52 protein-coding genes, 2 tRNA genes and 1 pseudogene are annotated in these 56155 nt (G+C 57.6%); 17 read left to right on the top strand and 38 right to left on the bottom strand.

Translation table 11 applies throughout. The features are described from left to right. The first annotated feature begins 116 nt into the window (after positions 1 to 116). Positions 117 to 193, top strand: a tRNA-Met gene (locus ACIQZK_RS05725). A 170-nt stretch (positions 194 to 363) separates the two neighbouring features. Here ACIQZK_RS05725 and ACIQZK_RS05720 read toward each other — a convergent pair. Then, positions 364 to 1731 carry a hypothetical protein gene (locus ACIQZK_RS05720; RefSeq protein WP_397575282.1) on the bottom strand — a complete coding sequence of 456 codons (1368 nt, stop codon included), beginning with the start codon at positions 1729 to 1731 and terminating at the stop codon, positions 364 to 366. A 646-nt stretch (positions 1732 to 2377) separates the two neighbouring features. Here ACIQZK_RS05720 and ACIQZK_RS05715 point away from each other — a divergent pair. The 4 genes from ACIQZK_RS05715 (at position 2378) to ACIQZK_RS05700 (ending at position 11447) form a co-directional block, all read left to right on the top strand. Next, positions 2378 to 5632: an amidohydrolase family protein gene (locus ACIQZK_RS05715; RefSeq protein WP_397575281.1), complete on the top strand. Its 3255-nt coding sequence runs from the start codon at positions 2378 to 2380 to the stop codon at positions 5630 to 5632. Between the two features lie 187 nt (positions 5633 to 5819). Next, the gene (locus ACIQZK_RS05710; protein ID WP_397575280.1) at positions 5820 to 6620 is read left to right on the top strand and encodes an ImuA family protein; all 801 of its coding nucleotides are present in this window, start codon (positions 5820 to 5822) and stop codon (positions 6618 to 6620) included. After that, the gene (locus ACIQZK_RS05705; RefSeq protein ID WP_397575279.1) at positions 6523 to 8055 is read left to right on the top strand and encodes a Y-family DNA polymerase; all 1533 of its coding nucleotides are present in this window, start codon (positions 6523 to 6525) and stop codon (positions 8053 to 8055) included. Before ACIQZK_RS05710 ends, ACIQZK_RS05705 begins: the two co-directional genes overlap by 98 nt. Beyond that, entirely contained in the window at positions 8052 to 11447 is a 3396-nt protein-coding gene (locus ACIQZK_RS05700) for an error-prone DNA polymerase (protein WP_397575278.1), read from the top strand. Before ACIQZK_RS05705 ends, ACIQZK_RS05700 begins: the two co-directional genes overlap by 4 nt. 3 nt (positions 11448 to 11450) lie before the next feature. Here ACIQZK_RS05700 and gloB read toward each other — a convergent pair whose 3' ends face one another. From gloB to ACIQZK_RS05625, 15 genes are all read right to left on the bottom strand, one after another. After that, complete coding sequence (gene gloB, locus ACIQZK_RS05695; protein ID WP_397575277.1) at positions 11451 to 12176, bottom strand: hydroxyacylglutathione hydrolase; 726 nt, start codon at positions 12174 to 12176, stop codon at positions 11451 to 11453. Continuing rightward, on the bottom strand, positions 12176 to 12616 hold the full coding sequence (locus ACIQZK_RS05690; protein WP_397575276.1) for a VOC family protein: 441 nt from the start codon (positions 12614 to 12616) through the stop codon (positions 12176 to 12178). Before ACIQZK_RS05690 ends, gloB begins: the two co-directional genes overlap by 1 nt. 85 nt (positions 12617 to 12701) lie before the next feature. Beyond that, positions 12702 to 13484, bottom strand: coding sequence for a tetratricopeptide repeat protein (locus tag ACIQZK_RS05685; RefSeq protein WP_397575275.1), 783 nt, complete (start codon positions 13482 to 13484; stop codon positions 12702 to 12704). Between the two features lie 19 nt (positions 13485 to 13503). Further along, entirely contained in the window at positions 13504 to 14241 is a 738-nt protein-coding gene (locus ACIQZK_RS05680) for an alpha/beta hydrolase (RefSeq protein WP_397575274.1), read from the bottom strand. A 34-nt stretch (positions 14242 to 14275) separates the two neighbouring features. After that, on the bottom strand, positions 14276 to 14530 hold the full coding sequence (locus tag ACIQZK_RS05675) for a DUF6356 family protein (RefSeq protein ID WP_395636854.1): 255 nt from the start codon (positions 14528 to 14530) through the stop codon (positions 14276 to 14278). Positions 14531 to 14572: 42 nt separating this feature from the next. Then, the gene (locus ACIQZK_RS05670) at positions 14573 to 15661 is read right to left on the bottom strand and encodes a M48 family metallopeptidase (RefSeq protein ID WP_397575273.1); all 1089 of its coding nucleotides are present in this window, start codon (positions 15659 to 15661) and stop codon (positions 14573 to 14575) included. Positions 15662 to 15664: 3 nt separating this feature from the next. Beyond that, complete coding sequence (locus ACIQZK_RS05665; protein ID WP_397575272.1) at positions 15665 to 16753, bottom strand: YjgN family protein; 1089 nt, start codon at positions 16751 to 16753, stop codon at positions 15665 to 15667. Between the two features lie 169 nt (positions 16754 to 16922). Further along, positions 16923 to 17438, bottom strand: a complete 516-nt coding sequence (gene pal, locus ACIQZK_RS05660) for a peptidoglycan-associated lipoprotein Pal (RefSeq protein WP_397575284.1) — start codon at positions 17436 to 17438, stop codon at positions 16923 to 16925. An 83-nt stretch (positions 17439 to 17521) separates the two neighbouring features. Then, positions 17522 to 18883, bottom strand: coding sequence for a Tol-Pal system beta propeller repeat protein TolB (gene tolB, locus ACIQZK_RS05655; RefSeq protein ID WP_397575271.1), 1362 nt, complete (start codon positions 18881 to 18883; stop codon positions 17522 to 17524). A 13-nt stretch (positions 18884 to 18896) separates the two neighbouring features. Then, positions 18897 to 19697 carry a hypothetical protein gene (locus tag ACIQZK_RS05650; RefSeq protein ID WP_397575270.1) on the bottom strand — a complete coding sequence of 267 codons (801 nt, stop codon included), beginning with the start codon at positions 19695 to 19697 and terminating at the stop codon, positions 18897 to 18899. 4 nt (positions 19698 to 19701) lie between these two features. Next, positions 19702 to 20163, bottom strand: a complete 462-nt coding sequence (gene tolR / locus ACIQZK_RS05645; RefSeq protein WP_397575269.1) for a protein TolR — start codon at positions 20161 to 20163, stop codon at positions 19702 to 19704. Positions 20164 to 20165: 2 nt separating this feature from the next. Beyond that, the gene (gene tolQ / locus ACIQZK_RS05640) at positions 20166 to 20858 is read right to left on the bottom strand and encodes a protein TolQ (RefSeq protein ID WP_395635024.1); all 693 of its coding nucleotides are present in this window, start codon (positions 20856 to 20858) and stop codon (positions 20166 to 20168) included. A gap of 7 nt (positions 20859 to 20865) precedes the next feature. After that, complete coding sequence (locus tag ACIQZK_RS05635; RefSeq protein ID WP_397575268.1) at positions 20866 to 21318, bottom strand: YbgC/FadM family acyl-CoA thioesterase; 453 nt, start codon at positions 21316 to 21318, stop codon at positions 20866 to 20868. 90 nt (positions 21319 to 21408) lie between these two features. After that, positions 21409 to 22434 carry a Holliday junction branch migration DNA helicase RuvB gene (gene ruvB, locus ACIQZK_RS05630; protein WP_397575267.1) on the bottom strand — a complete coding sequence of 342 codons (1026 nt, stop codon included), beginning with the start codon at positions 22432 to 22434 and terminating at the stop codon, positions 21409 to 21411. Next, positions 22427 to 22594: a hypothetical protein gene (locus tag ACIQZK_RS05625; RefSeq protein WP_397575266.1), complete on the bottom strand. Its 168-nt coding sequence runs from the start codon at positions 22592 to 22594 to the stop codon at positions 22427 to 22429. The genes ruvB and ACIQZK_RS05625 overlap by 8 nt, the downstream gene beginning before the upstream one ends. A gap of 72 nt (positions 22595 to 22666) precedes the next feature. Between ACIQZK_RS05625 and ACIQZK_RS05620 the strand changes: the two genes are divergently transcribed. Then, positions 22667 to 22984, top strand: coding sequence for a GIY-YIG nuclease family protein (locus tag ACIQZK_RS05620; protein WP_397575265.1), 318 nt, complete (start codon positions 22667 to 22669; stop codon positions 22982 to 22984). A 62-nt stretch (positions 22985 to 23046) separates the two neighbouring features. Here the strand turns inward: ACIQZK_RS05620 and ruvA are convergent, their stop codons facing one another. The 6 genes from ruvA to ACIQZK_RS05590 form a co-directional block, all read right to left on the bottom strand. Then, entirely contained in the window at positions 23047 to 23655 is a 609-nt protein-coding gene (gene ruvA / locus ACIQZK_RS05615) for a Holliday junction branch migration protein RuvA (RefSeq protein WP_397575264.1), read from the bottom strand. A 91-nt stretch (positions 23656 to 23746) separates the two neighbouring features. Further along, entirely contained in the window at positions 23747 to 24217 is a 471-nt protein-coding gene (ruvC, locus tag ACIQZK_RS05610) for a crossover junction endodeoxyribonuclease RuvC (protein WP_397575263.1), read from the bottom strand. Beyond that, positions 24214 to 24957, bottom strand: coding sequence for a YebC/PmpR family DNA-binding transcriptional regulator (locus ACIQZK_RS05605; RefSeq protein WP_397575262.1), 744 nt, complete (start codon positions 24955 to 24957; stop codon positions 24214 to 24216). Before ACIQZK_RS05605 ends, ruvC begins: the two co-directional genes overlap by 4 nt. A 78-nt stretch (positions 24958 to 25035) precedes the next feature. Beyond that, positions 25036 to 25356 (bottom strand): heavy metal-binding domain-containing protein, encoded by a 321-nt coding sequence (locus ACIQZK_RS05600; protein ID WP_397575261.1) that lies wholly within the window; start codon positions 25354 to 25356, stop codon positions 25036 to 25038. Positions 25357 to 25384: 28 nt separating this feature from the next. Beyond that, positions 25385 to 25627, bottom strand: coding sequence for a DUF2312 domain-containing protein (locus tag ACIQZK_RS05595; protein WP_125229489.1), 243 nt, complete (start codon positions 25625 to 25627; stop codon positions 25385 to 25387). 58 nt (positions 25628 to 25685) lie between these two features. Beyond that, entirely contained in the window at positions 25686 to 25988 is a 303-nt protein-coding gene (locus ACIQZK_RS05590) for a DUF1244 domain-containing protein (RefSeq protein ID WP_397575260.1), read from the bottom strand. A gap of 80 nt (positions 25989 to 26068) precedes the next feature. Between ACIQZK_RS05590 and pyk the strand changes: the two genes are divergently transcribed. Further along, positions 26069 to 27517, top strand: coding sequence for a pyruvate kinase (pyk, locus tag ACIQZK_RS05585; protein WP_397575259.1), 1449 nt, complete (start codon positions 26069 to 26071; stop codon positions 27515 to 27517). Between the two features lie 15 nt (positions 27518 to 27532). Here the strand turns inward: pyk and queA are convergent, their stop codons facing one another. Continuing rightward, positions 27533 to 28561 (bottom strand): tRNA preQ1(34) S-adenosylmethionine ribosyltransferase-isomerase QueA, encoded by a 1029-nt coding sequence (gene queA, locus ACIQZK_RS05580; protein WP_397575258.1) that lies wholly within the window; start codon positions 28559 to 28561, stop codon positions 27533 to 27535. 16 nt (positions 28562 to 28577) lie between these two features. Continuing rightward, a complete protein-coding gene (locus tag ACIQZK_RS05575) occupies positions 28578 to 29213 on the bottom strand; it encodes a peptidylprolyl isomerase (RefSeq protein WP_397575283.1) in 636 nt (211 codons plus the stop codon). 314 nt (positions 29214 to 29527) lie between these two features. Between ACIQZK_RS05575 and ACIQZK_RS05570 the strand changes: the two genes are divergently transcribed. Further along, positions 29528 to 32728: a TonB-dependent receptor domain-containing protein gene (locus ACIQZK_RS05570; protein WP_397575257.1), complete on the top strand. Its 3201-nt coding sequence runs from the start codon at positions 29528 to 29530 to the stop codon at positions 32726 to 32728. A 156-nt stretch (positions 32729 to 32884) separates the two neighbouring features. Here the strand turns inward: ACIQZK_RS05570 and ACIQZK_RS05565 are convergent, their stop codons facing one another. Then, complete coding sequence (locus ACIQZK_RS05565; protein ID WP_397575256.1) at positions 32885 to 33901, bottom strand: hypothetical protein; 1017 nt, start codon at positions 33899 to 33901, stop codon at positions 32885 to 32887. 50 nt (positions 33902 to 33951) lie between these two features. On the opposite strand from ACIQZK_RS05565, the gene ACIQZK_RS05560 reads away from it, so the two are divergent. Together ACIQZK_RS05560 and ACIQZK_RS05555 are read left to right on the top strand one after the other, a co-directional pair. Then, positions 33952 to 35136 carry an aspartyl/asparaginyl beta-hydroxylase domain-containing protein gene (locus tag ACIQZK_RS05560; RefSeq protein WP_397575255.1) on the top strand — a complete coding sequence of 395 codons (1185 nt, stop codon included), beginning with the start codon at positions 33952 to 33954 and terminating at the stop codon, positions 35134 to 35136. An 82-nt stretch (positions 35137 to 35218) separates the two neighbouring features. After that, the gene (locus tag ACIQZK_RS05555) at positions 35219 to 35536 is read left to right on the top strand and encodes a hypothetical protein (protein ID WP_397575254.1); all 318 of its coding nucleotides are present in this window, start codon (positions 35219 to 35221) and stop codon (positions 35534 to 35536) included. 64 nt (positions 35537 to 35600) lie between these two features. On the opposite strand, the gene clpB is transcribed toward ACIQZK_RS05555, so the two are convergent. Further along, on the bottom strand, positions 35601 to 38177 hold the full coding sequence (gene clpB / locus ACIQZK_RS05550) for an ATP-dependent chaperone ClpB (RefSeq protein WP_397575253.1): 2577 nt from the start codon (positions 38175 to 38177) through the stop codon (positions 35601 to 35603). 125 nt (positions 38178 to 38302) lie between these two features. Further along, on the bottom strand, positions 38303 to 39865 hold the full coding sequence (locus ACIQZK_RS05545) for a leucyl aminopeptidase (RefSeq protein WP_397575252.1): 1563 nt from the start codon (positions 39863 to 39865) through the stop codon (positions 38303 to 38305). An 89-nt stretch (positions 39866 to 39954) separates the two neighbouring features. Between ACIQZK_RS05545 and ACIQZK_RS05540 the strand changes: the two genes are divergently transcribed. The 6 genes from ACIQZK_RS05540 to ACIQZK_RS05515 all read left to right on the top strand — a co-directional run bounded on the left by ACIQZK_RS05540 (position 39955) and on the right by ACIQZK_RS05515 (position 47017). Beyond that, on the top strand, positions 39955 to 42066 hold the full coding sequence (locus tag ACIQZK_RS05540; protein WP_397575251.1) for a penicillin acylase family protein: 2112 nt from the start codon (positions 39955 to 39957) through the stop codon (positions 42064 to 42066). Positions 42067 to 42159: 93 nt separating this feature from the next. Next, positions 42160 to 45039 carry a M16 family metallopeptidase gene (locus ACIQZK_RS05535; protein ID WP_397575250.1) on the top strand — a complete coding sequence of 960 codons (2880 nt, stop codon included), beginning with the start codon at positions 42160 to 42162 and terminating at the stop codon, positions 45037 to 45039. A gap of 11 nt (positions 45040 to 45050) precedes the next feature. Then, the gene (locus ACIQZK_RS05530; protein WP_395635011.1) at positions 45051 to 45350 is read left to right on the top strand and encodes a hypothetical protein; all 300 of its coding nucleotides are present in this window, start codon (positions 45051 to 45053) and stop codon (positions 45348 to 45350) included. Between the two features lie 149 nt (positions 45351 to 45499). Next, complete coding sequence (locus ACIQZK_RS05525) at positions 45500 to 46060, top strand: TspO/MBR family protein (RefSeq protein ID WP_397575249.1); 561 nt, start codon at positions 45500 to 45502, stop codon at positions 46058 to 46060. Positions 46061 to 46087: 27 nt separating this feature from the next. Then, a complete protein-coding gene (locus ACIQZK_RS05520; protein WP_397575248.1) occupies positions 46088 to 46375 on the top strand; it encodes an accessory factor UbiK family protein in 288 nt (95 codons plus the stop codon). 129 nt (positions 46376 to 46504) lie between these two features. Continuing rightward, positions 46505 to 47017: a YbjN domain-containing protein gene (locus tag ACIQZK_RS05515; protein ID WP_395637320.1), complete on the top strand. Its 513-nt coding sequence runs from the start codon at positions 46505 to 46507 to the stop codon at positions 47015 to 47017. A gap of 2 nt (positions 47018 to 47019) precedes the next feature. Here ACIQZK_RS05515 and ACIQZK_RS05510 read toward each other — a convergent pair whose 3' ends face one another. From ACIQZK_RS05510 to argH, 8 genes are read right to left on the bottom strand one after another with little or no spacing between them, the layout of a single operon-like run. After that, complete coding sequence (locus ACIQZK_RS05510) at positions 47020 to 47436, bottom strand: PaaI family thioesterase (protein WP_397575247.1); 417 nt, start codon at positions 47434 to 47436, stop codon at positions 47020 to 47022. Next, positions 47433 to 47906 (bottom strand): PaaI family thioesterase, encoded by a 474-nt coding sequence (locus tag ACIQZK_RS05505; protein ID WP_395635006.1) that lies wholly within the window; start codon positions 47904 to 47906, stop codon positions 47433 to 47435. Before ACIQZK_RS05505 ends, ACIQZK_RS05510 begins: the two co-directional genes overlap by 4 nt. Next, a complete protein-coding gene (locus ACIQZK_RS05500; RefSeq protein ID WP_397575246.1) occupies positions 47907 to 49514 on the bottom strand; it encodes an amidase in 1608 nt (535 codons plus the stop codon). Continuing rightward, positions 49511 to 50320 (bottom strand): pyrroline-5-carboxylate reductase, encoded by an 810-nt coding sequence (proC, locus tag ACIQZK_RS05495; RefSeq protein ID WP_397575245.1) that lies wholly within the window; start codon positions 50318 to 50320, stop codon positions 49511 to 49513. The genes ACIQZK_RS05500 and proC overlap by 4 nt, the downstream gene beginning before the upstream one ends. A gap of 38 nt (positions 50321 to 50358) precedes the next feature. After that, a complete protein-coding gene (locus ACIQZK_RS05490; protein ID WP_397575244.1) occupies positions 50359 to 51138 on the bottom strand; it encodes an NAD(P)-dependent oxidoreductase in 780 nt (259 codons plus the stop codon). Between the two features lie 10 nt (positions 51139 to 51148). Then, positions 51149 to 52411, bottom strand: a complete 1263-nt coding sequence (gene lysA / locus ACIQZK_RS05485) for a diaminopimelate decarboxylase (protein ID WP_397575243.1) — start codon at positions 52409 to 52411, stop codon at positions 51149 to 51151. Positions 52412 to 52423: 12 nt separating this feature from the next. Beyond that, positions 52424 to 52729 carry a hypothetical protein gene (locus ACIQZK_RS05480; protein ID WP_397575242.1) on the bottom strand — a complete coding sequence of 102 codons (306 nt, stop codon included), beginning with the start codon at positions 52727 to 52729 and terminating at the stop codon, positions 52424 to 52426. Further along, entirely contained in the window at positions 52726 to 54096 is a 1371-nt protein-coding gene (gene argH, locus ACIQZK_RS05475) for an argininosuccinate lyase (RefSeq protein ID WP_397575241.1), read from the bottom strand. The genes ACIQZK_RS05480 and argH overlap by 4 nt, the downstream gene beginning before the upstream one ends. Before the next feature lie 16 nt (positions 54097 to 54112). On the opposite strand from argH, the gene ACIQZK_RS05470 reads away from it, so the two are divergent. Further along, complete coding sequence (locus ACIQZK_RS05470) at positions 54113 to 54706, top strand: TlpA family protein disulfide reductase (RefSeq protein WP_397575240.1); 594 nt, start codon at positions 54113 to 54115, stop codon at positions 54704 to 54706. Positions 54707 to 54978: 272 nt separating this feature from the next. On the opposite strand, the gene ACIQZK_RS05465 is transcribed toward ACIQZK_RS05470, so the two are convergent. The 3 genes and pseudogenes from ACIQZK_RS05465 to ACIQZK_RS05455 all read right to left on the bottom strand — a co-directional run. Further along, positions 54979 to 55188: a hypothetical protein gene (locus tag ACIQZK_RS05465; protein ID WP_397575239.1), complete on the bottom strand. Its 210-nt coding sequence runs from the start codon at positions 55186 to 55188 to the stop codon at positions 54979 to 54981. Between the two features lie 92 nt (positions 55189 to 55280). Then, a tRNA-Val gene (locus ACIQZK_RS05460) sits at positions 55281 to 55356 on the bottom strand. A gap of 51 nt (positions 55357 to 55407) precedes the next feature. Beyond that, a pseudogene (locus ACIQZK_RS05455) lies at positions 55408 to 56155 on the bottom strand (hypothetical protein); the annotation flags it as partial.

The following is a 56155-nucleotide window of genomic DNA, read 5'->3' as shown; positions in this document are numbered from 1 at the left end:
TATAAGTGCATTGGAAGAACCCATTCATAATTCAAAAGGCGGACCGCTGTCGTTCATTCGACGGATGTCCGCCTTTTTTCGTTTTTGTCCCGTTGAAATACAGGACATTTTGGTGGCGCGGGATGGAGCAGCCCGGTAGCTCGTCAGGCTCATAACCTGAAGGTCGTAGGTTCAAATCCTACTCCCGCAACCAGTAAAACACCCCGCCTTGTGCGGGGTTTTTTATTGGCTGTGGCGAGGGCTGGATTGGAAGCTTGTTCAGCCGGAGCAATGGCAGCGCCATTGCGGAGACCATGCGCGCAGCGCATAAATCCTACTCCCGCAAGCAAAATGCAGAAAATCAGAGAATTTTGTTACGCCTCTTTAGGCGGTGCGCTCTAATGCTTCCTGTTCGACCTGTTCGCGCAGTGCGTCGGCACTGACAGAATTTGGTTCAGCTTTCCCCTCAGCAATCTTTGGCGGCTTGGCTTGCCAGTTTGTTAAATTGGCGCCAACATTTGCATGGAAATCGCTCGCCCCACTAACAAGCTCTGCGACGAAATTCTTTCGCTGCGTAAATTTCGGCCCAAGATCCTTGGCTATTAACACGTCGAAAGACAATACTGCCATTCCAGGGTTGCCGCCTGTCGCTAGTTCGGGATCGCTGCGCAGGTCTGTGAGGGAGAATTGGGTTGGTGCCGCCCGGCCCGGCCAGAACATTCTAACATAGACATCCTTTGGATTTGCATCGGCAATTTGTCGCAGAAGCCATGATAGTCGGGCTTTGGTCGACTTGCGGTCGCCTGGCGCTTTTACGCGCATCTGGAACGACAGCACTCTTTTGCTGAGGTCCGCGCAAATGTGCACGGGTGCGGCTGCGTCCGGGATGCTCAATTGGCTATTCAGACATTTGTCCGAAGCAAGGTCGCCGAGCGCATTTTTTATCCGCAATTGGGGGTCCGTTGCCTCGTTCCGGGTCATAACAACTTTGACGTGGTTGCCGAGCTGCCTGCTCAAAACAGTGGTAACTTGGTCGAGTGCTTGGTGCCAACAGCCGACCACTTCTTGGCTCGCTTCTGCTTTGGCGTTGATCTGTCCGCCAGCCGAAACCGTCGAGCATAGCTGCGACCAAGCGGCTGGCATCTGATCGAATTCTTTTACGCCCGAACTTGGGTGTAGTAGGAACCTCTGAAGTTCCGAGAGGAGGATTAGCTGTTCACGGTCTTCGACCTCACCCATCTCACGAAGGAGTTGCGCTTGAGTTATGACGTACGCCCATGACCAATGGAAAAGTGAAACCTTTTTAGTAAGGTTCGCATTTACGGTTAAGGGATGATGCGTGGGTAGAGGCGTAAACTGGTTTGAGACGGTTATGATAGCGTCAACGGCATTTAATTTTGCTAGCGCTAGATAGGCTTCGATTTGTTGGTTCGTGAGTTCGGAGGCTCCAACCTTTGCCTCGACCAACGCAGTCCATTTTGATTTGCCAAGATTAGCGACAATTAATCCGTCTGGGCGATGTTTCGAATTCGGCAGCGGCTTCTGGAGGCTGACTTCAGTAAAGGTATCGACGCGTCCTCGGGCGCCAATTTTAATACCTAGACCGCCAAGCAAGGCGCGTCCAAACTCGGGAATATTTTCAAGACATGACAAGAAAATCGATAGCGTTCTGCCTTCTTTCGAAGTGTCCGCCAATATTGGGAAAAGGCGCGATGCTTCGCCAGCCGTTAAGATTTCCGGTAAATTCGACATGTGCGTTGCCCCCCGTGCGTCATGAAAATTGCACAAACACGGACACTCGGCAAGAACCTTAACCAGTTGAAGCCTAGATACTGAAACTTCGAACTTAGCGTAGGCACCTCTCAGTTTCCTCGCTTCTTGTTGTCGTCGAATACATAAGGTTAATCAGTTCGGTGGAAACTCTGTCCAAGCCCGCGCCGCCGACGAATCACGGCTTTGGGTGCATGCCAGCTTGATGGCGCAGCCGGCCTTTGCCGCGGTCGGCTTTTCAGTGGTGGAACATCAGATCGTCCAGATTGGCGATCAGGACTTCCAACGTGCGATGATGGAAAAGCCGCTCGTTACCGCTGTTTAAGCGCGCACTCTCTGCGGCCTCTGCGCCTCTGCGTGCGGGTTTTTGCCCACTGTGCTTGCAATGTAGGATTTGGCCTGTCACTTTGCCGTTCGTCAGCCGCAATCGCCTTTGCGCTATGGCGACAAAGGAGACATATATTCTGGCGTCGGCGGTATCTTTTGACGCTTTAACGGCCTGCCGCAGCGGAAATCGCCCCGTCGTTCGTAGAAAATAACCCGTTCCCCATCGAAGCTGCGGCTTCCCGCTTGCCCTTGCCCGCTAGGCATGACAGCAAGGAAAAAAGACGGCAGGGGAGCCCCAAAAATGACACATTATCTGAAGACCATCTTGCTGCTGGGTGCAGCGACCATTCCCGCATCGGCATTTGCGCAAGCTGCGGCTCCGGCGGCTCCGGCCACTGCGCCTGCGGCCGCTGAAGAGAAGGCGCCCAAATGGGATGTCGCGGCGCCCCCCGGCTTGACCCTCCGGCAGATTGCGATCGACACCGACGAGGGTTCTTGGATGAACCTTGACGTCAGCCCCGATGGCCGGACCATCGCGTTTGACTTGCTGGGTGACATCTACACCATGCCTGTCACCGGCGGCACGCCGACCCGCATTGCCGAAGGCTTGCCCTTCGAGACCCAGCCGCGCTTCTCCCCCGATGGCACGCGCATTGCCTTTACCTCTGACCGGGGCGGCGGCGACAATATCTGGATCATGAACCGCGACGGTTCCGACAAACGGCAAATGAGCAAAGAGGATTTCCGCTTGCTCAACCAACCAAGCTGGAGCCCCGATGGCCGCTTCATCGCCGCCAAGAAGCATTTCACCACCGGCCGTTCGTTGGGCACCGGCGAAGTCTGGCTCTACCATGTGTCCGGCGGCGCAGGGGTTCAGCTGGTCAAGAAGCCCAATGAGCAACATCAAAAGGAATTGGGCGAACCCATCTTCGCACCCGATGGCAAGCATATCTATTACACGCGCAACATTACGCCCGGCCCCATCTTCCAATATGCGCAGGATTCCAACGGTCAGCTTTTCGACATTGAAAGCTATGAGATTGAGACCGGCAAAACCGAAACCGCTGTGTCCGGTGTCGGTGGTTCCGTGCGCCCAACGCCCTCACCCGATGGCAAGAAAATCGCATTTGTCCGCCGTGAACGGACCCAGTCAAAACTTTATGTGAAAGATTTGGACACTGGCGAAGAGCGCAAGATTTACGATGCGCTTGATCAAGATGTGCAGGAAACATGGGCCGTGACCGGCGTTTATCCGAACATGGATTGGTCACCCGACAGCAAGACCATTTACTTCTGGGCGGGCGGCAAGATGCGCAAGGTCGATTGGCCGAGCGGCGCATCGAGCGAAATTCCGTTCCGCATTTCCGACACACGCGATGTCATCGATCCGCCACGGCCGGCGATTGAAGTCGCGCCTGCCGAGTTCCAGACGCACATGCCGCGCGGCGTTGTAACCTCGCCCGATGGCCGGACCATTTTGTTTGAAACCATGGGCAAGTTGTGGGTTAAGCCTGCGGCAGGTGGAACGGCAAAACGCTTGACCGCATCCGACACCGCGATGGAAGCATATCCCACATGGTCGCGCGACGGGAAGACCATCGCATTTGTGAACTGGACCGATAAGGGTCTTGGCCACATTCAGACCGTGGGCGCAACGGGTGGCAGGGCGAAAAATGTGACGGCGCAATCTGGCCATTATGCACGTCCGCGTTTCTCGCCAGATGGCAAGACAATCGTGTTTGAAAAACAGGAAGGCGGTGGCCTAACCTCGCCCTTGCGGTCCGATCAGCCCGGAATTTACCGCATAGCCGCGACAGGCGGCAATGCTGTTCGCGTGACCGAAAGTGGAACCACGCCGCATTTCGCCGCCAGCAATGACCGGATTTTCTATACCGAATCCGGTGCCAACAAGCGCCTGCTCGTCAGTGTCGATCTGAACGGTGAAGCCAAACGCAGCCATGCCAGCGGTGAGCTGACGACCATTTATGAAGTATCGCCAGACGGGAACAACTTTGCCTTCCGTCAAAACTATGAAGCATTTGTAATGCCATTGATGCCGGGTACGCAGGAAGTCACTGCGTCGTCGTCGGGCAGCGCGCTTCCCGTGGTGAAGGTCAGCAAGGGCGGCGCCGATTATATGCATTGGACCCGTAATGGCGATGCATTGCATTGGGCACTTGGGCCTACGCTCTACACCGCACAAACCAGCACATTCTACCCCAATGGCCCGCTTGCGAAAGACGCCAAGCCCGTCAAGTTTGTGTCACCCAAAGACGGCATCTCGCTTTCGATGACGGTGAAGTCGGATCGTCCAACTGGCCTCGTTGCCTTCACCGGCGCGCGGGTCGTGACCATGGCGGACAAGGATGGCGGGATCATCGACAATGCTGTCATCTTGGTGGAAAATGACCGGATCAAAGCCGTCGGCAAGGCGGGAGACTTCCCGATCCCTGCTGGCGCTAAGACCGTGGATGTCACTGGCAAGACCATCATTCCGGGCCTTGTTGATGCCCACGCCCATGGTCCGCATGGCGTCGATGAAATGACACCGCAGCAAAACTGGGTGAATATGCTCAACCTCGCCATGGGTATCACCACGCGGCATGATCCATCCAGCAGCGCCGCGACGGTTTTCCCGGCGGTGGAAATGCAGCGCGCGGGCCTTATTGTCGGGCCGCGTTCCTTCTCCACGGGCGAGATTGTGTACGGCGCAAAGGCCGCCGATGTGTATGCCGAAATCAATAGCCTTGATGATGCCCTTGCGCATGTCCGGCGGTTGAAGGCGCAAGGTGCGCACAGCGTCAAAAACTATAACCAACCGCGCCGTGAACAACGTCAGCAAGTTGTTGCCGCCGCGCTTCAGGAAAATATGCGTTCGGTGGCGGAAGGCGGTTCGCTGTTCGGCATGGACATGAACCTGATTGCCGATGGCAACACCACCGTTGAGCATAATGTCCCGCTCGACATTTTCTACGGCGACGTACTTCAGTTCTTCTCAAAATCAAAGGTGGGTTACACCCCGACCCTTGTGGTGACCTATGGTGGCCCAGCTGGTGATCCCTATTGGCGTGCACATACCGATGTGTTCCGTCATCCATTGATGGCCAAGCATTATCCGCCGACCGAGCTTGCGGCGAACAATGCACGCCGCGAAATCGCGCCTGAGGAAGACTATGTCGACGACAACAGCGCGCGTGAGGCACATAAGCTTGCCAAGCTTGGCGTGCCGGTTTCGATCGGTGCGCATGGGCAGGAAGCGGGCATCGCCGCGCATTGGGAACTCTGGTCCTTCGTGCGCGGTGGCATGTCGCCAATTGAGGCACTGGCCGCAGGCACAATCGAGTCCGCCCGCTCGCTGGGCTATGATAAGGATGTCGGCTCCATCGCCGCAGGCAAGCTTGCCGACCTCGTCGTTCTCGACGCCGACCCAAGCGCGGATATCCGCAATTCGGACAAGGTCGCCAAGGTTATGATCGGTGGCCGCTTATATGATGCGGCCACGCTGAATGAAGAAGTTACCGGCACACGCAAACGCATGCCTTATTATTGGGAATGAGTTCAGTCTGGTGAGCGCAATTTTCTGGCCCGGGCAAATAGGCCCGGGCTGGAAAATGGCTCAACCATGCCGCCCGCGTTTTCGGGATCATCTGTGCGCATAGGCCCGCCGGTCTGTATTATCCCAAATCACTTCAGGATAAAAAAGCTGACTCCACATCCATGAAAAATGGAGTATGGAACAAAGCATGAACAAAAAGCCGAATCACATACAGCCGACTCTATCGGCGGGTGCGTTTCCATCTGTGCAAGGAATGTGGAAGCAGCACCAGCCGGATGCCGCGCAATCATTGCTGCCTACAGGAGCGCCTTATGTCGATGAACGGCTGCGCGGTGGCATAACGCAGGCAGGGCTGCATGAATTTTTTGGCGGCGCAAAGGCCGACTCACATGCAGCCGCCGCCTTTGCGCTTTTGCTGGCATGGCGACTGCCGGAAAGCGCTGCCGGTATCTTCTGGATATCAGGGGACAAGGAACGCCAGACATCGGGGCGTCTCTACCCTTATGGGCTGTCGGCAATGGGCGGTGACCCCGCGCGCATGTTGCTGGTCCAGACAGCCGATTTGCGCGACGCCTTGCGGGCTGCAGCAGATGCCATCCGGTCGAAAGCCGCCAGCGCGGTCATATTGGAAACGCACGGCAATGCCCGGTTGGTGGATTTGACCTCGACCCGGCGGCTGGCCTTGGCCGCAGCGGAGACAGGGGTGTTGACCCTGCTGGTGCGCGGGGATGCGGTGCCGATGCCAAGCGCGGCGCGTACGCGCTGGCGGATATGTTCTGCGCCCTCTGCGCCATTGCCGGGAAATGCGCCGGGCCTTCCGACTTTTGACATCAGCCTTCTGCGCCATCGCGGTGGCACGGCTCCTTTTGCGGCAAGAGTGACTTGGGATCATGCAACACGAAGCTTTTTTGACGCGCCGCTATCTGGCGGTCTTTCTGCCATTGTTACCGACACAAAGACTGGTCCGGCATCGCGGCAGCGCGCCTGATGCGCCTTTTGCCATGGTCGAAAAACAACGCGGGGCCATGCGGCTGGCGGCATGTGATCCGGCGGCGCATGCGCTTGGCCTGAGGGCCGGAATGGCGCTCGCCGATGCCCGCGCCCGCGTGCCCGATCTGGCGGTCTTTGACCATGACCCTGCGGCGGACCTCAGCTTGCTCGGCTGGCTCGCCGATGGGTGTGAGCGTTATACGCCCGCCTGTATGTTAGACCCGCCGCAAGGGCTGCTGCTTGACATTACGGGGTGCGAACATGTGTTTGGTGATGCGGCGCGGCTGGCGAAGGATCTGCAGGCGCGGCTAAACCGTCATGGCCTCAGTTGCCGGATTGCTTTGGGCGTCACCCCCGACAGCGCGCAGGCCAAGGCGAAATATGCGGCACGCGCCACTTCCGACGTGCCTGTGGAGGCGCTGGATGGCGGTGACAAGGTGCACAAGGCACTGCGCCGGGCTGGCCTGAGAAGCATTGGCGATCTGGCTATCCGCCCGCGTAAGCCGCTGGCGGCACGCTTTGGCAAGGCAGTTGTGGTGCGGCTGGCGCGTCTTTTGGAAGAGGAAGACCCGCGCATCACCCCGCGCCGTAGCCTGCCAATCATCCATGTTACGCAGAATTTTGCCGAACCGATTTCGCGCACCAATGATGTGTTGGCGACCATCGAAATGCTGGCGGGGGACGCAGCCCTTCAGTTGCAAGAACGCGGGCAGGGCGGACGACGGTTCGAGATACGTCTATTCCGCAGCGATGGCCATGTCGCGCGGCTGGCGGTGGATACCGGCACGCCAACGCGCGACGCCGCCCTGCTCATGCGCTTGATACGGGAGCGTATCGACGCGCTGTCCGACCCGTTGGACCCCGGCTTTGGCTATGACCTTATTCGGTTGGAAGTCCCGCTGGCTGAGGTGTTGGCCAATGTTCAGGTTGGGCTGGAGGCAAAGATCGACACAGATGCCGCCGCGGCCGCGCTCATCGACCGGCTCAGCGTTCGTTTGGGGGCAGAACGTGTGCGGCAATTCCACGCGCGGCAAAGCCACATTCCCGAACGCGCAGCGCTGGAGCGTGCCGCGCAATCTGACGCTTCAAAAGCGGACTGGCCAAAGCCTGTGCCGGGCGAACCGGCGATGCGGCCTTTTCGCCTGTTCGAAACGCCGCAGCCGATTGAGGTCACCGCCGGATTTCCAGAAGGCGAACCGCGCAGCTTTCGTTGGCGGCGGCACGTGCACCGCGTCACGCGGGTGGAGGGCCCTGAACGCATAAGCCCGGAATGGTGGCGACATCCGCGCGGCTACGCGCCGGGCAATGGTAGCCTGACGCGGGATTATTACCGTGTTGAGGACAATGAGGGCCGCCGTTTTTGGCTGTTCCGGCGCGGGCTCTATGATGAAATCGAACGACCACTTTGGTATCTCCACGGCATCTTTGCATGAGCTATGCCGAGCTTGCCTGCACCAGCAGCTATTCTTTCTTGCGCGGCGCATCGCCGCCATCGGATTATGTGGCAGAGGGTATCCGGCGCGGGCTGACCGCCATCGGCATTGCTGATCGCAATACCGTCTCTGGCGTTGTGCGCGCATGGAAGGCGTTGGGCGATGCGCCTGATGAAGCGCGTAGTGCATTGCTGGCCGCCAAGCGCGACGCTGGCGAACCCGAACAACTGACCGAAGCCGAAGAGGCCGCGTGTGAACCGAATATCCGCTTTTTGGCGGGATCGCGGCTGGTGTTTTCGGACGGTACGCCGGACATCATTGCCTATCCCACCACGCGGCAAGGCTGGGGTAATCTCACACGGTTGCTGACCGTCGGGAATATGCGCGCGACCAAAGGCAGCTGCATACTGAAGTTCGACGATTTGCTCGACCATCTGGGCGATGTGCTGCTCATCGTCATGCCATATGCGACCGCGGACGCGGAGGAGGCACATAAGAACCCGCCTGTATATTCGTTCAAAGAAAGCGCGAAGCCCATAGCCGCGCCATCGCATCTCAAGCTGGTGTCGACCGCGCCGCAGGATTGGGAAAGCGTGCTGCGCCGCCTTGCGCCTGTGCATGCGGGTAAGCTTTGGCTGGGCGTATCAACGCATCATAGGGGAAAGGATAAAAGGCAGCTGGCGCTTTATCGGAACGTGGCGAGTGCTTTTGACGTGCCCCTGCTCGCGACGAACGATCCGCTTTACGCGACCCGCGATCAGCGCCCGCTTCACGATATTGTCACATGCATCCGCATGGGGACGACCATCCAAAAAGCAGGCTTTGCACTGGAGGCAAATGCCGAGCGGTATATTAAGACGGCGCATGACATGGCGCAGTTATTCCATGCTTGTCCCGAAGCTGTGGCGGAAACCGAACGCTTTGCCGCACATATTCATTTCGACCTTGAGCAGCTGAAATATGAATACCCGCACGAGCCGGTGCCGGGCGGCTGGACCCCTGATGACTGGTTGGCGCATCTGGTGTGGACGGCGGCGCACGAACGCTATGGGGCGGAGCTTCCGGAGAAAATCCGCAAGTCGATTGAAACCGAGCTTGCGTTTATCCGCACCGAAAAATTCGCGTATTATTTCCTCACGGTCCACGATCTGGTCAAATTCGCGCGCGATCAAAAACCACCGATCTTGTGCCAAGGGCGCGGTTCGGCGGCGAACTCTACGGTGTGTTTTCTGCTTGGCGTGACGTCTGTTGATCCGCTTGCAAACACGCTTTTATTCTCGCGCTTCATTTCGTCCGACCGAAAAGAGCCGCCCGATATCGACGTTGATTTCGAACATGAGCGGCGTGAGGAGGTGATGCAATATATCTATCGGCGCTATGGCCGCCACCGGGCTGCGATTGCCGGAACGGTCATCCATTACCGCCCGCGCAGCGCGGTGCGCGAAGTGGGAAAGGCTTTGGGCCTGACCGAGGATATCACCACGCGCATGGTCAGCACGGTCTGGGGCAGTTTTGGTAGCGGTCCCGATGAACGGCGGCTGGTTGAGGCCGGGTTTGATCCCGACAATCCCGAAATCGCACGGCTGAAAGCGCTGTCCGAACAGTTGATAAAATTCCCGCGCCATCTGTCGCAGCATGTCGGCGGGTTTATCCTGACCGAAAACCGGCTCGATGAAACCGTGCCCATTCACAATGGCGCGATGAAAGACCGCAATTTCATTGAGTGGGACAAAGACGATATCGACGCATTGGGGCTGATGAAGGTCGATGTGCTCGCGCTGGGTATGCTGACCTGCATACGCAAGGCCTATGACATGATGCGCGAGCAGGGGATTGGCGATTATGACCTGAAGGTCGACATCGATTCCGATGATCCCAATGTCTATGACATGTTGTGCAGAGGTGAGAGTCTGGGCGTGTTTCAGGTCGAAAGCCGGGCGCAAATGAACATGCTGCCGCGTATGAAACCGCGCAGCCTATATGACCTCACTATTCAAGTCGCGATTGTTCGGCCCGGGCCCATTCAAGGCGATATGGTGCATCCTTATTTGCGGCGACGTAATGGCGAGGAAAAGGTCGAATATCCCTCGCCTGCCCCGCCATATCCGCAAGATGAACTGAAACATGTGCTTGGCAAAACGCTGGGCGTGCCACTGTTTCAAGAGCAGGCGATGAACCTGGCCATCACCGCCGCCGAATTCAGCGAGGCCGATGCCAACCGCTTGCGCAAGGCGATGGCAACGTTTCGCAATGTCGGCGGGATGGAGCATTTCGAAACGATGATGGTCGAAGGCATGGTGCGGCGCGGCTATGAACGTGACTTTGCCCAGCGCTGCTTTGGCCAAATTCAGGGTTTCGGATCATATGGCTTCCCCGAAAGCCATGCGCTGTCTTTTGCGCGGCTGGTCTATGTGTCGTCGTGGATCAAACATTATCATCCGGCCATTTTCGCCGCCGCCTTACTGAATTCCCAACCCATGGGCTTTTACGCGCCGGCGCAGATTGTCCGCGATGCGCAGGAAAATGGGGTGGAGGTCAGGCCGATAGACGTCAATGCGAGCCATTGGGACAATGCCATTGAGCAAAATGCGTTGCGGCTGGGGATGCGGCAGATAGACGGATTTCGGGCGGTGTGGGCGCAGGCCATTGTCGCGCACCGGCCATTTGCATCCATTGAGGATTTGGCGCGCCGTGCCGCGCTGCCACCGGCTGCCGTGCACTTGCTTGCCGATGCCGATGCTGTGCGATCATTGGGTTTCGACCGGCGAGAGGGCGCGTGGGAAGCGCGGCGAACGCCTTCGGACGAGCTACCGTTGTTCGCTGCGGCCAACGCGCGCGAGCTTGGCGCGGAGGCCGATGCGATGTTGCCAGCGATGCCCGCCAGCGAACATGTCGCGGCGGATTATCAGATGACCCGGCTGTCGCTAAAGGGACACCCGATGCAGTTCCTGCGCGGAATGTTCGCAAGCGAGGGCGTGCTGAGCTGCGCTGAGGCGAATGTCGTCAAGAACGGCAAGCGGGTGCGCGTGGCTGGCGTCGTGCTGGTCCGGCAGCGTCCCGGCAAGGGCAATGCGATTTTCATCACGATTGAGGATGAAAGTGGCGTGACCAACATCTTATTATGGGCGCGGTTATTCGATCGACAGCGACGCGCCGTCATGGCGTCACGGCTGATCATTGCCGAAGGCGAAATTCAGCGCAGCAAGGAAGGTGTGGTGCACCTGATGGCGACCAATATTATCGACCGCACCGACGATCTGGCGCGATTGTCCGAGACGCATCAAGCCAATGTCGGGAAACCCAAAATCGACGAATTTGCGCGGCCACATCCCCCGCGCGGCAGCCACCCACGCGACGTACGGATTTTGCCCAAGTCACGCGACTTTCACTAATTGTCAGGCTGCGTCCTTCGCCGCCCGGCGTGCTGCTAGCTCCTCCACGGAGCGTGCGCGCATGAACGGGTTGGTCGCGCGCTCCAGTGCAATCGTTGTTGGCACCGTTGCCTCGCCGCGTTCGCGCGCTGCGGCAACGTCAGACACGCGCTGCTGAAGCGCGGCATTGTCAGGCTCCACGGTCACCGCAAAGCGCGCGTTGCTTAACGTATATTCGTGCGCGCAATAGATGGCCGTAGCATCGCCCAACGCTTCAAGCGTACGCATATTGTCGTACATCTGCGCGGCGGTCCCTTCGAACAAGCGGCCACAGCCCATCGCGAACAAGGTGTCGCCGACAAAGGCGACCTGCTCGGTTGCGAAATGATAAGCGATGTGCCCCGATGTGTGCGCGGGAACGTCGAGGACCATCGCCCGCACGCCACCCAATTGCACGACGTCTCCGCCGCGGACCTGCACATCCAGCGTCGATATCCGCTCTGCCTCTGCCGCTGGTCCCGTGATGATGCAGCCCGTCGCGGCCTTAATCTCGGCATTGCCGCCGACATGGTCGGGGTGCCAATGGGTATTCCAGATTTGCGTAATCTTCCATCCGCGCGCCTCAGCCGCCGCGAGTACCGGTTCTGCCACGGCAGGGTCGATCACGAGGGTCTCGCCGCTTGTTGCTTCATGTACCAACCAGACATAATTGTCGGACAGGACCGGAACGCGGACAATTTCAATCGCCATTACCACACCCCAACATTGGGCATGCTGACCCAAGGTTCTGCCGGCGGAAGATTGCCCTCTTGCAACAGTTCAATCGAAATGTCGTCGGGGGTGCGCACAAACGCCATATGGCCATCGCGGGGCGGCCGGTTGATCGTGACGCCTGCGTCCATCAGCGTTTGGCAGGTCGCGTAAATATCATCGACGCGGTACGCCAAATGGCCGAAGTTGCGTCCGCCATCATAAGCTTCGGCTGCACTGCCATCGGCGGGTGGCCAATTGTGGGTTAACTCCACTTCCGCCACACCATCTTGTCCGGGCGCTGCAAGGAAAATGAGCGTGAAGCGGCCAGCTTCGCTGTCAAAACGGCGGACTTCTTCAAGCCCGATCAATTTGAAAAACGCGACCGTCGCGTCAGGGTCCGTCACGCGGATCATCGTGTGGAGATATTTCGTCGGCATATTCGCTCCGTTCATGGCGCTGTCTGTATTTGCGCAGACAATGGACCGTGACAGCTACAGGCGCAAGGGGCGTGCAGGTTGAATATTATCTCGATTGCGGTTCGGTAGACGCCGTCGCGCTGGCGGCCAATGCGGCCAGCTGCGCCTTTGCTGTCGCCGCTTGGCGGCTGTTGGGTGCGATCGCGATGCTTTGTTCCCATTGCTTGCGCGCCGCAGCTTCGTCACCTGCGGCAATGGCAATATTGCCCGCCTCCAATGCGACGGCGGCATCACGCGGCAGAAGCGCGGCTGTCGTCTGGATATAGCTTAGCGCGTCGGACAGCTTGTTCATCCGCCGCGCCAACGTCGCCGATAACAACCATGCCGTACCATTTTCGGGCGATAGCTTCCGTGCGGTCGTCAACGCAGCTTCGGCATCGGCTGGTCTATTCAACGCAACCAAAGCGCGCGCGCGATCGACCTCGCTATCGGCGCGTTCGGCGCTTTCTAGGGTTTGGGCGGCAAGCGCTTTGTCCAATGCCGCCAACGCCGCATCGGGTGTATCGGCTGCCAGCGCAGCATTGCCCGCCTGCGCCCAGAAACGCGCGGCGCGGGCATCCCCCTTATCCTCGGCCAATTTAGCCGCCTCGGTCAGTATCGGTATCGCAAGGTCGAATTTAAAGTCGGTCGCAAGCGCATAACCATGGCACGCGCGCGCAAGATATCCGCCGCCTTGCTGCGCCCATAGGCTTGCCTCGGTGACCGCAGATGCAGGGTCAGTACCGGCGAGCTTGATGCATTCGTCAAACTGGACTTCTTTCAGCGTGGACAATGGTTGCGCGGACGCGGGCGCCGCGATGAACAGCAAACTCGATAAAAGCTTTAGCACGGGCGCTCCTTCAATAAGGTCAGACCAGCTTCGCCACGCTGTCGATCAACACAGCAATATCCGCATCGCGCGAAAGCCGGTGGTCGCCATCCTTTACCAAGATGGTCTGCACGTCGGATGAACGAAGTTGGGCAGCTAGGCTTAAAGACGTTTGCCAAGGCACGTCAGGGTCGCATTGCCCGTGGATCAGCCGCACCGGGCAATCGATACCGATTTCGCCATTCAGCCGCAGATTATCCTGTCCAGATTGCCAAAAAGCGCGGGTGATGACCATGGGATCATAGCCATAATCGCTTGGACGCTCGATACGTCCGTCGGCGGCCATCGTCGCGCGGTCGGCGTCGTTGAAATCCCAGTCGGTGAAATCGGGGGCAGCGGCGATGCCTACCAGCGCCATGACCTGCGTGCCAAGCGCTTCGGCCACCAGCAGCATGAGCCATCCACCCATGGACGAGCCAACCAAGATTAAGGGCCCCACCTGCGCGTGGGCAATGACCGCCAGAACGTCATCCCGCCAAATATTCAGCGTGCCGTCTTCAAATGCGCCTTCGCTCTCGCCGCAACCCGAATAATCGAGCCGCAGCATGCCAATGCCTTGCGCCTCTGCCCAAGCGCACAGCGCCGTTGCCTTGCCACCCTGCATATCGGACATATAGCCCGGCAGGAAAACAAGCGTCGGGCCGCGGCCTTTGGTCAGGCGATAGGCCAGCTTTATGCCATCATGGCGAACGGCGAAATGTGGAGCTGTTTCTGTCAAAACGGGGGCTGGGTCAAAACGGAGCCTGGCAGGGTCAAATCACCCAATCAACGGTCAGCATTTGGGCCACATCCTGACCCTTCGCACGGCGCTGCTCGACCATGATGTGGTTCAATCGCTTTACGGTATCGCTGCCCGAAGTAATGCAAAGACCGGGAATGAACGCATGCACCAGCGCCTTCATCCCACCCCAGATCATCGCAAAACCAAATCGGCTGGCGACGCCAAAATGTTCGACATAAGTTTCATCGACGCTTTTGGGATGTTCGACAAAGAGGCGGTTGAACATGGGAGCCTTTCCTTCAAAAACTACCGTAGCTTAAACAATCGCTCAGTTAAAATCAAAGCCGAAGCCCGATTTCGCTTTGCGATCCTGCGTGCACATTGTTTTCAACTCCGTCCACTCGGTCGGGGTTAAGGCGGGTTTATAGTTTTTGCCTTTAACGATGCTCTTTTCAAACGCGTCTTTGCGGGACCGCGACAGCGGGTGGCTCGACATATATCCGGCTATGCCATTGTCCGATGTGCTGGAGCTTGCGCTGCCATCCAGTTCGGAAAGCCGGTCAAAAAATGATGCAGTGCCAATGGGCGAGATATTCGCACCGCCCAGCGCTTTCATCGAATGGGCGTCGGCTTCCGCTTCAGACTCGCGGCTGTAGCTCATGGACAGCATGTTGTTGACCAGCGCGCCACTATTGCCATCAATACCACCCAGAACCACCGCAAGGCCCATTTGCCGCAGCAACGCCTGCATGACATGTTTTTCACGGACATGGCCGATTTCATGCGCCAATACGCCAGCAACCTCATCAGGCGAGCGCGCTTGTTTGACGAGGCCGTCGAATAAAATGACCTTACCACCGGGCAGCGCCACCGCATTTATCATGTCAATTTTGGCGACCTCCACCTGCAAGTCGTCCGGATGGGCATCGAGCGACGCGACCAGCTTTTTCAACGCTGCGTCTCCGGCAGGCGTGCTGCAGAACCGACCGCCGAAATCGCCCACAAGCGCATCGCCAAGTTTTTCGTCGACGCTGGAGGGGATCAGTGGTGCCAGCCATTGCGGGCTCAAAAGAACGACGGCAACCGCCGCCGCGCTGGCCAAGGTGAAGGCGACCGCCGCTTTGCCAAAGCCAAGCCTGTCCACCCAACCGCCATAATTGCGCGGTGCCGGCAGCATAGCGTTGAGGTCCGTCGGCACTGGCCCGGAAAGCATTAACCGCCATCCGTCCGCTCCCTTTAATCCATAGACGTCGGCATCATCCTTGTGCGTGACATATTCGACATCGGAAAATGCGAACGGGCCATGTCGCCGTTCAGTTTCCAACAAGTAGAATTGCGCACCAATAATCTGCACCTCAACCTTGCGTCGCACGGCGCTTTTGCCGTCATAATGCCACGCATCGAAAAAGGCAGACATTGGCTAAATCGCCCCCACATCAAATGCGTCGAGCAAGCCTTCGCCATGCTTGGCCACCACGGTTTCCGACTGGGTCAGATCGTCGATGTTAATCTCGCCATAGGCTTCCATATGGTCGACGAAGAATTTCCAGTTGCGGTACGGCATGAAGATATAGCCAATGCCCAAGGTGCAGATGACAATTGCCATATTGGCGAGGAAGAACAGGATCCAGTCCGGCGCCCGTGCGCGGAAGTCAAATTCCAGATTGTGTAAACGCAAGCCGCCGACCGCGAGGCGGAAATATTTGCTGTAATAGGCCAGCGCCGCGAGCGGGAGAACGATATATAATGAAAGGACGGCGATGATCGCCAAGATCGCGCCAATCGCAATGCCCGTGCTTCCAAGTGTGTCGGGAGTCCCACCCGAAGCAGCCATGCTGATGCCGAACACCACGGCACCTATGAACACCAAAAAAGGCACGAGGTAGAATAACAAATAACGCTTCATCAGTGGCTTCCACTCGGCCGTTGCTGAAAAGCGATGCGGCCCGAAGCTCATGGCGTTCCAGCGGTCATTCCAAAGGGAAATCATCGACCATGGCACAGCCAAAAAAATCGGCAGCCAACCCACGACGCTTTTCCACATATAGGCCACGCCATATTGAAAACCGGGGTCGTCGCTGCCCCCTCTGATACCGCGCCAATAGGTCCGGCTCAGCCGGTACCGGAGCGCACGGAAATAAGCGACGCCCGTTAGGTAAAATAGCAGCAGGAACATCATCAGGGTCATGATTGCCGCGAGGATTGCCTCGCCGCGGAAAATCAGCCCCTGCGATATCAACTGAATGACGATGAGGGGTAGGCCGATCAGCAGGAAAGCCATGATGAAGCCGACAAAAAGCTCCATGCCCTTGCCCGTCCATTCCAGACGCTCATCAATGAAGTCCGTCTTGCTCCAAAGATATTCGCGTTCGCGGGTGGTTGCCCAAAACCGATATATGCCGAGCGTGACAATGGTCAGCAAAAGGTTGGGAAAGGCGATGCGGGCAAATTCGAGCCAGCTGCCATGGAAACGAAATGCGCTATGCCGTTGAGATAGGTCGTCGTGCATGAAATTGCGGCCCCCAAAATTTCACACAAGATGTGCGAAAGTGAAAAGCCTTGTCAAGAAAACCGATGTAAACAAACGACGCGCTTCGATAAGCGCGGCTTGCATGCCAGGCGTCATGCTGAAACAGGTTCAGCATGACGCTCGTTGAACGGCATGTACGCTCTTAATTTTATTTGATGGTAACCGTCACCGCACGGCGATTTTGTGCCCAGGCTTGTTCGTCCGAACCCAAGGCCGATGGGCGTTCTTTGCCATAGCTGACGGTTTCGATGCGGCTTGCGTCGACACCGATTGAGGTCAGGTAATTTTTGGCAGCATTGGCGCGGCGTTCGCCGAGCGCGAGGTTGTAGTCGCGTGTTCCGCGTTCGTCGGCATGGCCTTCCACGGTGATGCGGGCGTTGGGATAACGGGCCAGCCACTGCGCCTGACGCTGCAACGTCGCCTGATCTTCGGCATCCACATTGAAACGATCGGTTTCAAACAAAATGCGGTCGCCAAATTGGCCAACTTGCTGGAGGAAATCTTCCTGGCTGCCCGGAACGATCGGGTTCGCTTCGACAATCGGGGCCGCTGGGGGTGGGCCATAGTTGGTGCCTTCGGCCGCAGGTGGCAGTTCCTCGACCTTTTTCTTGCCGCAGCCTGCAACCAGTGCGGTCGATGCCAGCAATATGGCGGCCATCTTGATAGTGTTTGTCTTCATGGTCTTCTCCTTCGGCTTGCCCGCATCTGTGTAGCGGAAACTTTATCAGAAATAAGATCTAAACGCACTCACGGCAATACCGGCCCCCATGCAGGGTCCGATCCGTCAACCGGCGTTGGCAATTGGCGTTCGTTCGATCCCGTGAGGTCGACTTGCCAGATACTGGTTTTGCCGCTGCCCTTGGCGGTGCGGAAAAACTGGATAACGCGGCCATTTGGCGCCCATGTCGGGGCCTCATCCTGCCAGCTGTCGGTCAGCAGCCGCTCGCCCGAGCCATCGGGGCGCATCGTGCCCACGCGGAAGTCGCCCGCAATGCGGGTATAAGCAATTAGGTCGGCCCGTGGGCTCCATTCAGGGGTCGCGTACCGCCCCGAACCAAAGCTGATCCGCCGTTGGTTGGATCCATCAGCGTTCATGACATAGATTTGCTGGCTGCCCGACCGGTCGCTTTCAAATACAATCTGGCGACCATCGGGGGAGAAGCTTCCCCCGACGTCGATGCCGGGGGATGTTGTCAGCTTGACGGGCGTACCGTCGCCGCTTGCCGAAATCTTGTAGATGTCGGTGTTCCCCGCAACCGCCATGGAATATAAAATGGTCTTCCCATCGGGCGACCAGCGCGGGGCAAAGGTCGGGTTGCGCGATTGCGTAATCAACCGTTGCCGGCCCGCATCAATATCATAGACATAGATGCGTGGATTGCCGTCGACATAGGACAGATACAGGATCGATTTATAATTGGGCGAGAAACGCGGTGTCAGCGCCGTGGACTGGCCATTGGTGATGAAGCGGTGGTTTGCGCCATCTGAATCCATAATCGCCAGGCGTTTGACGCGTTTACCCTTGGGACCGGTTTCGGCAATATAGGCAATGCGGCTGTCAAAGAATGGCAGCTCTCCGGTGAGGCGCGAATAAATCGCATCGGCACATTTGTGCGCGGCCCTGCGCCATTCGCGCGGCGGCACGTTGAAGCCAAGGCGTGTGGTTTGATTGCCAAAGCCGACGTCATATAAATAACAACCCACCGTCAGATTGCCGTCGCCGCCCACGCGGACGAAACCTTGCACAAGCTGTTCAACTGGACGGCCTTTCCAATAATCAAACTGGGGCGCCGTTACTTCGCCAAGCGAGATGGCGCGCAGGCCGTTGGGCCCCTGTGTTTCAAACACACCCGATGCGCGCAAGTTGGATGAGATGACTTCAGCGATTTGACGGCCAAGTGCGGCGCTGTTGCCGGCGGGCGTATCGACAGGGGCGGGGGCAACAAGTGCGGGCACGGCAATGGAGCGCGTCTTGGATGTGTCGAACTCGACCAGTTCCGGCTCATCTGTATCAGGCGCAGGCGGTGGGGTTTGCGCCATGACGCTGTGACTGCCGACAATCAGAAGCAGGAATGAAGCAAGCTTCCGGTAAAATGCGAAGGAGGTCATATAGTTCATTCCTTTATCCCGTGGCGCGCAAGCGAAGCGCGTGGGTTTTCCAGACGTCATAATATTCGGGGTCAAGCCCGTCATAGGGGGATGCCGCGCGCACGGCTTGCAAGATGCAGTCCTTTAACGGCCCAGCCTGTGGTTGGTTGCTATCGGTCACGCCGACCTGCCTGTCAAAGCGTACGGACGTAAGCTTGCCCGATGGTTCAAGGCTGAGCGTTACGAATGTCTCGATTTTGTTGATGTCGATACCCGATGGCGCGCATGCCCGAACGCGGCTGCGGATTTGGCCCGCGATGCTGATGCCGACTGAGCGGCGCACTTCCGTCGCCGTCTTTGCAGCAGGCGTGCCAACGGCTTTGCCAGCGCCGGGTGCCTTGCCGATATTGCTGATGCTGTCTTCGAAACTGCGGCTGAGCCCGCCGGGCTTGGTTGGCGTTGTGGCTTTGGCTGGCGGTTGCTTCACCGGCTCTTTCTTGGCCGCTACCTTCGCAACGGGCGGCGCAGTGTCCGGCTTTGCGGGCTTCTGCACTGGCTTGGCCACCGGCTTTTCCATTTTCATTACCGGCGTTGGGGTAGGCGGCGGTTCGCTCGGCGCGGTGTCACCAGCGGCTGGCGGTGCGGATTCTTCCTGAATGGCGTCGGGCGCAGTCGAGACATCGGCAATTTCACCCACCAGCGAAACCGAAATCGATTCCTGTTTTTTGATGGTGTCCGCGGATGCCAAAAGACCCAGGCCAAATACGCCCAGCAATATGACATGGCCGCCAATCGCAGCGCCCAGTCCGACTTTCTCGACCCGATCCATCGCCATATCGTTAGTTTTCGCCAGATGAACCAGTGGTGACCAAGCTCACGCTATTCAGCCCAACACGGTTCAGTTCGCCCATCACGCGCATCATTTGCCCATAGCTGATCGACGTATCCCCGCGCAGCATGATCTGGCGCGGCTTTGCTGCGTCTTGTGCGTCGGCAATTTCTTCAAGCCGTGCGGGCAGCTCGCTCGGTGCCACTTGCGTGCCGTCGATAAAGGTCGTGCCGGATTGATCGATGGCAATTTCGATGGGCTCCTCCGGCTGCTCAAGCGTGTTTGCGCGGCTTTCGGGAAGCTCAACTGGAACGCCCGTGACGAGCAAGGGCGCGGTGACCATGAAGATGATCAACAGAACGAGCATGACATCGACAAAGGGCGTGACGTTGATATCGGCCATGGGCGCGCGCCGTCCGCCGCGACGCCTGCCGCGGCCACCGCTTCGGCCCGAAGATATGTTCATGGCCATCGTTAAACCTCATGCTCCAACTCACGCGACAGCGTGCCGTGGAAGCCATCGGCAAAGCGGCCCATGCGGGCCTCATATTGGTTCAGCCGGTGCGAGAAGCGGTTATAGGCGATGACCGCTGGAATAGCCGCGAACAGGCCAATGGCGGTCGCGAAAAGCGCCTCTGCAATGCCCGGCGCGACGACGGCCAGGCTTGAATTCTGTTCGGCTGCAATTGCGGCAAAGCTGCGCATGATGCCCCAGACAGTTCCGAACAGGCCAATAAAGGGTGCGACCGATCCTGTGGTCGCCAGAAAGTTCAAACGGTTGGCCAAACGGTCGGTCTCTGCCGCAATCATTGCGTCCATAGCCGTCGATAACCGCTCGCGCGTTCCGGCACGGTCAATGGTTTTGCCGTTGGTCGAACGCCGCCATTCAGTCATGCCTGCGGCAAATACCTTGGCGACGGGCAATGCGCTCTGGCTATGTGTTTTGGCGAAAGCCCCGATATCATCGCTTTCCCAAAATTCGCTTTCAAACTTCTCGCTCTGGCGGCTGATACCCGACATTTTGATCGTGAAGCTGATGATGATTGTCCACACCCAAATGCTGGCGAGCGCGAGGCCGATGATGACCGCCTTGACCACAAGGTCAGCGTCGAGAAACAATTTAATCGGTGAAAAACCCACATTTTGGGTCGCGATGAGCAGGTCCATGATCTTCCTATTCTGCGTGTCGGTTTATGATGGGCTGAAACGCCGCAACCCAATGCGCGGGTTGTCGGCGGGGTTTGCCGTCGGGTGAAACAAAGGCCGCAGTCACCCGCGCCTCGGTGAGTATTTCGTCGCCGCGCATGACTTTTTGATGAATATCACAACTTGCCGCGCGCACAGCCTCAACGGTGCTGATCACAACCAAGGCATCGTCAAAATGGGCGGGGCGTCGATATTTGATGTTCATTTCGGTGACCGCATAGGCACCTTGGCCCTCCGCATGTACATGACGCTGGTCAATGCCGACGCAGGCCAGCATGTCCGAACGGGCGCGTTCCATGAAATGCAGATAGCGCGCATGATAGACCACACCCGAAAAATCGGTGTCCTCAAAATAGACCCGCACGGTAAACAGGTGCTGTGTGCCGTCGAAATGGCCTTGATAGGGGGTGGGCATAGGCATCGAGAAATTTGTTAACCACTTTAGAGTCCGGCGGGAAGGCTTTTTAAAGGACAACCGCGCAATTGGTCGCCTTAGGGACTCGGAATATCGCTATGCATCAAATAATCCGTCCTGCGATCCTGCTGGCGGGTTGAGGCCAAGATGTTTCCAACCCGGGGCGTTGAGGCAACGGCCCCGCGCTGTGCGGGCGATAAGGCCAAGTTGCAGCAGATAAGGCTCAACGACATCCTCAATGGTGTCGCGTGGCTCAGACAGGCCAGCGGCCAACGCCTCGACGCCTACGGGCCCGCCGCGATAAATGTCGGCGATCATGTGCAGATAGCGCCGGTCCATCGCGTCGAGGCCGAGGGCATCAACCTCCAACCGGTTGAGCGCGCTATCGGCGATTTTTGCGGTGACGACGGGTTCGCCTGCGACATTGGCAAAGTCACGGACGCGGCGCAGCAAGCGACCGGCGATCCGCGGTGTGCCGCGTGCGCGCTTCGCAATCTCGTTCGCGCCATCGGGCGCAATGCCAAGATCCAGCAAGCGTGCGGCGCGGGTGACCACCAGCTCAAGCTCGCTATGCGTGTAGAAATTGAGCCGCACCGGAATGCCAAAGCGGTCACGCAAGGGCGTGGTCAGCAAACCCTGCCGCGTGGTTGCACCGACCAGCGTAAAGGCCGGCAAATCAATCCGCACCGAACGCGCCGATGGCCCTTCGCCGATCATGATATCCAGCGCACGGTCCTCCATCGCGGGGTAGAGGATTTCTTCAACCACAGGACTGAGCCGGTGGATTTCGTCAATGAACAGGACGTCGCCATCCTCCAAATTGGTGAGCAACGCCGCCAGATCGCCCGATTTGGCGATGACCGGACCGGATGTCGCGCGGAAACCGACGCCCATTTCCTTGGCCACAATCTGCGCCAATGTCGTCTTGCCAAGTCCCGGCGGGCCAAAGAACAATACATGGTCCAACGGCTGCCCGCGGCCCTTCGCTGCCTCAATAAACACGCGCAAATTATCGCGCGCGGCCGCTTGTCCGATGAACTCGGCGAGCGTTTTGGGACGCAGCGCGGCGTCGATATCTTCCGGCCGTTTGTCCGGCGTGGTGAGGCGGTCGTCGTCAGTCATAATGTTCGATACCGTCGCCCTTGATGGTCACCCAAGGGTGCTTGCGCCCCTCCCACACCGAATAATGCGGCTGGGGAAAGTTCGGGTCTGCAAATGCGCCGGTGGGAATGGCGGAAAGCGGACCGCAGCGGCAGGAGGCGGTGCGGAGGTTTGAATCCACACATGACATTTTACCAAAATTTACGTCACCCTGAACTTGTTTCAGGGTCCATTGTGCCGCACTTTCCAGCGCGTGAGAGATGAAAAGACGCCCTGCGTATACATAGTTGCAAGCAAGCATTATGGATCGCTGTACATTGGCGTCACGTCTGACCTGCTGAAGCGGCTTTCGCAACATCGCGGCGGCATGACGCCAGGACATGCTTCGAAATATGCCATTTACCGGCTGGTGCATTTTGAAGTTTTTGGCACGATGGAGGCCGCGATTGCGCGCGAGAAGCAGCTGAAGAATTGGCACCGCGCTTGGAAGATTAACCTGATTAACGCCGAAAATCCGCATTGGGTGGATCTGGCGGTTGGGTTGGGTTTGCCGCCGATAGCGCAGGAATAGTTGCCCGATGGACCCTGAAACAAGTTCAGGGTGACGGAAAAAGGGAAGGATAGGGACGAGCTTCACCGCGAAGCCCGCTTCAACGCCAGCCGGACCAGCGCATCGAGTGTCGCGTCGGGGCCGAGTTCCTCGACTGCCTGCGCCACGGCGTTTCCGGCCTCGCCGGGCTTGAAGCCCAAATTGGCAAGTGCGGACATTGCGTCTTGTGCATGGTTGCCGGCTGCTGCCCCCGTCGCCATCAGTTTCGGACCGCCGCCGCTGCCAGCAAGCGCGCCGACCTTGTCCTTCAATTCATTGACGATGCGGCTGGCCAGCTTGGGGCCAACGCCGTTTGCCCGCGCCACCATAGCCGCGTCGCCGCTGCCGATGGCAAGCGCGAGGTCGGCGGGTTCGATGGCCGAGAGGATGGCCAAGCCAACCTTGCCGCCAACGCCTTGCACGCCCGTCAGCAAGCGGAACCAGTCGCGTTCTTCGCGCGTGGCAAAGCCGATGAGGCGCATGTCGTTTTCCGACACTTGCATTTCGGTGAATACGGTGGCGAAATCATCCGTCTTGCCCAAGGCGGCAAGCGTCCGCGCGCTTGCCTGCACCAGATAGCCAACGCCGTTGACGTCGATCACCAGATGGTCGACGCCCGTCTCATCAATGCGGCCATATAGCTTTGCGATCATTATCGCGGGTTAGCTGTTCGTTATAAAATCGGCAAGTAAAAGAGAACATCGTGGGAACAGAAAGTTTGTTTCACGCAGAGGCGTGAACCCATCAACCCCTGAAGTGATGTGCGTGGGTGATGGCGACCGCGAGCGCGTCAGCGGCATCTGGCCCCGCCAGCTTAAGCCCCGGCAGCAGGATGCGGAGCATGGCTTGCACCTGCTCCTTTTCGGCCTTGCCCGTGCCCACAACGGATTTCTTTACGAGCCGCGTGGCATATTCAGTCACGGGCGTACGGTTGCGCGCCGCACCCAGCAGCACGACACCGCGCGCTTGTCCAAGCTTCAGTGTCGACTGCGGGTTTTTGTTCACGAACACTTCTTCGACCGCCGCATAATCGGGCCGGAAGTGATCGAGTACGGCGCTGAGTTTTGCGTCCAAAATTACGAGACGATTGGCCAAAGGCAGCTTGGCATCGGTTGTAATCTCGCCATTGTCGATATGCGAAAGACGGTTGCCTTCCTTGCGGATGACGCCCCAGCCGGTCGTGCCCAAACCGGGGTCGAGACCGAGAATGATCATCCCAGCTTCGCCATCACCTCGTCGGAAACGTCATAATTGCCCCAGACGGTCTGGACATCGTCATCATCTTCCAAGGCATCGATCATCTTGAGCAAGGTCGCGGCATTGGCTTCGTCGACTTCGACCAAAACCTGTGGTTTCCATGCGAGCTTGGCGCTTTCTGCCTCTCCAAGTGTCGCCTCGAGCGCCTTGGCGACTTCATGCAGGCTGTCCATTGCGGTCCAGATGCTGTGTTCATCTTCGCTCGACTCCACATCTTCTGCGCCTGCTTCCAATGCCGCTTCAAAGACGCTGTCGGCGTCGCCTGCGCTGATGGGGTAAGTGATCAGGCCCATACGGTCGAATCCGTGGCTCACCGCGCCGGATGCGCCAAGATTGCCGCCATTTTTGCTGAATGCCGTGCGCACATTGGTCGCGGTGCGGTTGCGGTTGTCGGTCAATGCCTCAACGATGATCGCAACGCCGCCGGGGCCATAGCCTTCATAGCGCATTTCATCATAGCTTTCCGCGTCGCCGCCGACTGCCTTGTCGATGGCGCGCTGGATATTATCCTTGGGCATCGATTGGGCCTTGGCGGCGTTCACCGCAAGGCGAAGGCGCGGGTTCATGTCGGGATCGGGCATACCCATCTTCGCCGCCACGGTAATTTCGCGCGACAGCTTCGAAAATTGCGCCGAACGCTTTTTGTCCTGCGCGCCCTTACGATGTTGGATATTCTTGAATTTGCTATGGCCTGCCATGGCTCTGCTCTTCTCTGGCTAAAGGATATGATGGCGCGCCCTTACATCAGGCACGCGCTATTGGGCAAGCCATCTGCTTCAGCTCAGCTTCACCGCAGTCCCTGACGCAGTGACCATTAGCATTGAGCCTTCCCTGCCCAGTACTTCATAATCGAGGTCGATGCCGATCACGGCGTCGGCACCCAGGTTGCGGGCTTCGTTGGACAATTCGGCCAATGCGGTCTGACGGGCGTCACGCAGCGAATTTTCATAGGCGCCCGCGCGGCCACCAACGATGTCGCGGATGCCAGCGAAAAGATCTTTAAAGATGTTCGCGCCGACAATGCATTCGCCCGTTACAACGCCGAGATATTCGCGGACGGGTTGGCCTTCAACCGATGTGGTGGTGGTCATCAACATGATTTCATCTCCTTATGGGGAGCGGAAATTATGCCAGACCAAGCGCCGATTTGTAAGTATCCAAAATGGCTTCCATTTCTTGGCGATCGTCCTGGCTCATTTTGCGCAAGCGGACAATCTGACGCATGATTTTCGCATCATAGCCTTGGCTCTTGGCTTCGCTGTAAACGTCACGAATGTCGTCAGCGATGCCCTTTTTCTCTTCTTCCAGACGCTCAATGCGTTCAATGAAAAGACGCAGTTGATCGGCGGCGATATTGCCTTCGGCCATGATATTCTCCCTGTGGTGTTGGTCGGTGCCTGCGCACCCGAATCAAGATGACAGCGCCTTAATGCGAAGGGGCGTTTTTCGCCACGCTTTCCTGCATGCGTTGCAATTGCGCGGGCGTCGCTTCGGTCTGATGCTTCGCCTTCCACTCCGCCGCTGGCATGCCGTGGATCAGCGTGCGTGCTTCCTCTTTGGTCAGCGTGCCATCCGCCTCCATCACCCAATCGGCGAGGCAATTGCGGCAAAAACCGGCAAGGCCCATCAGGTCGATATTCTGCGCATCGTGGCGGTGTTGCAAATGCGTCACGAGGCGGCGAAATGCGGCCGCGGCTGCGGCGTCGGATATTTGGATGTCTTGTTGCATAGCTATGCGCCCTTTCCGTTGGTGACTTGCCCCGTTATGGGGGGTGCGAACGTCAAAATCCATATCGCGGAGCCATTTCTATGCAATATCACAAGCCACGTATGCGCAAGGTCCGCATATTGGCGACATTGGGCCCCGCCAGCGACACGCCCGAAATGATCGAAAAGCTGTTCCGCGCTGGTGCCGATGCCTTTCGCGTCAACATGAGCCATGGCGAGCAAGCCGACAAGGCGCAGCTGATTGCCAATATCCGCGCGCTCGAAAAAGCCTATAACCGGCCCACGACGATCTTGGTGGATTTGCAAGGGCCCAAGCTGCGCGTCGGCACCTTTGCCGAGGGCAAGGTGGAATTGCACACGGGCGACGATTTCCGGCTGGATACCGACGAGACGCCGGGCGACGCGCATCGCGTGCATTTGCCGCACCCCGAGATATTTGCTGCATTGGAAGTTGGCGCACGGCTGTTGCTCGATGATGGCAAGCTTGTTCTGCGGGTCACCGAAATCGGGCTGGAATATATCAATACCACGGTGGAAGTTGGCGGCGCATTGTCGAACCGCAAGGGCCTGAATGTCCCTGACGTCGTCATTCCCATTGCCGCGCTGACCGAAAAGGACCGTTCCGACCTTGCCTTTGCGCTGGAGCAGGGCGTGGACTGGATCGCGATGTCCTTTGTCCAGCGGCCAGAGGATGTTGCCGAGGGCAAGAAGCTTATCGGGAACAAGGCTGCGTTGCTGGCGAAGATTGAAAAGCCAGCAGCGATCGGACGGTTGGAAGAAATTCTGGAGCTCGCCGACGGCGTGATGGTCGCGCGCGGTGACTTGGGCGTTGAGATGCTGCCCGAACAAGTGCCGCCGTTGCAGAAGAAGATTGTGTCGACCGCGCGGCGCATGGGCAAGCCCGTTGTCGTTGCGACGCAAATGTTGGAATCGATGATCGTATCGCCGTCGCCCACCCGCGCCGAGGTGTCGGACGTTGCGACTGCGATTTATGATGGTGCCGATGCGGTCATGCTGTCTGCCGAAACGGCGGCGGGCGCTTGGCCGATTGAAGCGGTGTCGATCATGGACCGCATTGCGCAACAGGTCGAAAGTGACCCCGATTTCTACAAGCGGATCCATTTTACCGAGACCCCAGCCGATTCCACCACGGCCGATGCGTTGGCCGAAGCGAGCGGACGGATTGTCGACACCATAGAGACCAGCGCCATTGTCTGCTTCACATCATCAGGCTCGACCGCGCGGCGGATCTCGCGCGAACGGCCATCCGTGCCTCTCTTGGTGCTCACCGCCAGCCAATCGACCGCGCGCCGCCTTGGGCTTCTTTGGGGCGCTTTTGCTGTGCGGACCAAAGATATTGGATCGTTCGAGGAAATGGTCGCCAAGGGCAAGCGCATGGCGCTGCGCTATCATTTGGGTCATGCCGGTGGTCGCATTGTCATCATGGCCGGCGTGCCATTTGGCACACCGGGTTCAACAAACGTGCTGCACATCGTCCGGCTGACCGGCGATGAGCTGAAGGGCCATTAAAGGCCGGTTGCGCGATTAGGGTAGTAAAAGACTGCTGTCGCCATAGCTGTAAAAGCGGTATTCTTCGGCGATTGCATGGGCATAGGCCGCTTGCATTGTCTCGCGGCCCATCAACGCGCTGACCAGCATGAACAGCGTGGATTTTGGCAAGTGGAAGTTGGTCATGAGGCCATTGATGGCCTTAAACCGATAACCCGGCGTGATGAAGATATCGGTGTCGCCCTCAAACGGGTGCACGATACCATTTTGGTCGGCGGCACTCTCGACAAGGCGCAACGAAGTCGTGCCAACCGCTATCAAGCGCCCGCCGTTTTCGCTTATGCTGTTGAGCCTGTCTGCCGTCTCGGCATCAATGCTGCCCCACTCGCTATGCATGCGGTGGCTTGCCGTGTCGTCGACCTTTACTGGAAGGAACGTGCCCGCACCCACGTGCAGGGTAAGCGTTGCGGTTTCTATCCCGGCATCATGCACTGCGTGCATCAGCTCGGGGGTAAAATGCAGTGACGCAGTGGGGGCGGCGACGGCGCCGTCCTTTTGCGCGAACATCGTCTGATAATCTTCGGCGTCGCGCGCATCGGTCGGCCGCTTGCCGGCGATATAAGGCGGCAATGGCATAGTGCCAGCACGTTCCAGCAAGACTTCGACCGGTTCATCGCCTTCAAAGAACAATGTAAAGCTGCCGTCGTCATGCCGTTCTTCGGCCTTGGCCAAGACGCCGTGGCCAAAATCAATGCAGTCGCCCATATGCAGGCGCTTCGCATTACGGATGAAGGCCTGCCAGCGGCGCAGATCGATGCGTTTATGCAATGTCGCGCCAATGTTCGCATCGCCCCTGCGGCCCGTAAGCTGCGCAGGGATAACGCGCGTGTCATTGAAGATCAGGCAATCGCCCTTGCGCAGCTTTTGCGGCAGGTCGCGGACCGAAGCATCGACCATGTTGCCTTCGCCACCGACGCATAGCATCCGTGCCGAATCCCGCGGGCTAACAGGCCGCAGCGCTATCCGCTCGGGCGGAAGCTCGAAGTCAAACAGGTCGACGCGCATGCTATTGCCTAAGCGGTTAGCTACCGCTTGGTTGGCCTACGGCAACGGGCTGCGCGGAAAATGCGGGCGGTGGGACATTGTCTGCAGCAATCGATGCCTGAAGCACTTTGCTTGGGCTCGCGGGTGGTTCGCCGCGCTCAATGGCGTCGACAAACTGCATGCCAGATGTCACGCGGCCAAAGACGGTATATTTGTTGTCGAGGCTGAAGCGCGGTTGAAAGCAGATAAAGAATTGGCTGTTGGCCGTGTCGGGTTCATTCGTGCGTGCCATCGACACTGTCCCGCGCAAATGCGGCAATTTGTTAAACTCGGCCTTCAGATCGGGAAGCTCCGATCCACCTTGGCCCGTGCCTGTGGGATCGCCGGTTTGCGCCATGAAGCCCTCAATCACGCGGTGGAAGATAACGCCATTGTAAAAGCCCTGACGCGTCAACGTCTTGATGCGCTCGACATGCGCTGGCGCAACGGCGGGGAACATCTGAATAGTAACGCGGCCGCCCGTCGACAAATCGAGCACCAGCATATTTTCAAGGTCAGGCGCAACGGGCGTAGGCGTAGTTGGCGGCGTTTGCGCGAATGCGGGCGCGCCCGCAAGGAACAGCCCGCCTAGAATGAGCGCAGTCAACTTCGACAAAAATATGCGTGATAACATCAAAAAAGGCCGCCTTTATAATAGAAGTGCTGTTCTCATAACGAAGGAGGCTGTCGCTGTCATGAACGATTTTCGACAGGCTTCAGGTTGGCCTTGCCGTGTCGAAGTCTGTGGATAAGTCACTGTTGCATAAAAGTGACAGCCCCGAAATATTATTGTCATATCAGCCCAATTTGTTGCGTGAGCCTAGGATATCCGCCAAAGCGCCGACAACCCGGAGGAATTTCATTTCTTTTCGTGCGTGCATTGCACGCGCAATTTGAGTGGAAAAGCTGGGGAGTTTAACAGCCACCAGGACGCGATAAGTCGTTGAAATGGGGCGCTATTATAGGGGCTATATCGTGAAAAACACACGTATCAGCAATTTGAAATATGCAGCGGCACCGCTCGCACTGGGTCTGGCGTTGATCTCAACGCCGTCATTCGCTCAGGATGCGGCAGCCGAAGAAGAAGCCGTTGAGGCAATTGTCGTAACGGGTTCGCTCATTACCAATCCGAACCTTGAGCGTTCGGCTCCGGTCAACGTAACGTCCGCCGAAGAAATGGAACTGCTTCAGTCCAACCTGGCCGAAGAAGTTCTTCGTGAAATCCCAGGCGTTGTCGCTTCGATTGGTTCCGCAGTTAATAACGGTAACGGTGGTGCATCGTACGTTAACTTGCGCGGCATTGGTTCAAACCGTAACGTCGTATTGCTTGACGGCGACCGTATCGTGCCCGCCGGTTTTGGTGGTCAGGTCGATTTGAACAACATTCCGCTCGCTTTGGTTGAGCGCGTTGACGTTCTTACCGGTGGCGCATCGACCACTTATGGCGCTGACGCAGTTGGTGGTGTTGTTAACTTCATTCTGAAGAATGATTTCTCGGGCTTGGAAGCCCAATCGTCTTACCAGCTCACCGAAAAAGGTGACGGTGACGTTGTCCGCGCTGACGTCACAATCGGTGCGAACTTCGACGATGGTCGCGGTAACGCCGTATTCGGCGTTGGTTACCAGCAAGCTGACCCAGTATATCAAGGTGCGCGCGATGTTTCGCTGACCACCATTGAAACCTATGCTGGTACAGCGCTTGGTTCAGGCACAGCATATCCTTCGCGTTTCTCGGGCGGCCGTCTGGTTAGCGGTACGGGCAATGGCGGTACCAACCAGATCAACGAAGCTGGTCAGCTCGTTCCGACCTTCTCGACGTTTAACTTCAACCCATATAACGTCTTCCAGACACCGTTCAAACGTTTCAACATGTTCGGTCAAGCGCGTTACGAAGTCAGCGATGCGATTGAAGTATATTCGCGCGGTCTGTTCTCAAAGAACACTGTAAACACGATCATCGCACCATCAGGCGCGTTCAGCATCGGCGTGAACATTCCTTTGAACAACCCGTTCTTGCCTGCTGCTATGCGTAACCAGTTCTGCGCATTCGACGTTAACCCAAGCGCTTCGGTGTATACCCCACGCTTTACACAAGCGCAGTGCGATGCGGCGGCTAACCCAAGCTTGCGTCCTGGACAGCCCGGTTATCTTGAAATCGGTACAGGTGGCGCGTCTGCAACTGCAACGACGTCAGGCAACGGTCTTGCTGTATTGCAAGCATGGCAGCCATTCGACGTTAACGGCAACGGCGTGATCGAAGCTGGTGAAGGTTACAACCCTAACCCGCAGTCGCTTTTTGCCCGTCGCGCAATCGAAGCTGGTCCACGTATTTCGGAATATGTGACGACCGTATTCGATTACCGTTTGGGTGCCCGTGGTTCGATCACTGACTCAATCGACTGGGACATCTCGGGTGCCTATGGCCAAAGCGAGAACATTCAGACGATTAAGGGTTACACCTTGAACTCGCGTTTCCGTCAGTCGCTTCGTGCGGGCGGAACTGCTTCGGCGCCAGTTTGCTTCGACACATCCAATGGATGCGTTGCTGCAAACGTCTTTGGCACCATTCAGCCGGAAGCAATTCCGTTCTTGGTCCAGGAAAGCACCAGCTTTACGAAAACCTCGCTTGCTCAAGTCAAGGGAACCATCAACGGCGATGCCGGCTTTACCAGCCCATTTGCTGAAGATTCCGTGGCATTTGCAGTCGGCGGTGAGTATCGCAAATATACAGCTCGTCAGGGCGCTGACGCGCTTGCCAAGGGCGGCGATCTCGGCGGTGCCGGCGGTGCAACGCCAGATATTTCTGGTGGCTTCGACGTATATGAAGGCTTTGGTGAACTTGTTGTGCCATTGGTTAGCGACAAGCCGTACATCAACAGCCTGACTGTTGAAGGCGGCCTGCGCTATTCGTCTTACACAGTCGACGCACCAGGTAACCCATCGTACAACACCACGACCTTTAAGGCTGGTGGTACTTGGGAACCAACCGATGGCGTCGCTATTCGTGGTAACTTTGCACGTGCCGTTCGCGCACCGAACATTGGCGAACTGTTCTCGCCAGTGAACACTGGATTGACCAACCTTGGTACCGATCCATGTGCGACGTTGACGACAGCTGGCGCTGTTTTGCCAGGACGTCCAGCAACCGGCCCAACCGGTGAACTTCGTGCCGTCTGCTTGGCGCAAGGTGCTAACTTGGGCAACATCAACTCGATTCCCCAGCCTAACGCAGGTCAGGTGAACTCGACTGGTGGTGGTAACGTCAACATTAAGCCTGAAAAGTCGAACAGCTTCACCATTGGTGCGATCTTCCAGCCAGCCAGAATCCCTGGTTTCACTGCGTCGATCGATTATTACAACATCAAGGTAACGGGCGCGATTTCGTCCCCGACCCCTGGCGACGTAATTGCGGCTTGCTTTGGTACGAACGTATTCAGCCCACCAGCTGGCGCATCAACATCTGCTGCTTGTACCAGCATTCGTCGTAGCCCCGCCGATGGCAGCTTGAGCGGCGATCCGAGCACTTTCACTGGTCTGCCTTCGGTTCTGTCGAACGCGGGTGCCATTGAAACTGACGGCATCGACTTGATCATGAACTACAAGACCGATCTGACCGACAAAATCGCTTTGGCTTTGTCGTTCAACGGTAACTACACGTTCAAATCGACGTTCAACGCGTTCGTGCTTAACCCTGAATCGGTCAATCGTGATTGCACCGGCTATTTCAGCTCGAACTGTGGTTCACTGCAGCCAGACTTCTCATGGTCGCAGCGTACAACAGTGTCGTACGGCAAGTTCGATGTGTCGTTGTTGTGGCGTCACCTGTCGGCGATGGAGCAAGAACCACTTGACGTGATTGACGGTGGTGCGTTCTTCAACGGAACGATCGGTTCGTCGGTCTTGGGCGTTGGTGGCCGGACGGCTAACTTCGGCAAGATCAAGGCATATGACTACTTCGATCTGTCGACGCGTATCAATCTCACCGAAAATGTGACGATTACCGCTACGGTGCAGAACTTGCTGGACAAGGATCCACCATTGACTGGTAACAACGCTGGTTCGACATCGTACAACAGCGGCAACACCTTCCCGTCGACATATGACGCGTTGGGTCGTCGTTATGCTGTAACGGCAAAGCTGCGCTTCTAATTTGAAGAGCATATAATGAAACAAGGGGGCGGGCAGCAATGTCCGCCCCTTTTGTATTGTGCGGCCACGCTAAATCACGAGGCCAGACCAAGAGCTGCAAGACTGCGTTATGTTGGTTTAGGTCATGTCCGGCCCTAATGGGTTGGGCCGAGCGCTTTAAAAGCGCAGCGCATGTTCCAACGTCAGTGGGATGTTGGCAGATTGGGCAACGGCTTCGGCCCAAATCAGGACCTTTTCAATTTCGTCGCCATGCGCTGTTTGCGCCAACGCATATTCCGCGCGCCGGTCTTCTGTCCGGAAACTGCCGCCGAACTTGCTATGTGTGCCAAACGCTGGATGCGCGTCATTCGCACCGGCATGTTTGCCCAACCCAAAGTGGGACGATGCAGCGGAAAGAGCTTTACCGGGATCGGCAGTCAGGCGTTCGCTGTCCAGCGTTGCGATGCGTTGAGCGCCGAACTTTTGCGCCATGCTATGAAACAGCTTTTGCTGCGCCAACCAACCCACCGCGGCGACTTGCAAATCGGTCTGCCGGAAAAAATCGCCCGGCTCAAAACCAAGATCAACGATGCCGTCGGCAATTTGCCCTTCCAACAATTCGCGGCACCATAGCCGGCACCAAAGCCCCTTGCGGGCCACCGACAAAAGAAACACCGAAAGTGGCGCATATAGAATGATGGCTTTGCTTGTCGGCCGCATGGCAAGCGATGCCGGGGCAAGGGCATTAAACACATTGGATGGCTTCACAACCACCGCCAAATCGTCGCCAAATGGACGCGCGAGCATGTCCAGAGCATCGCGCAACCGTTCGCCGACGGCAGTGGGTGGCGCGCCGCGACGGCGAAAGCCGACAATGTCGTTCAACAAAACGGGTTCCTTCAGACCCATAGATAGGCCCGGCAGATCAAATCCGTTTGCGAACATGGTCGATGCACAAAAGGCGGAATGCAAAATAAAATGCAGGCTGGCGTCGTCCGTGCGGCCCGTTGTGGCTTCACGGCGCGATAGGACCATCGGGCTTGGTTCCACGCCAAGATATTCATCGGTAAGGAAAGTGGCGGCATTGTGCGCTGCACGGCTGACATGCCGCAGATGAAATGCGTCTGCGGACGCATCATAGCGATGCGCAAGCCATGCGCCGTCGTTCCATATTTCGCTATTTTTATGCGTCATAACCTCATCGACCTTGCCGTTTCTAACGGTAAATGGCAAGCATTCGCCATATGAACGAGACCGCACCACCGGCCGAAGCGGCCAGACTGAACAGTGAAGGCATGCTTGCACTGCGTGCCGGAAGCTATGCCGAGGCGGAGCGCCTGTTCGTGGCCGCAACGACGCATGACACGATGTCGAGCGCGCTTTGGCGAAATGTTGCAACGGCACGCCGCGCGCAGGGCGATGACGCAGGCGAAATGCAGGCGCTGGACGCCGCAATCAGCATCGACCGCCGGGACTTCATGGGCTGGCTCCGTAAGGCCGAATTGCACGAACGTACGGGTGAAAAGGCCGAGGCGCTGGTCGCTTGGAGCGGCGTGCTCCAAATGGCGGCGCATGCATCAGACCTATCTCCCGATATTGCAGCGGCACTGCAGAGGGGGCAGGCGTTTGTTTCGCAAGCGACGCTTCAGATTTCGGACGCTGTTAGCATGGAACTGGCCCCATTATCCGCTGCCATGGATGAAACAGAGCTGCGCCGCAGTCAGGCATTTGTCGATGTGGCGCTGGGCCGCCGACGGACCTATGTGAACACATGCGACGGCTTATATTACCCCTTCCTTCCGGCGGATGAATTTTTCGACAGACATCATTTTCCATGGATGCCTGCAATCGAAGCTGCGACCGACGAAATACGCCAGGAATTAGAGGCGCTGCTTGCCGATCCCGGCGACGCGTTGCGGCCTTATGTCCGGATGGATTCAGGCGTTCCTGAAAATAAATGGTCCGCTCTTGACCAGTCACTTGCCTGGGGCGCATGCTTTTTGTGGGAATATGGGCAGCCCAATAAGGCCGTTTTAGACCGCTGCCCGCGCACGGCCGCGGCCTTGGCCAGCTTACCGACCACAACGCTTCCGGATCGTGCACCCAGCGCGTTTTTCTCCATATTGAAGCCGCATACCCGAATTCCGCCACATACAGGGGTGACCAATACCCGTGCGATTGTGCATTTGCCGCTAATCGTGCCAGAGAATTGCGGTTTCCGCGTCGGTGGTGAAACCCGCGAATGGAAAGTGGGAACGGCTTTTGCCTTTGATGATACCATCGAACATGAAGCGTGGAACGATAGCGATCATTATCGCGCGGTTCTTATCTTTGACGTGTGGAATCCCCATTTAACCGTTGCAGAACAAAATGTTATCGCCCGTTATTATGCTGCGGCTGACGCAACAGGCTTTAAAATCACGCATTAAGTTAATTGATTTTTTCCTCTTTACGTGCACTGAAAAGCGCCTGTGTTACTTGCACCGCGCCTCTCAACGGAGAAACATTCACATGCGACCCATTTTATTCACAGCCTTAACCATTGGGATCATGACCTCGGCTTTGGCGCAGGCGCCGGCGTCTGCGCCTGTAACGGCTCCAGCATCTGCATCGACATCGCAAGGCAGCACTTCGACTGCAGCATCCGACGCAACCGCAGCCAAATCCGACCAAGCCGTTCGGTGTCGCACTGTTCGTGTGACCGGTTCACTGGTGAAAAAGGGCAAGGTATGCAAAACGCTTGCGCAGTGGCGCCAGATGACAGAATCCGGCAATGAACTTGCCCGCCGCTTGGTCGAGGATGGAACTTCACGCCCCAGCGGTCAATGATCCTGCTTTTGCGGATGAATGAGCGGACTTAAATCGGGGAAGCTCGAAAGCTGTCGCGAGATGCCTACACCCCCAACTTCAACGCCCCATCCCCTTCCTCGACCTTAACCGTGGAGCCATCGGGCACTTCGCCACGCAGCAGCAGATCCGCGAGAGGATCCTGCAAATATCGCTGAATAGCGCGCTTGAGCGGGCGTGCGCCATATACGGGGTCGTAACCCACGCGGCCCAGCCACGCTTTCGCCTCTTCGGATAAAGCGAGGGTGATCTTGCGATCCTTCAGCAGCTTTTGCACGCGCTGCACCTGAATCTCGACAATCGGCGCCATGTGATTGGCGCCAAGGCGGTGGAACAGGATGACCTCGTCGAGGCGGTTCAGGAATTCGGGCCGGAAATGGCCCCGCACGATCTCCATCACTTGCGGTTCGACCTCTTTTACATCCTGCCCATCCTCCAGCGCGGCGAGATGCTGACTGCCCAGATTGGATGTGAGGATGATGAGCGTATTTGAAAAGTCCACCGTGCGGCCCTGACCATCGGTCAGGCGGCCATCGTCGAGCACCTGAAGCAGGATGTTGAAGACGTCGGAATGCGCTTTTTCGACTTCGTCGAACAACACCACTTGATAGGGCCGACGCCGGACCGCCTCGGTCAGGACACCGCCTTCTTCATATCCGACATATCCCGGAGGCGCACCGACCAGCCGCGATACGCTGTGCTTTTCCATGAATTCGGACATGTCGATGCGCACCATCGCATTGTCGTCATCGAACAGGAATGATGCCAGCGCCTTGGTCAGTTCGGTTTTACCGACGCCCGTGGGGCCGAGGAACAGGAAGGATCCAAGCGGCCTGTTGGGGTCCTGAAGCCCTGCGCGGCTGCGGCGGACGGCTTTGGATACAGCGGCCACGGCATCTTGCTGCCCGATCACCCGCGCGCCAATCAGTTGCTCCATATTGAGCAACTTGTCACGCTCGCCCTCAAGCATCTTGTCGACAGGAATGCCTGTCCAGCGGCTGACAACGCTGGCGATATCCTGCGCGGTCACTTCCTCGCGCAGCATGGCGTTACCTGCCGCTGATTCTGCTTCGGACAGTTGCCGTTCAAGGCCGGGGATCGTGCCATATTGCAGCTCGCCCGCCTTGGCGAGATCGCCCGACCGTTGCGCCTGCTCAAGCTCGATACGTGCGGTGTCGAGCTGTTCCTTGATCTTGGCCTCTGCAGAAATCTTGGCTTTTTCGGCCTGCCAGCGCTGGGTCAGTTCGGATGATTGCTGCTCCAGATTGGCCAGTTCGTTCTCGAGTGCGACCAGCCGGTCCTTTGACGCGGCATCGCTTTCCTTGCCAAGCGCCTCACGCTCGATTTTCAGCTGAATGATACGCCGGTCGAGCGTCTCGATTTCTTCGGGCTTGGATTCGACTTCCATGCGGAGCCGCGACGCGGCTTCGTCCATCAGGTCGATGGCTTTATCGGGCAGGAAACGGTCGGCAATGTAGCGGTGCGATAATGTCGCCGCGCTCACCAACGCGCCATCGGTAATCCGCACGCCATGGTGCAGTTCATATTTCTCTTTCAACCCGCGCAGGATCGAAATCGTATCCTCAACCGTTGGTTCACCGACGAACACGGGTTGGAACCGGCGTTGCAGGGCAGGGTCTTTTTCAACATGCTTTTGATATTCATCGAGTGTCGTCGCGCCGATACAGTGCAATTCGCCGCGCGACAAAGCAGGCTTAATCAGGTTCGCCGCGTCCATCGCGCCTTCGCCTTTGCCTGCGCCGACGAGCGTGTGCATTTCGTCGATGAACAGGATGATGTCACCTTCGGCCTGCTTGACCTCATCCAACACACCCTTCAGCCGCTCTTCAAACTCGCCGCGATATTTCGCGCCGGCAATCAACGCGCCCATGTCGAGCGACAAGAGCTTGCGGCCTTTCAGGCTGTCTGGCACGTCACCATTGGCAATGCGCAGCGCCAGTCCTTCGGCAATGGCCGTTTTACCGACGCCGGGTTCGCCGATGAGAACAGGGTTGTTCTTCGTGCGCCGCGCAAGAATTTGGATGGTGCGGCGGATTTCTTCATCACGGCCGATGACCGGATCAAGCTTGCCCGCCCGGGCCACTTCCGTCAGGTCGCGCGCGAATTTCTTCAGCGCATCATAACGGTCTTCCGCGCCAGCGGTGTCGGCGGTTCGTCCACCCCGCAGCGCATTAATCGCGGCGTTCAGCCCCTCGGCTGTGACCGCAGCGGCGGCCAAGGCTTTACCAGCGGTCGTGGTTGAGGCCAGCGCAAGCGCGAGCAACAAACGCTCGACCGTCACATAGCTGTCGCCAGCCTTTTGCGCGACCTGTTCGGCGGAATCGAGAATACGCACGGCGTCATTATCAAGCCCGGGCGTTTGCTGCGCACCGCCACCGGACACGGCAGGAACCCTCGCCAACGCTGCATCGGTTTCGCGCAAGGCGGTCGCGGCGTCGCCACCAGCGGCCTTGATAAGGCCTGAGGCCATGCCTTGTTCGTCTTCCAGCAAGGCTTTGAGGAGATGCTCGGGCCCAATACGCTGATGGCTCATTCGAATGGCGACGGTCTGCGCGCTTTGCAGAAAACCCTTGGCCCGGTCGGTGAATTTCTCGAGGTTCATGCGCTATTTCCTAAATGTCGATGGAGCCTTTGTGGACAAAGGCCCCACCCCTATTCAGAATGTAGTGCGTCATTTCTGCAACACAAGTGCTGCGGCCATTCGCCGGAAATGCGCCTCCGCCGATATTATTTCCAGTTACGGGCAAGCGCGTCTAGCAATTGCACGCCCCAGCCCGATGCGCCCTTTGGCGTCACTGGCCCAGACCTATCCGCCCAGTTGACGCCTGCAATATCAAGGTGCGCCCAAGGAATATTTTTATCGACGAAGAAGCCAACGAAGGTGGCGCCAAGACCTGCGCCGGGGCCGCCGCCTTCAACGACGTTTTTAATGTCGGCAATGTCGGATTTCATATCATCGAGATAGTTTTTGTGCAGCGGCATCCGCCACACATCTTCACCCGTTGCGGCGCCCGCTGCGGTAACCGCTGCAGCCAATTTGTCATCACGGCTGAATAAGCCAGCATATTCGTCGTTCAGGGCGCTAACAATGGCGCCCGTAAGCGTTGCCATGTTTACCAAAGCGGCAGGTTTTTTATGGGCTACAACATATTCATTGGCGTCCGCCATTACCAAGCGGCCTTCGGCGTCGGTGTTGAGGATTTCAATGGTCTTGCCGCTCATCGTGCGGACAACGTCGCCCGGACGCTGCGCATTGCCGCCGGGCATATTTTCGGACAGTGCGGCAACGCCGATGACGTTCACCGATGCCTTTGACTTTGCGAGCGACAAGACAGCGCCCATGATGCTGGCTGCACCGGACATGTCGGACTTCATTTCCCACATGCCCGCGCCGGGCTTGAGCGATGTTCCGCCGGAGTCAAAGGTAATCCCCTTGCCAACCATCGCCAAGGGCGCACCATCGCCAGCGCCGCGATATTCGACGATCATCATCCGCGATGGACGGCGCGAACCTTGGCCCACGCCAAGTATCGTCCCCATGCCCAATTTGCGCATCATCGGTTCGTCTAGAACGTCGATTTTGACGTTCGCTGTGTTGCCAAATGCGGCGCGGACACGCTCCACAAAGGTTTCGGGATAGATGACATTGGCGGGTTCAGCCGCCAGATCGCGTGACAAGGAAACGCCCTCGGCTAAGGCCGAATGGCGCGACTTCCATAAGGCCTCTGCGCTGCCTGCATCGCTGCTGATGATGGTCACGGGGTTTGCAGGTGGCGCTTTGCGGTCGACGGTTTTGTAGCGATCGAACCGATATTGGCCCATGGCATAGCCCAACGCGGCAGTGGCGGCTTCGTCTGAGTTGAAGCCGCCTGTGATCGTCACGGGCTGGGCTTCATCGCGCAAATCCTGTGCGGCTTTGCCCGACGCGTTGCGGACATGGGCGATGCGGTCGCCTTCCTCGCCAACGCCGCTCAATATAATGCGGGAATAACTGCCAATGCCGCGCAGCGACAATGAACTGCCCTCTTTGCCTTCAAATTTTGCCGAAGCGATGGCTGCGTTCAATGCTTGCGCGGTTGCGGCATCGACTACATTGCTTGGCAAGGTCGCGTTGCGCATCACTATCACAAGCGCACCCGATGTTGGCGCAGTTGTCGCAAAATTAATGGGTCGTGTCTGCGAATGCGCGGCTGTTGATGGTGCTACGCCCGATCCAATGACATCGGCCTGCGCAAAAGCGGGGGTGATTGCTGTGCTTGCCAGTGCAAGGGCTAAGAGGCTGCGAAACATACAGGGACTTTCCTTTCCGTAAATCTTGGTTATGCCGGATATGTACGCAAATGGACCGATGTGACAAGGTCTCATTGTGGGGGGAGAGAATGATGCGTAAATTTTTGTGGGCGTCTTTGGCGCTGGCGGGTGTGGTTGCAGGCGCAGGCGCTTTGTGGGAGCCATTGGCGGCAACTGAATATGAAACCGCCAAGCGGACCTATGATGCCGAGATTGTGCGCGACGAATATGGTGTGCCGCATATCAATGGCGCGACGGATGCGGACACGGCTTATGGCCTTGCCTATGCGCATGCCGAAGATGATTTTTCGACGATAGAAGATGTCGTGGCGATGACACGTGGCCGGTATGGGGCGTTGGCTGGCTCTGACGGGGCCAAGGTCGATTATGTCATGCACCTGTTGGGCGCGCGCGAAACCGCCGAAAAGCGTTATATGGAATTGTCGCCTGAGGTACGCGCCGTGGCCGAAGCCTATGCCGCTGGCCTCAATCATTATGTGTCGAAACATCCGGGCGAAGTGCGCTTGTCGAAACTGTTTCCGGTCACGGGGCAGGATATCGTCACCGGCTTTGTGCTGCGTGCGCCGTTTTTCTATGGCCTTGATGGCGCAATCGGTGCGCTGACCGAAGGCAAGCCGCAGCCCAAAGAGAGCGCTGCGCCAATGACGCCAATCGGGCGGGATCCCGAAATGAACGGGTCCAATGCCTTTGCCCTCGCGCCAAAGCGCATGGCCGATGGTAAGACCTGGCTGATTTCCAATTCGCACCAGCCCTATGAAGGGCAAGTTGCATGGTATGAGGCCGTGACCCATTCGGGCGAAGGCCTTCATATGGCAGGCGCATTGTTCCCGGGGTCGCCCTTCGTACTGTTGGGGCATAACCGCCACCTTGGCTGGACCAACACGGTCAATCGCCCGGACCTGATTGATGTCTATAAATTGGTGATGAATGAGGCCGGCGACAAATATCGCTATGATGGCAAGTGGCTGCCGCTGAATTCAAAGCGTGTCTGGTTGCCCGTCAAGTTCGGGCCGTTCAACTTGCCCGTGCCACAGACAGTGTATCGATCAGTACATGGCCCGGTTATCAAAAATGATAAGGGCTATTTCGCCATCCGCTATGCCGGAATCGACAGCGTGAAGGTTGTCGAGCAATATTACCGGAATACCAAGGCCACGAATTGGGAAGAATGGACCAAGTCCATGTCGATTGGCGGTATCCCTGCCACCAACTTCATCTATGCCGACAAAACGGGCCGCGTTGCCTATATCTACAACGCGCTCTTCCCCGATCGCAAACCCGGCTATGATTACACCAAGCAGCTTCCGGGCGATACGTCTGCGGCGATGTGGTCCGGCCCTGTGGGCTTTGACCGCTATCCCAAGATTGTCGATCCAGTATCGGGCTTTGTCCAGAACGCGAATAATACGCCGTTTCTGGCGGCCGGTCCGGGTTCGGAAATGAACCCGGCGGATTATTCGCCGTATTTGGGTATCGAACGCGGCATGACCAACCGCGGTCTGCGCGCAACCGAGCTGTTGGCGGCGGATACGTCGATAACGCCAGAAGAGCTGCTCGCGATCAAGATGGACATGACCTACAGCAAGCAAAGCTGGGTCGGGCCATGGATGGCGTCCTTTGCCGCGTTGGACCTGAAAGACGCGCCTGAGCTTGCCAAGGCCCAAAAGCTGTTGGCCAGCTGGGACTGGTCAAGCGATGGCAAGGGCGATGCAGACGCTTTGGCCGAACGGATCATTCGCTTTGGTGCACGCCCGAACTGGCGCGGTGACCCAATGCCCGATGCCCGCAGTACGCTGCAAGAAGCGGTTGATGAATTCAAGAAGCGCTTTGGCCGAATTGACCCGCAGCTTGGCGATATTCAGCGGCTGCGGCGTGGCAAACTGGACTTGCCCATGTTTGGCGGCAGCGATGCCCTGCGCGCGACGACGATGTGGGATCCTGACCAAGCCGATGGCAAAGTCCGCGTTCGGCATGGCGACAGCTATATCATGCTGATCCGTTGGGACAAAAATGGCGGCGTTATATCGGAATCGATCCAGCCTTATGGTGCGGCGACCACACGGCCCGAATCGCCGCATTATACCGACCAGATGAAGCTGTTTGTGGCGGGCAAATATAAGCCCGTTCATTTCGAATGGGCCGACGCCGTAAAGCATGCAAAGCGCCGTTATCGGCCCTGAATGGCGTTTGTCGAAAATGTGCAGCCGCCAGATTGTGTTTGTGTGTTTTGGCACTATCTCTGGCGGCAGTAAAAATATCTTTGGGAGCATATCATGATCCGTAAATTGACCCTCGCGCTTATGTTGTCTGGTTCGGTGTTGGCCGCGCAGGCACCCGCATTTGCGCAAACCGCTGCACCCGTTTCAAAGCTGGTGGAGGCCGTGAATATTCCGCATGAGAAATTCACACTCGACAACGGCCTGACGGTGTTGGTGCATGAAGACCGCAAGGCACCCATTGTTGCGGTTTCCATCTGGTATGGCGTGGGGTCAAAGAATGAACCCAAAGGCAAAACGGGCTATGCCCATTTGTTCGAACATATCATGTTCAACGGCAGCGAAAATGCGCCGGGCGACTATTTTGAATATACCAAGAAAATCGGCGCCACCGACTTGAACGGAACGACATGGCTCGACCGGACCAACTATTTCCAGACCGTGCCGACAACTGCGCTGGAATCTGCATTGTTCCTCGAAAGCGATCGCATGGGCTATTTGCTCAATGCCGTTTCCAAGGAAAAGCTGGATAACCAAATCGGCGTTGTTTCGAACGAAAAGCGTCAGGGCGACAATCAGCCATTTGGACTGGTCGATTACAAGCGTTCGGAAACACTCTTCCCCGTTGGTCACCCTTATCATCACGACACGATTGGCAGCTTGGAAGACCTGTCGGCGGCGTCGCTGGATGACATGAAAAATTGGTTTATCGACCATTATGGCCCCAATAATGCGGTGCTCGTGCTGGCAGGCGATATCAACGCCGCGCAAGCCAAACCGCTCGTTGAAAAATGGTTCGGCAGCATTAAGCGCGGCAAAGATGTTGCGCCGGTCAATGCGCCTGTGCCCACGCTGGAAAAGCCGGTTAAAATCGTGATGAAGGACAAGGTTCCGACCACACGTATTTATCGCAACTGGGTGGTGCCGGGATTGGCCGACCCTGATGCAAATGCGCTGTTCATTGGCATGAGCGCGCTTGGCGGCCTTTCCAGTTCGCGCCTCGACAATATCCTCGTGCGGCAGGAACAAAGTGTCGTCGGCGTTTCGGCATATATGATCCCGTTCATGCACGGCAGCCTGATTAACATTCAAGCGGATGTGAAGCCCGGCGGTGATGCCGATGCGGTTGCCAAGCGGCTGGATGAAATATTGGCCGATTACATCGCCACGGGTCCAACCGCTGAGGAAGTGCAGCGCGTAGCCGCCAGCAATATTGCGCAGCAGATCGATGGCCTTGAACAGGTTGGCGGATTTGGTGGCAAGGCCGTCGCGCTTGCCGAAGGTCAGCTTTATGTTGGTGACTCGAATTTCTACAAGAAAGAGTTGGAGCGTCTCGCCACGACAAAGCCCGAAGCTGTAAAGGCGGCGATGCAAAAATGGCTGACCCGCCCTGTGCTCGAAATTCGCGTAGAGCCAGGCGAGCGTGAAGCATATAAGGAAGTGGCAGCAGGATCGGGCAGCCGCACCGGCACGCTGACATCGCCCGCCTTTTACGCGCCCCCCGGAACCGAAGATATGCTTGTGTCTGCGCCTTTGGCGTTTCAAGATCGCAGCAAATTCCCAGAGCCAACCGGCACGCCATCGCTGGATTTCCCGACCGTTGAGGAAACAACGCTTGGCAATGGTATCAAGGTTTTCTTCGCAAGGCGGGCAGCCGTGCCAACGGTCCGCGTCGCGGTCAGTTTCAACGCGGGCTTTGCAGCTGATCCAGTAGACAAACGCGGTATCGCGTCGATGATGTCGACGATGATGTTGGAAGGCACCCAGACGCTCACATCGACCAAGCTTGCGGAAACCGAAGAGAAATTGGGCGCCGACGTCAATGTCGGATCGTCGCTTGACCGGACGGTTGCAAGCCTGCGTGCGGTAAAGCCAAATTTAGGTCTATCGCTCGACCTTTTGGCCGATGTGATCAAAAATCCGGCTTTCGCAACCAATGAGCTGGAGCGCGTCCGCGTTCAGCAATTGACGCGGATCAAGGCGGAAAATAACCAACCGCAGGGCATTGCCGTGCGCCGCCTGCCCCCATTGCTATACGGAAACGCACATCCTTATGGCGGGCCGCAAACGGGTAGCGGCTATGCCGAAACGGTTGCAACCATCACGCGTGCCGATGTCGCCAATTTCCACCAGTCATGGATACATCCGGAAAAAGCGGAAATCTTTGTCGTCGGTGATACCACGCTGAAAGAAATCAAGCCGATGTTGGAACAGCGCTTTGGCAAGTGGAAGCCAACAGCGCCAGCTGCGCCAGCGAAGAATTTCTCTGCGGCTATCCCTACGCCGCAATCCAAGATTTTGCTGATTGACCGGCCAAATGCGCCCCAGTCGCTGGTCCTTGCCGGCGTCGTGCTGGATGCCAAGGGATCGGACGATTTGCTGACCCTGCGGGCGGCGAACGAGGTTTTTGGCGGTGACTTCCTGTCGCGTATCAATATGGACCTGCGCGAAACCAAGGGTTGGTCTTATGGCGTGCGCAGCCAAGTCAATGGCGCGGAAGACCGCGTGCCATTTTACATGTTTGCGCCAGTCCAAACCAATCAGACTGGACCATCGGTCAAGGTTTTGATTGACCAGTTAAACGACTTTAACGGTGCCAAGCCGGTTACTGCGGAAGAACTGGAAAAGACCATTAAGGGCAATGTTCTTGAACTGCCCGGCAGCTATGAACAGTCGTCCGCCGTTCTGGCGCAGATGCAGTCCGATCGATTGAACAAGCGTTCGTTCGATTATGCCGAAACATTGGCGGGCAAATATAACGCCCTGACCGCCAAGGCATTGAACGACGCAATGCGCGCAAAGATTGATCCGTCCAAAATTACGTGGCTGGTCGTGGGTGATGCCGCCAAGGTGAAGCCACAGCTGGAAGCGCTTGGATTGCCAATTGAAATGGTAAGCGAAGCTGCTAACACCACTGCAAGTAAAACAACCAAGTAAGGAGCAAGAATATGGCAGCAGTTGATGGCCAATGGGACGTAACAATCAAAAGCCCAATGGGTGACCAAAAGGCCGTTTTGACCGTCAATAGCGACGGCGGCAGCTTTTCGGGCAGCATGTCGGGCGGCCTTGGTGCAATGGACATTGCCAATGGCACCGTCGATGGCGACACGTTGAGCTGGGGCATGGACATCACTGTTCCAATGCCAATGCATCTGGATGCAACCGCAACCGTTTCGGGCGATGCTATCACCGGTGAAGTAAAGGCGGGTGCCTTTGGTTCGATGGGCCTTTCGGGTACACGTAAGTAAATTACAATCGGGGCCGGTCTCCGCGCCCTGAATTGAGACACATGGCCGTCTGCCCCTTGGGGTGGGCGGCCTTGTTCTATTGTGGCTGAGTGCTACTATGTCGATTGATGGCGTTTCTCCCGACTCGCTGAACAGGCAGGAGCCTTGGCATGAACCAGATCGCATCCGCATCGCAGCCGCGTATGTCGTTATTGCGCTGGGCGTTGATTATCATTCCGCTCACGATGTTTCTTGGGTTTCTCTCTGGCACCATGTCAGGGTCAACCGCCGACAACGCGTGGTATCAAGCCTTGATTAAACCCGCCATTCAGCCACCGGGCTGGGTGTTCGGTGTGGTTTGGCCAACATTATATGTGATGATGGGGCTTGCGCTTGCGATGGTGCTCCATGCCCGCGGCGCGCGGGTCCGCACTGTGGCGATTGGCCTGTTCCTGTTGCAATTTGTGATCAACCTCAGTTGGTCGCCGATATTTTTTGGCCAGCATGAAGTGACGGCGGCGTTTTTTATCATCATCGCCATGTTGGGTCTTGCTATTGCGACGACTGGTTTGTTTGCGCGCGTTCGCAAGGCTGCAGCGTGGTTGATGGTGCCGTATTTGGTGTGGATTAGCTTTGCATCGATACTGAATTTTCAGATCGATCAGTTGAATCCCGATGCAGAAAGCCTTTACGTTCCGGCTGCGAGTTCCCAGATAGACAATGGCGGTTAATCTCCCGACCGCAATGGAGTGAATGACATGCAAAGCGAAAAGCGCATTTTTGATGATTTGGCCAAGGTACTGAACGGCGTTGCCGGAACCGTTGCTGGCATGGGCCGCGAAGCCGAAGCGAGCATGCGTGAACGCGCCCGCGAATGGGCGAGCGGTCTGGACCTCGTGTCGCGTGAAGAATTTGACGCTGTAAAAACACTCGCGGCCAATGCCCGCGCCGAAGCCGATGCGCTTGGTAAGCGGGTGGCTGCGTTGGAAGCAGCGCTTAAGGCAAAAGGAGGCGCTGCGCCCGCAAAGGCCAAGCCTTCCAAATAAGTTCATAATCCGTCCGATTTGAACTTTTCCACAGTCGGCCCACAAGCTTGTGTTGCGCAGCGTCGCAAGTCGCTTGCGCGCGAGTCAGTCAAGAGGCAGACTCGCGGCTATCATAACAGGCGCAATTTCATGCACGATGCAGACGAACAATATGAGCAATTCGAACGGGACGAATCCGCGCCCGTAGACATGCTCGCCGCATTGTTCGAAGCGCGTGGCTGGTCGTTCGAGCTTGAGGGCGAAGACGAAATTACCGCCGAGTATAAGGGCAGCTGGGCCAGCTATCAGATCCGCGCGATCTGGCGTGAAGACGACAATGCGCTTCAGCTTATCATCCTGCCTGATATCACGGTACCAGCCGACAAGCGCGCGAGCGTGTACACCGCGCTTGGCCTTATCAACGAACAATTGTGGCTTGGGCATTTCGACATGTGGTCCGCAAACGGCATATTGTTGTTCCGCCATGGCAGTTTGATGGCGTCCAACGGATTATTGGGTGTGGATCAGGCGCAGACCATCATCGACGTCGCGATTGACGAATGCGAACGCTTCTATCCGGTGTTCCAGTTCATCATCTGGGGCGACAAATCACCCGAAGACGCCATCGCCAGCGCGCTCATAGATACGCACGGCGAAGCGTAACGTCAGGCCGCGTCTTCGCGCTTGGCCTTAATCAGATAGTGCATGTGGCCCATGGCAATGGGTTTATCCCGATCATCCTGCCACGCGCGGGCCTCGACATTGGCCATCGTGCGGCCAAGGCGTGTTACTTCGCCCATAGCATAGGTCATCTGGCTGAGCCCGCCGCGCATGAAATCGACCGTGACATTGACTTGTTTGATGGCGGAATCGCTCCCCTTCGCCTGTAACGCGCGATGAACCGCGGCGATGGCTGCGATTTCGAGCAATCCGGATATGGCGCCACCATGCAGATACCCGGGGCGACCTTGTACGCGGTCGGCAAAGGGCATGCCGATAACAGGCACACCGTCGATTTCGTCGACAATCGTCATGTCCAACGCTTGGGCATAAGGCGGAAGAGGATATAGGCTATCGGTCATGATACGCGGTCTCCGATACGGATGAACGTGCCGCTTGCATGGGCCAACGGCTCGTCTGGATTGCCATTATGGGCAAAGCCGCGAACAAAGCCGATGCTGTTGGTCAAATGATAGCAAATGCCCCGGCCATAAACGCGCTCGCCCGAAGGCGAGGGGCGCAGATAATCGATCCGCAGGTCCATCGTCACTTGCGGCCGGAACTCACCCAGCTTCGTCCAAATCGACATGCTGGTGGCGTTGTCCATCAGGCTGATGATCACGGCCGACGCGAGGATACCGGTATCGGGGTCGGCAACAAGGTCTTCACGCCAGTCAATGGCGAGCTCCACCCAGTCAGCGCCATGGCCAACATATTCCATGTCGAGAAAGCCGCCATGGCCAAATTTGCCCATCATCTTGTTCACAAGGGCTGGGTCAAATTCAGAGCCTTTCGGCACGATGCTGCCTAAGTCGGGTTTGCCGAACGCCATTTACTTACTTCCTAAGGTTGGCCGCAATTGCGGCGTCACACGTGCTTTTGAAAGCTGCTCATAGGCATATCCCGCCTTTAACACAGCATGGTCATGCCATTTTGGCCCGATGAAGCTCAAACCGACGGGCAGGCCAGCAGACAGACCCATGGGCACCGTCAAATGCGGAAAGCCGGCAACCGCTGGCAATTGGCTTGCGCTTGGTCCCGTAAAGGCGTCGCCTTTACCAAGCGTAGACAGCCACGCCGGACCGTTGGTCTGGGCGATGATGACATCAACCTTGTCATGGGCAAAAAACTGATTGAGCGCGCCCGAGGCAAGACCGCGCGACGTTGCCAGCGCTTGCACATAAGCGGGATCGTCTAGCCCGGCTTCCTTATCGGCGGTCTCGAATATGTCCTGCCCGAAATGCTGCAATTCCGTGTCGGCATTGGCCTTGTTAAACGCAATGACATCGGCAAGCGTTTTATGGGGGACGAGGCCATCGGGCAGGGCCTGCAAATAGGTCGCAAGGTCCGCCTTTAACTCTGCCAGCAAAACCTTGAATTCGCCTTGTCCGATTTTCTGGCGGTCGATCTTGCTGCCATCCAGCATGACGACGTCCGCGCCGCCAGCCTTCAATGTGGCAAGCGCGGCATCAAACAAGGCCGCGTCGACATTGGGGGCACGCAGGACGCCAATGCGCATACCTTTTAGCGCATCGGCAGAAAGGCCCTTGCTGTAATCGCCGCGCCATCTGTCGGCATCGGCGGTCGCGGCGTCCTGTGGATCGGAGCCAGCCATTGCCGTGAGCATGATGGCGGCATCACGGACCGAACGCGTCATGGGGCCCGCCGTGTCCTGGCTGTGGCTGATCGGCACGATATAGCGCCGCGAGACAAGACCGACGGTGGGTTTGAACCCGACCACGCCGTTGACGCTAGCGGGGCAGGTAATCGATCCGTCGGTTTCGGTACCAATGCTGCCCGCCGCAAGGCCAGCAGCGGTTGCCGAACCGCTGCCGCTCGACGAGCCGCAGCTGTTACGGTCAAGCGCGTGTGGGTTCTTTGTGAGGCCGCCGACGGCGCTCCATCCGCTTGTGGAGTTATCCGAGCGGATATTGGCCCACTCGCTCAAATTGGTTTTTCCAAGAATGACCGCGCCCGCCGCGCGCAGCCGCGCGATCAACGGCGCATCTCGATTGGTGATATTGCCCGCCAAGGCCAATGATCCCGCGGTCGTCGCGATGGGTCCGGCCACTTCGACATTGTCCTTCACCAACACCGGAATACCATGCATTGGCCCGCGATATGTGCCGGCCCGCAGTTCCGCATCCATCGCGCGCGCCTGATCCATCGCATCCGGGAAGGTGGCGATGACCGCATTCAACATGGGCCCGCTGTCATCCACCGCTGCAATCCGCGCCAGATAGGCTGCCGTAATCGCTTCGCTGTTCAGCGCGCCATTATCAATGCCGTCTGCCAATTGCGACAGGTCCAAGCTTTCGATGGGGCCAGCCTTGGCAAGATTGGCGGCGGCCCGTTCGGTTGACGGCGGCGTTGCAACCGTTGCGGACACCGACGATGCAAAAGTGACGCAGCTTAAGATGAGTGCAATTTTAAATTTCACGTCACGTCTCCCTTGGCCAGTTCAGCGCCCCGGTCACGTGCGGCGCGCAATGTATCGGTCACCAATATGTTCAACGCTGCATTGGAATCCAGCACGGCAAGCCCTGCGGCAGTGGTGCCGCCCGGACTGGTCACGCGTCGCGCCAGATCAGTTGGCGTTTCCGATGCGGTCGCGGCCAAGATCGCTGCACCCTCGGTCATCGCCAGCGCCAGTTGTGCGGCAACATCACGCGGCAATCCGGCGGCCTCACCACCTTGGGTCAGTGCATCAATAAAGCGATAGACGAAGGCTGGCCCGGACCCGGCAAGCGCCGTGACGGCGTCCATATGCGCTTCGTCGTCGATCCAGATGACCGCACCCAGCGGAGCCAATAAGGATGCCATCTCTGCCCGTTGCTGCGCGTCGTCATGCGGCGCAAAAACACCCAGCGGGGACTTGCCAATCGCTGCGGCCAAATTGGGCATCAGCCGGATGACGCGCGCATCCGGAAAACATGCGGACAGCGTATCGGTCCTTGTTCCGGCAAGTATAGATATCACCGTCGCCCCGGGGGCAAGGATTCGCGCTATCTCTGGCGCCAGTTCAGCCAAAAGCTGCGGCTTGATACCCAATATGACGACATCAAAGGTCGTGTCCAATGCTGCTGACGACCGATGGAGATGGACGCCATCTGGCAAGTTTTCTGCAACCGGATCGATGATGTGGAAGGTGGCGGGTGCGACATCGGTAGCAAGCCAACCGCGCAGCATGGCGCCCCCCATATTACCACAGCCGTAAAAGCAAATTTTAGAGGGAAAAGCGGACACAATGAAGACCTTGCGACTATTTACGCTGTCGTCATGCCCTATCCTTGCGCCAACGGCAACCGCAGGAACAAGGACAAGCCCTCAGGTGGTACCACTGGTGGTGCACTTGCGTGCCGAACGGCATCGGCACGTGCACGATTGAGGATGGCCGCTGGCACGTCGGGATCATGAAACACATTGTCCGCTTCACCAAGCAGCCGCGCGGTGAGCAACGTAAGGTCGTCGGGATCGGCGGAAAGCAGTGCAATTTCGATCAACCGGTCGCCCTTGGGATTTTCGGCTTGCATGATCCAATTGTCGACCGTCGCTTCGTCATGGGTGCCGAATGGGTCAAGCATGCCACCGGCGGCGAAACCCTGATCCAATGCACGCCGACGCTGCGCCCCTTCGGACCAACGCGCGCGAATTTTGCTGCGGGCGCCGGAAATGGCTTCGGCCAGCGGCCCCAATGTTTCAGGCAGCAATGTTTCGATACGCTGGCGAATGGCCTTCGCCATGCCCGCCGATGCGCCGCCCGTGCCGACTGCAATCAACACAGGGGTCCGGTCGACAATCGCGGGTGTCGTGAAATCACAAATTTCGGGGCGGTCGACGACGTTGACCAGCAATCCGCGGGCTTTCAAATCGTCAGCAGCGATGCGGGCGTCTTCTTCTTCGGCGATGGCGACGAAGGCAATCCGTGCCGCGCGATCGGCGGCGTCGACGCAGATGCCGCCCGCGCGTTCAATCAGCCGCCGTTTCGCATCCGCCATTTCGCCTTCACCGACCAAAATGACATTTCGGCCCTTCAGATTTACGAAAATGGGGAGCTGGTCCAAATCTTTATCCTTATTTCAGCCAGTCGGGCACATGCTCGGCGGCCAAAATCGTCTCGGGCGAAATACGTTCCGCCACCACCGCGAATTTATCGCCGTCGACCAGCACTTCGGGGACGAGGCCGCGGCTGTTATAGGTGCTTGCCATCGTCGCGCCATAAGCGCCAGCGGTGCGGAATACGCCAAGGTCATTGGCCTCCACGACATCGATTTCGCGGCCCATGGCAAAGGTATCGCCGGTTTCACATACGGGGCCGACAATGTTGGTGGTCATTTTGCGGCCATTGGGTTCGACCGCATCAAAATCATGCCATGCGTCATACAATGCGGGTCGGGCCAAGTCATTCATCGCGGCATCGACAATGGCAAAGGGTGCATTGCCCGATCCGGGCTTTACGCGAATTACGCGCGTCAGCAGGACGCCCGCATTTCCGGCGATGACACGGCCGGGTTCGAACATCAAACGCACGCCCCAGTCCTTGGTCACCCGCGCAACCATCGCGCCATATTCGGCGGGCTCAGGGGGATTGTCACCGTCGCGATAGCGCACGCCAAGGCCGCCGCCCAAGTCAACATGGGTGATTTTGTGGCCGTGATCGCGCAGTTCCGCAATCAGGATGCCGACTTTTGTAAACGCTGTCTCCAGCGGCTCAAGGCTGGTCAACTGGCTGCCAATATGCACCGCAACACCGCGCATATTCAGACCGGGCAAAGCATTTAAACGGCCATAAATTTCCGGGGCACGGTGAATGCCCACGCCAAATTTATTGTCGGCTTTCCCCGTTGAAATCTTGCCATGTGTTCCGGCGTCGACATCCGGATTGATACGTAGCACGGCGTTCGCTTGATAGTTCAGGGCGTTCGCAAGCGTCGCAAGTTCGCGGCCTTCTTCTTCGGACTCGATATTGAATTGCCCAATACCCGCATTCAATGCGCGGACGATTTCTTCGGCTGTCTTGCCAACGCCCGAAAACACAATGTGTTCTGGCGCCATACCCGCAGCAAGCGCGCGGTCCATTTCGCCGCCCGACACAACATCCGCGCCATAGCCCTGACGCGCGAGCACCTTGAGCACGGCCAGATTCGGATTGGATTTTACGGCAAAGGCCAAATGCGGGTTATCAAGGGCTGACAAGCCAGCGCGGAACACTTGCGCGTGCCGCTCCAGCGTCGCGCGCGAATAGATATAGACAGGTGTGCCGACCGCCGCCGCGATATCGGGCAGGGCGACATCTTCGGCGTGCAACACGCCATTTTTAAGGTCAAAATAGTTCATAGGATAAGATACTTATTTGGAAGGCGTTTTTTCGGACGAAGCGTTCTGTTCGGGGTCAAACGGTTTTGGCTCTTGCCCCGGCGGAATGTCGAACGGATCATCTTCGCGCCGGTCGGACCGTTTCAGCAACTCGTCGGTGCGCCCTGGCCGTGCCTGAACCGATGGGGTCGTGAGAAGCTTCGCCTTTTGGTCGGTGGTCTGGCCATAAGCTTGCGGCGGCATGCTATTGCCCGTGCGCGGTTCCAGATCGCCCACTTTGCCGCAGCCCGCAACGCACATGGCGACGCCAATGATGAAGGTGGTGCGCGCCGGTTTCATGCCTCAAGTTCCTTTTTGGCGGTACTGATGGCTTCTTTTACGCGCATAGGTGCCGTGCCGCCAGCACTCGTCCGGCTGTTTACCGATCCGTCGATCGACAGATCGGGCAAATTGCAGCCAGCGAGCGCAGGATTGATGGCAGACAGATCGTCTACGGTAATTTCGGACAGACCTATGCCACGTGCCTCGCAGGATTTGACGACGCTGCCGGTGACATGATGTGCCTCGCGGAACGGCATGCCAAATTCGCGTACCAACCAGTCGGCCAGATCGGTCGCGGTGGAAAAACCGCTGCCCGCAACGTCGCGCATCCGCGGCGTGTTAAACGTCACATTGGCCACCATGCCCGTCATCGCGGCGATGGATAAAGCCAGCAGGTCATATGCCTCAAATACCGGCGGTTTATCATCCTGCATATCTTTGGAATAAGCGAGCGGCAGACCCTTCATCGTGATCATCAGGCTGTTCATGCAGCCAATGATCCGGCCTGCATGTCCACGCACCAGTTCAGCCGCATCAGGATTGCGCTTTTGCGGCATGATGGAGCTGCCCGTCGACCATGCGTCGGGCAGGCTGATGAAACCATAAGGCTGCGACGCCCATATGATCATTTCCTCCGCCAAACGCGACAGATGAAGCGCGGTTTGTGCGGCGGCCGTGAGGAACTCCAGCGCGAAGTCGCGGTCGGAAACAGAGTCCAGACTGTTCGCCATGGGGGCATCAAAACCAAGCGCCAATGCCGTCGCGGTGCGGTCAATCGGGAAGGATGTTCCCGCAAGTGCGGCCGCGCCCAAGGGCGACTGGTTCAACCGGCTGCGGCAATCGGCAAAGCGGCTGCGATCGCGCTTTGTCATTTCATAATAAGCCATCAGGTGGTGGCCGAGCGTCACAGGCTGGGCGACCTGCAAATGCGTGAAGCCCGGCATGATGCTATCGGCATGTTCTTCGGCCCGTGTCACCAGCGCCGACTGGAATGCGCGCAGGCCCGCATCGATTTCATGGGTCGCATTGCGCACCCAAAGGCGGAAGTCGGTGGCGACTTGGTCATTGCGCGACCGCGCGGTGTGCAAGCGTGCCGCAGGCTCCCCCACCAAAGCACGTAACCGCGTTTCGGTGACCATATGAATGTCTTCAAACGTAAGGTCTTCGGGCACGCCATTGGCTGCATATTCGGCGTAAATGCTATCGAGCCCGCTTTGGATCGCGGCATTGTCTGACGCCGTTATAATCCCGTTGGCGGCCAGCATATCGGCATGCGCTTTGCTGCCGGCAATGTCTTCCTGCCAAAGACGCTTGTCGAATGGGATGGAGGCATTTATCTCGCGCATGATCACGCCAGGGCCTTCGCCAAACCGGCCGCCCCACATGCTATTGGAATCAGAGATGCGCTTTGTAATTGCCTTAATCCTTTTAGTGCTGGCTGGGTGCGATAAAGAAAGCGAACCCAAGGGGCAAGCGCAACCCGCATCCACGGCCAAGGCAGGCGATTCTGATAAGGCCGAAATCACTCTTGAAAGCGCCAATGGCATGCGCGCCACGCTCAGCTATCAATTTGCAGGTCAAAAAGCGCCATCGGCCCCTTTTGCCGATGCGCAGGGTCAGGATGTCAGTCTTGCCGATTTTGAAGGCAAGCCGTTGTTGCTCAACATCTGGGCAACATGGTGCGCACCCTGCAAAGCCGAGATGCCGACGCTGGATGCGCTGGCGGCGTCGGAAAAAGGCCGCATGAACGTGATCGCGGTGTCGCAAGACCTTGAAGGACGCGCACCTGTTGTCGCGTTCTTCAGGGAAACAGGGGTCAAGAATTTGGTACCCTATACCGATGCGGACAATGCACTGCTGACGGCGTTCAACAACGCGATCGCGCTGCCGACCACCATATTATATGACAGTGATGGCAAAGAAGTATGGCGCGTGGCGGGCGGCGTGGAATGGGATGATGCCGAAATGGCAAAGCTGCTGCGCGCAGCAGATTAAAACTGCTTTAGGGTCAGGACCAATTAAATGCACCATCGCGGCGTCAAAATGGCAAAGATATCGAAGTAAAATGTCCGCCGCAGGCAGTTATTCTGCCTGCAAGGGCATTTTGATTTGAGATCGAAGCCATTTTGGCGTCCTTCGGATTTGACCCATATTGTCCATTGCTGCGTTGGCAAGCTTGGACTTAGAACCACTAAGTCCGGCGCTTACCGTCTTGCACTGAACAATATGGCCTCAAACCGCGAAGGCGCATTTAATTGGTCCTGACCCTACATCAATATGCGGCGGACCCGCTGCTTTTCGGTTTTTCGTATAGGCAGTGATTCGGTCAGCGACCGCACGACCACATGTTTGTGCCGGGGATCATTGCAGTTGGTGATTTCCGCTTGCTCGGTTTCCCGGGCAAAGGCTGTGCCGGGCAAAAATCCTGCCGACAATAGGACGATGCCTGTGCCCAACGTTGAAAAAAGTCTGCGCATGTGGGCAAAATGCCAGCAGAAAGCTTTATAAACGATGAATGATGAAGAGGTGTCCTGCATTTCTGGTGCCTCTTTCGGCCATAATCCAAAAATGGTGGGCGCTAACGGGCTCGAACCGCTGACCCTCTCGGTGTAAACGAGATGCTCTACCAACTGAGCTAAGCGCCCCACTACGGGAAGCGCGCCTTTGCCAAAGCGTTTTGGCTTTTGCAAGCCTAATCAGATGATCGGAGCGGAACGGATGCCGATTGCGACAAAATAATCATCCAGCTTGGCAGATGTTTCGTCCGATAGTTCAATGAAAACCCGCCGGGCATCGGCTGGATCCTGACGCCGGACGAGCATACCGCTATCAGTCATTGCGGTAATCCACCGCAAGGCAGTCGTCGGTGGAACCGCAGCGGCGATACACAGGCTGGAAACCGACACATGCTGCCCTTCTTGCCCCGCAGCCTTTAGGTCTAGCAAAATATCCCAGGCCGGGTCCGCGAACAGATCGGGCGGAAAAAATCGCTCCCGCATGCGACGCAGCTTGATGATCTCGCGGAGCATTTGGGTGTCCGTCGCGTCCGCGCGCATGGCACTGGTGGATGGAAATCCCTGAAACCCACCCAAGGGCGCTGGCCGAAAGGAAATCGCTGTGTCGGATACCGATGTTTTGCCATCCGAATCGGCCATGCGGGCAAGCGTGCGGGCAAATTCTGCAAGCTCGTCGCTGATTCGGTGCAGCGATCCGAATGGAACATCACGGTTCGTGTCATGCAGTCGGTCCATTTCGCCCCGTCCAAACGCCCCCGCCAAAATCGGCATCGCCTCAATGTAGTCAGCGTCGACGAAAAGATGGCACTGGCCTTGCGGAAGCGCTGCATAAGCGTCTTCGAGCCCGTCCATATTGGTCCACACCAACGCAGTGCTCCGATGCCTTTGAAGATACCGCGATATGCGCGCCAAGAAATCTTCTGGTATG

It is taken from the genome of Sphingorhabdus sp., from assembly GCF_044338195.1.
In the GTDB taxonomy this organism is placed as follows: Bacteria; Pseudomonadota; Alphaproteobacteria; order Sphingomonadales; family Sphingomonadaceae; genus Sphingorhabdus_B.
This window is presented reverse-complemented; position numbering and strand designations above follow the sequence as displayed.

Excerpts from the sequence above, each read along its gene's own strand:
- ACIQZK_RS05720 (WP_397575282.1), bottom strand. The coding sequence starts at position 1,731 with ATGTCGAATTTACCGGAAATCTTAACGGCTGGCGAAGCATCGCGCCTT.
- ACIQZK_RS05715 (WP_397575281.1), top strand. The coding sequence starts at position 2,378 with ATGACACATTATCTGAAGACCATCTTGCTGCTGGGTGCAGCGACCATT.
- ACIQZK_RS05710 (WP_397575280.1), top strand. The coding sequence starts at position 5,820 with ATGAACAAAAAGCCGAATCACATACAGCCGACTCTATCGGCGGGTGCG.
- ACIQZK_RS05705 (WP_397575279.1), top strand. The coding sequence starts at position 6,523 with ATGCAACACGAAGCTTTTTTGACGCGCCGCTATCTGGCGGTCTTTCTG.
- ACIQZK_RS05700 (WP_397575278.1), top strand. The coding sequence starts at position 8,052 with ATGAGCTATGCCGAGCTTGCCTGCACCAGCAGCTATTCTTTCTTGCGC.
- gloB (WP_397575277.1), bottom strand. The coding sequence starts at position 12,176 with ATGGCGATTGAAATTGTCCGCGTTCCGGTCCTGTCCGACAATTATGTC.
- ACIQZK_RS05690 (WP_397575276.1), bottom strand. The coding sequence starts at position 12,616 with ATGCCGACGAAATATCTCCACACGATGATCCGCGTGACGGACCCTGAC.
- ACIQZK_RS05675 (WP_395636854.1), bottom strand. The coding sequence starts at position 14,530 with ATGTTCAACCGCCTCTTTGTCGAACATCCCAAAAGCGTCGATGAAACT.
- ACIQZK_RS05670 (WP_397575273.1), bottom strand. The coding sequence starts at position 15,661 with ATGTCTGCCTTTTTCGATGCGTGGCATTATGACGGCAAAAGCGCCGTG.
- ACIQZK_RS05665 (WP_397575272.1), bottom strand. The coding sequence starts at position 16,753 with ATGCACGACGACCTATCTCAACGGCATAGCGCATTTCGTTTCCATGGC.
- tolB (WP_397575271.1), bottom strand. The coding sequence starts at position 18,883 with ATGACCTCCTTCGCATTTTACCGGAAGCTTGCTTCATTCCTGCTTCTG.
- ACIQZK_RS05650 (WP_397575270.1), bottom strand. The coding sequence starts at position 19,697 with ATGGCGATGGATCGGGTCGAGAAAGTCGGACTGGGCGCTGCGATTGGC.
- tolR (WP_397575269.1), bottom strand. The coding sequence starts at position 20,163 with ATGGCCATGAACATATCTTCGGGCCGAAGCGGTGGCCGCGGCAGGCGT.
- tolQ (WP_395635024.1), bottom strand. The coding sequence starts at position 20,858 with ATGGACCTGCTCATCGCGACCCAAAATGTGGGTTTTTCACCGATTAAA.
- ACIQZK_RS05635 (WP_397575268.1), bottom strand. The coding sequence starts at position 21,318 with ATGCCTATGCCCACCCCCTATCAAGGCCATTTCGACGGCACACAGCAC.
- ruvB (WP_397575267.1), bottom strand. The coding sequence starts at position 22,434 with ATGACTGACGACGACCGCCTCACCACGCCGGACAAACGGCCGGAAGAT.
- ruvA (WP_397575264.1), bottom strand. The coding sequence starts at position 23,655 with ATGATCGCAAAGCTATATGGCCGCATTGATGAGACGGGCGTCGACCAT.
- ruvC (WP_397575263.1), bottom strand. The coding sequence starts at position 24,217 with ATGATCATTCTCGGTCTCGACCCCGGTTTGGGCACGACCGGCTGGGGC.
- ACIQZK_RS05605 (WP_397575262.1), bottom strand. The coding sequence starts at position 24,957 with ATGGCAGGCCATAGCAAATTCAAGAATATCCAACATCGTAAGGGCGCG.
- ACIQZK_RS05600 (WP_397575261.1), bottom strand. The coding sequence starts at position 25,356 with ATGTTGATGACCACCACCACATCGGTTGAAGGCCAACCCGTCCGCGAA.
- ACIQZK_RS05595 (WP_125229489.1), bottom strand. The coding sequence starts at position 25,627 with ATGGCCGAAGGCAATATCGCCGCCGATCAACTGCGTCTTTTCATTGAA.
- ACIQZK_RS05590 (WP_397575260.1), bottom strand. The coding sequence starts at position 25,988 with ATGCAACAAGACATCCAAATATCCGACGCCGCAGCCGCGGCCGCATTT.
- pyk (WP_397575259.1), top strand. The coding sequence starts at position 26,069 with ATGCAATATCACAAGCCACGTATGCGCAAGGTCCGCATATTGGCGACA.
- queA (WP_397575258.1), bottom strand. The coding sequence starts at position 28,561 with ATGCGCGTCGACCTGTTTGACTTCGAGCTTCCGCCCGAGCGGATAGCG.
- ACIQZK_RS05575 (WP_397575283.1), bottom strand. The coding sequence starts at position 29,213 with ATGTTATCACGCATATTTTTGTCGAAGTTGACTGCGCTCATTCTAGGC.
- ACIQZK_RS05570 (WP_397575257.1), top strand. The coding sequence starts at position 29,528 with ATGGGGCGCTATTATAGGGGCTATATCGTGAAAAACACACGTATCAGC.
- ACIQZK_RS05565 (WP_397575256.1), bottom strand. The coding sequence starts at position 33,901 with ATGACGCATAAAAATAGCGAAATATGGAACGACGGCGCATGGCTTGCG.
- ACIQZK_RS05560 (WP_397575255.1), top strand. The coding sequence starts at position 33,952 with ATGAACGAGACCGCACCACCGGCCGAAGCGGCCAGACTGAACAGTGAA.
- ACIQZK_RS05555 (WP_397575254.1), top strand. The coding sequence starts at position 35,219 with ATGCGACCCATTTTATTCACAGCCTTAACCATTGGGATCATGACCTCG.
- clpB (WP_397575253.1), bottom strand. The coding sequence starts at position 38,177 with ATGAACCTCGAGAAATTCACCGACCGGGCCAAGGGTTTTCTGCAAAGC.
- ACIQZK_RS05545 (WP_397575252.1), bottom strand. The coding sequence starts at position 39,865 with ATGTTTCGCAGCCTCTTAGCCCTTGCACTGGCAAGCACAGCAATCACC.
- ACIQZK_RS05540 (WP_397575251.1), top strand. The coding sequence starts at position 39,955 with ATGATGCGTAAATTTTTGTGGGCGTCTTTGGCGCTGGCGGGTGTGGTT.
- ACIQZK_RS05535 (WP_397575250.1), top strand. The coding sequence starts at position 42,160 with ATGATCCGTAAATTGACCCTCGCGCTTATGTTGTCTGGTTCGGTGTTG.
- ACIQZK_RS05530 (WP_395635011.1), top strand. The coding sequence starts at position 45,051 with ATGGCAGCAGTTGATGGCCAATGGGACGTAACAATCAAAAGCCCAATG.
- ACIQZK_RS05525 (WP_397575249.1), top strand. The coding sequence starts at position 45,500 with ATGAACCAGATCGCATCCGCATCGCAGCCGCGTATGTCGTTATTGCGC.
- ACIQZK_RS05520 (WP_397575248.1), top strand. The coding sequence starts at position 46,088 with ATGCAAAGCGAAAAGCGCATTTTTGATGATTTGGCCAAGGTACTGAAC.
- ACIQZK_RS05515 (WP_395637320.1), top strand. The coding sequence starts at position 46,505 with ATGCACGATGCAGACGAACAATATGAGCAATTCGAACGGGACGAATCC.
- ACIQZK_RS05510 (WP_397575247.1), bottom strand. The coding sequence starts at position 47,436 with ATGACCGATAGCCTATATCCTCTTCCGCCTTATGCCCAAGCGTTGGAC.
- ACIQZK_RS05505 (WP_395635006.1), bottom strand. The coding sequence starts at position 47,906 with ATGGCGTTCGGCAAACCCGACTTAGGCAGCATCGTGCCGAAAGGCTCT.
- lysA (WP_397575243.1), bottom strand. The coding sequence starts at position 52,411 with ATGAACTATTTTGACCTTAAAAATGGCGTGTTGCACGCCGAAGATGTC.
- ACIQZK_RS05480 (WP_397575242.1), bottom strand. The coding sequence starts at position 52,729 with ATGAAACCGGCGCGCACCACCTTCATCATTGGCGTCGCCATGTGCGTT.
- argH (WP_397575241.1), bottom strand. The coding sequence starts at position 54,096 with ATGTGGGGCGGCCGGTTTGGCGAAGGCCCTGGCGTGATCATGCGCGAG.
- ACIQZK_RS05470 (WP_397575240.1), top strand. The coding sequence starts at position 54,113 with ATGCGCTTTGTAATTGCCTTAATCCTTTTAGTGCTGGCTGGGTGCGAT.
- ACIQZK_RS05465 (WP_397575239.1), bottom strand. The coding sequence starts at position 55,188 with ATGCGCAGACTTTTTTCAACGTTGGGCACAGGCATCGTCCTATTGTCG.